We start from the raw sequence: 57671 nt of genomic DNA, 5'->3' as shown, positions 1-57671 counted from the left end.
TATATATCTCATAACTAACCCATCTCCTAAGCCCTATTTATACTTCCAAATATATCCATGTGTGTTTTTATATTTTCATAAGCTCCTTGAACCTCAGTCGCTTGAAGTGTGAAGTAATCTTTTTTATAACCATCTTTATATAATCCTCTTACTTTTTTTTCAACACTGTTAAATGTTGCTGTAGCTATATTTATTTTCCTTATCCCCTTGTTTTTACACTCTTTAAAGTCCTCTGGTGTTATACCTAATCCACCATGTAGAACTAGTGGTGTTTCAATATTTTTACTTAATTCTTCTAATACATCAAATCTTAGTTTTGGAGTTCCTTTATAAACCCCATGAGCATTTCCTATAGCTACTGCTAGTGCATCTACCTTAGTCTCTTGAACAAATCTCTTAGCATCTTCTAAATTAGTAACTTTCATTTGTATATCTTCGCTACCATCTTCACTTCCGCCTACTTGTCCTATTTCCGCTTCTACGGCTGCTCCATATCTATTTGCTAATTCTTTTACCCTTTTAGTTATCTTAACGTTTTCATCAAAGCTTAAATGAGAACCATCTATCATTACTGATGTAAACCCAAGCTCTAAAGCTTTTTCTATGTTTTCTAGTGTTAATCCATGGTCAAAGTGAACTGCTACAGGAACTTTTGCATTCTTTGCCGCGTTCACCATAATAGGTCCTATTAGCTCTAAAGGTGAATTAGGTAATCTTACCTCTGCTATCTGAAGAATCATTGGGGAATTAGTTTCTTCAGCAGCTTTTAAAGCACCCATGACCATTTCCATATTTGCTATACTGAAACTTCCAACTGCATAACTCTCTTCTTTTGCCTTCTTTAAAAGTTCAGTCATTTTTACTAATGCCATTTTTTATTACCTCCAAAGATTATTGTAGATTGCAATTATATCCTCAACTTCAATAACCTTACGAGTATTGCTTGGACTACCACTTTCCATAGCATCCTTAGCCATTTTTTCTATATTATCAAAGAACTTAACTCTATCTACTCCAAACTCTTCAAGGGTTGGTATTTCTAATCTTTCCATTAATTTAACTACTTCCTCTATGAAAAGTTTAGCTGCTACTTCATCTTCCATGTCTTCTGTAGCTACATTTATCTCTTTTCCTAATTGAGCAAATTTTTCATAAGCTCCATCAACTACATATTCAAAACAAGCTTTTAATAACATTGCATTTGATAATCCATGTGGTACATGAAATAATGCTCCTATCGGTCTACTCATTCCATGAACTATAGTTACTGATGAGTTATTAAATGCTATACCAGCTTCTAATGCTGCAATTGACATTTCTTCTCTAGCTCTTAAGTCTTTAGGTATTTCATAAGCTACTGGTAAGTACTTAAATATTCTTTTAACTGCTGACACTGCAAAACCATCTGAAAGAGGCTGAGCTTTTCTAGAAGTGTAAGCTTCTATAGCATGAGTTAAGGCATCTAAACCAGTTGCCGCTGTTATCTTAGCTGGAGCAGTCATTGTAAATCTTGGATCTACTATAGCTAATGTTGGTAAAAGACTTGCCCCTTTTAGAAGCATTTTAACATCATTCTTAGTATCAGTTATTATAGTAAACTGAGTAGCCTCTGACCCTGTACCAGCTGTAGTTGGTATTACAGCAAATGGTGGAAGTTCATTTGGAATTTCTATTCCCATATAATCAGCTATATCTCCTTCATTAGTTATCATGGCTCCTATTGCCTTTGTAGAGTCTATCGGGCTTCCCCCTCCTAGACCTATTAGAAAATCACAATTTTCTTCTTTATATAATTCTATACCCTTTTCTATCATAATATCTGTTGGTTCACTATTTATCTCATTGTATAGAACATACTCAATATTTACACTCTCAAGTACGTCTGTTACAACCTTTACATTTCCTAGCTCAGTCATCACTTTATCTGTAACGATAAGAGCTCTTTTACCAAAATCTTTTAAGTATTCTTTACTTCCTTCTAATGAATCTTTTCCTGTAAGAATACGTTTTGGCATAATGAATTGATTTGCCATATAATCACCCCTCATTGAGTTAACGTTTTCTTTATGTTTACTATTTGTTTTCCTTATGTTTTTATAATATCAACTTAACCATAACATGTCAACAACTTTTTCATCAATTTACCATAAACATTATCATATTTTAATTTAAATATACTCAAAACTTACTCATTTAATTACTAATTTACTCTTCCTTTTATGTTGAAATTCGTTTATAATAAAATAACAAACCTTTATGAAAGGAGATGAACACTTGTTGCAGTAAGATACATACAATAAATTGCTGTATCAAATCAAATTATATTTATAGATATAATATTTTGAGTTAATTTTAATTTATTTATAGATTGTTTTAAATTTTATTACTTGATTTTATAGAATTATAGTAATACCTTTAGTATAAAACTCTTCATATTATATAAAGGTTACAAATACTTACTCACTAATTGACTATAGTTATATTGTTAATGATAATTACGAGCAACAAAGAAAGATATGCGTTCAAAAAGAATAGACCTAGTTGAAAACTACATCATAAATCATAAAACTGTATCGCTTGATAAGCTATGCGAAGTCTTTGATGTATCTAAAAATACTATAAGAAGAGACTTAAGTGTTCTAGTAGAAAAAGGAACCATAAAAAAAGTCTATGGTGGAGTAACTATTAATGAAAATCAAGAATTAGTTTCTTTTGAAGAAAGAAATGTTAAGAATAGTAATTCTAAAATATTGATAGGTAAAGCTGCTGCTGAATTTATTGAAGATGGAGATACTATTTTCTTAGATTCAGGAACTACTACAGTTAATATAATAGACTTTTTAAAAGATAAGAAGGATATAACCATATTTACAAACAATGTTACTGCTATTTGCAAAGCCATGCATTATAGTAACTTAAGTATCATTTGTCTATCTGGTATCCTAAATAGAAAAACTCAGTCTTTTACAGGACTTCATAGCACAGACATACTAAAAAGCTATAACATAAATAAGTGTTTTATGGCTTGTACAGGTATTTCGCTTAAAAGAGGTGTAACCAACTCCACAAAAGAAGAATTTAAAATCAAAAAAACAGCTATAACAAGAAGTGCTGAGTGCTTCCTACTAGCAGATAGTTCTAAATTTGATCATGTCTCATTAATGACCTACTGTGAAATAGATGACTTAGACTACATAGTTACAGATAAGGAACCTACTGAAAAATTTGTTCAATATTTCGAAGATAAAAATATAAAGCTTAAGCTTTGTAGTCATTTAAATGAAGTAACACACAGACTTTATTCTCAAAAATAAAAAAAGATAGGGATACATTTTGTATCCCTATCTTTTTTTATGTGCTTATTATCTAAAAGTAGATTAAGCATAACTATTCATTAAGCTATAGCCATTAAATTCACCGCTTTTATAGTAAATCACTAACTTTTAGATTAGGGAGGTGCTAAAATTTAGCACCTCAATATTTAAAAATCTTATATCTAAAATTTAATCACCTCTTCCCAATAAACGAAAAGGCTTAGACTAAAGTCAATAAATTTTAGTTTTAAGATTTGTAGCACATTTACAATATTAGATTGTGTAGTTTCTTATTTTTTATTCTTGAAACAACTTAATTTCATACTATAAATATACTAGTTATAAGATTATTTTATCACTTTAAAGAAACCTACACTATTTATCATATTCATAATGGTCAATATTGTTCAATGTAATTACTTCAAAGTTTTCTCCATTCCACTCAACCTCATTGTAACTAGCTTGATGGAATATTGGGCTATCAACTATGTATCTTTCTTCCATCTGATTTTTGAAATAAGCTATAAGATATCTAACACACATGCCATGAGTTACTATTAATATATCCTTACCATCATTTTCTTTAACAATATCATCCACTGTTTTAAATAATCTTTCAGTAAATTCCTTTATATTCTCTCCATCAAAACTGTTATATGAAAAAGGCTTATTAAAAAGATTATCAAGTTCTTGAACATACTCCGCACATTCTTTAATCTCTTTAGTAGTCATTCCTTCCCATTTGCCAAAACTTATTTCTTTTAAACCTTCAACTTCAATAACTTCTATATCCTTGTCCCCTTTTATTAACTGAGCAGTTCTTTTTGCTCTCTTTATAGGACTAGTAAATATTTTCTCTATCTTTAAACCCTCTAATCTTCTTCCTAACAATTCAGCTCTCTTAACTCCAAGTTCAGTTAACTCTGAATCTTTCCACCCTTGAAATCTATGTTCAAGATTCCACATAGTTTCACCATGTCTAGTAAAGTATATCTTCATAAATTTCTCCTTTTATTATATAAATTCTTTAATAATTATTACATTTATTTCTTTAGAAAAAATATAAACTTTTTTAAACTATTTATTTTTATTATGTCATCCTAGGTAAATAATTTCAAATTTTAAATAAATATATCCAAAACATTAATTATATTAACCTAAGCACATATACTAAGACCTTTATCAAACTTACTTATAAGCATAAAAATAAGAGACACCCCTAATGGTGCCTCTTATGAATAAGGAAGTAATTAAAATTTCTTAATATATAAAGCGTGTTTTTTATCTTATTGGAAGTATCTGTTTAATAATCCAGCGAAAGCTTTTCCATGTCTAGCTTCGTCTTTACACATTTCATGAACTGTGTCATGGATTGCATCTAAGTTTAATTGTTTAGCTAAAGTAGCTAAATCTTTTTTACCTTGACAAGCACCATGCTCAGCATTTACTCTTGCAGTTAAGTTAGCTTTTGTATCAGCTTCAACAACTTCACCTAACATTTCAGCGAATTTAGCAGCGTGCTCAGCTTCTTCGAATGCTATTCTCTTATATGCTTCTGCAACTTCTGGGAATCCTTCTCTATCAGCTTGTCTTGACATAGCTAAGTACATTCCTACTTCTGTACACTCACCCATGAAGTTAGCTTGTAATCCTTCTATTATTCTCTCATCTACACCTTTAGCAACTCCAATTCTATGCTCATCAGCGAAAGCTAAATCTCCACTTTGCTCCATGAATTTGTCAGCTCCTACTCCACATACTGGGCATTTTTCTGGAGCTTGCTCTCCCTCATAAACATATCCACATACTGTACAAACAAATTTTTTCATAATATATTCCTCCTACAAACAAACAATCTTTTTTATCTAAATTCAATTAAAATCATATTTAAGTCTTTTAAATTTCTGTCATTTATTTGTTGATGTTTTATCCCCATCAACCTTATGACATTATTATATAATAATAATTATTATTTAGCAATAGTTATTTTCATTTTTTTTAGATTTTTTTGTTATTTATCTAAAATACAATTAAAACTCGATAATATATATCTTTAAAATATATATTTTAAAATCTACCGATCCATTTGTAGTCTTATTTAGAGTTAAATAAATTCGTTCTATGTTATACCTTATAATAAAAAAATAGCTATATAACAAACTTATTACATAGCTATTTTTGTATAGATAAGCACAATATGTGGTTATGACCTAATTCTCAGACTAAATTTTCCATTTTTAATATAGTTTTATCATAAATCAAACTTTTTTTCTAGTCTTTAAACACTTAATTCTTGTATTTAATAAATTTATAACATTTTACTATCTATTTATATGTATGTCTAGTAATTTTTATTATAAAAAATAAAGTTAGAAGCTAAAAAGCTCCTAACTTTTTTATATAAAATTTATTATTTACACTCTAATAATGCTAAAGCTACTGCTCCGATAACCCCTGCATCTGTTCCTAATCCAGCAGGTACTATCTTACAATGATCTGTCATAGCTTTGAAACATCTTTCATTAACTACTTCTTGAACTCTTTCAAAAACTATTTCTCCAGCTTTTGAAACTCCTCCACCGATAACAACCATATCTGGGTCAAAAGTTGCTACAGTGTTTGCTACACCAATTCCTAGGTAGTTTAATGCCTCATCTATTATAGACTTAGCTACTCTATCTCCTTTAGCAGCTTCAACGAATACTTCATATGAAGTTACGTTATCATAATTTTTTAAGCTAGTTTCTACATTAGTAGCTACAGCTTCTCTTCCTCTTTTTCCTATAGCTGTACCTGATGATACTGCCTCTAAACATCCCATGTTACCACAGTTACATCTAACTGTTCCTGGAGCAACTGTTGCGTGTCCTATCTCTAAAGCGTTTGAAGTACTTCCTCTGTAGATTTTTCCATTAAGGATTGCTCCTCCACCTACACCAGTACTTACTGTGATGTATACCATGTTCTCTGTACCTTTACCAGCACCTAACATGAACTCTCCAATAGCTGCTACGTTAGCATCGTTATCTAAGTATACAGGAATACCAAACTTTTCTTTTAAAGGCTTAACTAAGTTAAAGTTTTTGAAAGGTAAGTTTGGAGTTGTTATTATGATACCAGTTCTAGCATCTAAAGGTCCTGGTGATCCAATACCTATAGCTTCTACTTCGTCTATTGTTACTTTTCCTTCGAATATTACAGTTTCAACACATCCAATTATTCTGTCTAAAACAGCTTGCTCGCCTTCATGAGCATTAGTTGGAGTTGTATGTTGAGCTTTAACATTTCCTTCTAGATCAGCAAGAGCACAGCTTATTTTTGTTCCTCCTAGATCTATTCCAACAACGTAATTCTTCATTTAAAAAATCCTCCCCCATGTTTCTTATGGATTAATTCAACTATAAGTGCTTCTTAACAAGTTGCCCTTTAGAATTCACTTCGTTAAATTATTATATGACAACTTAAATTATAGCTTATTAATAATTATTTATTTAACACAAAGTAAATTATAACATAAATGTACGTACCTTTACACAGTTAAAGTTATCCCCTTTTTAATTTATATATTTTTACAATTATTTATATAAAAAATACTATTAAAAATTATGTGTTTTACCCTATTTTCTTAGCATTTATATAGTAAATTCCCTTATTATCATATCCTTGGTTTTTTATGTTGAAATTGTTATCTTTAAGCATAGAACATATTATTCCTATATTGTCATCATCTAGTGAATCCATATATATCATAAACTTATCACATACTCTTACTACATTTATATAGTCAAATATATTACTATAGTCGCTTAACCCTATTTTCCCCTTTATATCCATTCTGTAATTACACATGAAACTTGCACCTCATTTAAGATATTATCTCTAAATATAATTAGATATGTATATATAAAATTCCTTTTTAATATTAAAAATTTATATTAAAATATTAGTTACTACTATTAATTAAGTTTTATTTAAACACTTCAAAATAATATATAATTTCTCAAAAGATTTATATTACAAAAACTAAATTTTTATGCATTTCTACTTAATATACCAGTAAATTCTTTTATCATTTTACTTTTTACCCTGATTTATAAAAATAATACCTTGAATATTATTAATTTAACCACATTTTTTTCCTAGTATACATAAAAAGTGCTATCTTTCTATATTTAGATAGCACTTTTTATAAATCTTAAGCTTCCTTAGCTTCTCTCATCTTTTTAGCAGCTTCAATTATTTTAGTTATTTCTGTAGAAGGGACTTCTTCATATTTTTCAAAAGTCATACTAAAACTTCCTCTTGCTTGAGTTATTGAGCGCAGGTCAGTAGCATACTTAAACATTTCAGATAATGGAACCTCTGCAATAACTCTCTGATTCTTTCCATCAGGCTCCATCCCAACTACTCTTCCTCTCTTCTTATTGATATCCCCTATAACATCTCCCATATATTCGTCTGGAATAACTATCTCAGCTCTCATTACAGGCTCTAGAAGTATTGGCTTAGCATTCTCCATACCTTTCTTATACGCTAATGATGCAGCCACTTTAAATGCCATTTCTGAGGAGTCTACAGGGTGATATGAACCATCATGTAATGTAGCCTTAATTCCTATTACTGGATAACCGGCTAGTACACCTTTCTTTAAGCAATCTTTTAAGCCTTTTTCAACAGCAGGTATATAATTTCTAGGAACAACTCCTCCTACAACTTTATCAACAAACTCTAAATCGCTCTCTCCATCTCTTCTAGGTTCAAACTTAATTTTTACATCACCATATTGTCCATGCCCACCAGATTGCTTTTTATGCTTTCCTTGAACATCTGCATTCCCCTTTATTGTCTCTCTATATGGTACCTTAGGATCTTGAAGTTTTACATCAACTCCAAACTTACTTTTTAATTTACTAGCTAATACTTCTAAATGAGTTTCTCCAATTCCAGAAATTAATGTTTCTGCATTTTCTTTATCTCTAGAAACACTAAATGTTGGATCCTCATCCAAAAGCTTAGTAAGTCCTTGTGATATTTTCTCCTCATCTCCCTTACTCTTAGGTAAAATAGACATTGTCATAACTGGCTCTGGGAATTCAAAACTATTATATGAAACTTTGAAATTATTTTCGCATAAAGTATCACCAGTTACAGTATATTGAAGCTTAGTAACTGCACCTATATCACCAGCTGTAACCTTTTTAGTTTGTATCTGATTTTTACCTCTTAAGAAACATAAAGAGCCCACTTTTTCTATTTTACCATTCTTAGAATTTATAATTACCTTATCACTGGTTAATTCTCCTGTTTGAACCTTAAACATAGATAGCTTGCCTACAAACGGGTCTGCTATTGTCTTAAATACAAATGCAGAAAAAGGCATTTCACTATCAACTTTAACAGCTATCTCATCTTCATTGCTATCAGTAGCTATTTTAGACTCACTCATATTAGGAGATGGGAAATATCCTTTAATCGAAGATAGTAAACTTTGCATTCCGACAATTGACAAAGAACTTCCACACATAACCGGTGCTATATCTCCATTTTCAAAACCAATAGAAAATCCTTTATATATTTCATCTACTGTTAGCTCACCCTCTGAAAAATACTTATCTAAAAGCTCTTCATCAGTTTCAGCTACAGCTTCCATTACGTAAGTTCTATACTCTTCAACTTTATCCTTAATATCTTCAGGAACATCTATTTCTGTTATTTTACCTGTTTTGAATTCATACTCAAAAGCTTCTTGAGTTATTAAATTTACAATACCTCTAAAATTTCGTTCAGAACCTATTGGATATTGTGTTGGAATAGCTCCACTACCAAAAGTATGTCTTATATCTTCTAAAACTTTATCAAAATTAGAATTTTCTCTATCTAATTTATTTATAAAAAATGCTCTTGGTAATTTTTCTTTTTCACAACACTCCCATGCCTTTTCAGTACCAACTTGAATTCCAGTTACACCACAGACAGTTATAATAGCTGAATCCGCTGCCTTAACACCTTCTATTTGCTCACCAACAAAGTCAAAGTATCCTGGAGTATCTAATAAGTTAACCTTAATACCATTCCACTCAAATGGTACAACAGATAATGATAATGATATTCTTCTTTTCTTCTCTTCTTGATCATAGTCACTTATTGTATTTCCATCTTCACAAGTTCCTAATCTGTCAGTAGTGTTTGTATAGTAAAGTAAAGCTTCTGTTAATGCAGTTTTACCTGAATCACTATGTCCTATAATCCCTACATTTCTTAAATTCTCAATCTTATACTCTTTCATAATTTACACTACAGCATTATATCGTTTACATAATGATATATGCGTAGCCCCCACCACCTTTCTAGAAAAAATTAGTATTATCTTTATACTTATTTGGTCTTTAAATAGTGCTTTTAATAGGTTATTTAATTGTACAACTTTTGTTTTATATAATTTTAAATTAATAATAAGCAGCTTATATAAATAAATATATTCTTCTATATCTAAAATTATTATATTTTATTACTTATAAGCTTTTATATATTAAAAAATTATACTTCTAATTTAATTAATCTATTATATTATCGTTTAAATAATATAACTAAGTTAAGAAACTAATAATTTTATTTATATTATGAAAACCTCTAAAATAAATCTAATAAAAAGATTTTAACCTTATATTTAAATTTATTTATACTTTTATTATTCAACAATTAATTTAAAATTCCTTCATAATTAATAAATTACATACAAAAAAGAGTTATTAAAAAAGATATTGATATCTTCTTTAATAACTCTTTTAAAAAAATGGCTCCTCGAAGAGGACTCGAACCTCCAGCCTATCGGTTAACAGCCGAGTGCTCCACCATTGAGCTATCGAGGAACATTTGACCTGGCGACCACCTACTCTCCCACACAGTCTCCCGTGCAGTACCATCGGCTTCTAAAGGCTTAACCGTCGTGTTCGGAATGGGAACGGGTGTTACCCTAAAGAACATCATCACCAGATATTTAGAAAGATTGTTCTTTCAAAATTGCACATAATCAAATTTAATTTACTATAATTTGGTCAAGCCCTCGATCTATTAGTATCGGTCAGCTGAACATGTTACCATGCTTACACCCCCGACCTATCAACCTTGTGTTCTTCAAGGGATCTTACTAGCTTACGCTATGGGAAATCTCATCTTGAGGTTGGCTTCACGCTTAGATGCTTTCAGCGTTTATCCATTCCCGACTTAGCTACCCAGCTGTGCTCCTGGCGGAACAACTGGTACACCAGAGGTCAGTCCATCCCGGTCCTCTCGTACTAAGGACAGCTCCTCTCAAATTTCCTACGCCCGCGACGGATAGGGACCGAACTGTCTCACGACGTTCTGAACCCAGCTCGCGTGCCGCTTTAATGGGCGAACAGCCCAACCCTTGGGACCTACTTCAGCCCCAGGATGCGACGAGCCGACATCGAGGTGCCAAACCTCCCCGTCGATGTGGACTCTTGGGGGAGATCAGCCTGTTATCCCCGAGGTAGCTTTTATCCGTTGAGCGATGGCCCTCCCACGAGGTACCACCGGATCACTAAGCCCGACTTTCGTCCCTGCTCCACTTGTGGGTGTCGCAGTCAGGCTCCCTTCTGCCTTTGCACTCTTCGAACGATTTCCGACCGTTCTGAGGGAACCTTTGGGCGCCTCCGTTACTTTTTAGGAGGCGACCGCCCCAGTCAAACTGCCCACCTAACAATGTCCTGTGACCAGATTCATGGCCGCCAGTTAGAATTTCAGTACTGTCAGGGTGGTATCCCAAGGATGACTCCACTAAGGCTGACGCCCTAGTTTCCTAGTCTCCCACCTATCCTGTACAGACAATACCAAAACTCAATGCTAAGCTACAGTAAAGCTCTACGGGGTCTTTCCGTCCAATCGCGGGTAGCGAGCATCTTCACTCGCACTACAACTTCGCCGGATTTACAGTTGAGACAGTGCCCAAGTCATTACGCCATTCGTGCGGGTCAGAACTTACCTGACAAGGAATTTCGCTACCTTAGGACCGTTATAGTTACGGCCGCCGTTTACTGGGGCTTAAGTTCATACCTTCGCTTGCGCTAAGTATTCCCCTTAACCTTCCAGCACCGGGCAGGCGTCAGCCCCTATACATCAGCTTACGCTTTAGCAGAGACCTGTGTTTTTGCTAAACAGTTGCTTGGGCCTATTCTCTGCGGCCTACTCTCGTAGGCACCCCTTCTCGCGAACTTACGGGGTCAATTTGCCGAGTTCCTTAACTGTAATTCTTCCGCCGGCCTTAGGATTCTCTCCTCACCTACCTGTGTCGGTTTGCGGTACGGGCACTACTTCTCTCTCTAGACGCTTTTCTTGGCAGCGTGGAATCATGTACTTCGGTTCCGTGGAACCTTCCCCATCACACCTCAGCATTATGAAAGCGGATTTGCCTACTTTCACTGCCTAAGTGCTTAGACTAGCATCCAATAGCTAGCACACACTATCCTCCTGCGTCACGCCATCGATAATAACGATGGTAGTGGTACTGGAATATCAACCAGTTGTCCATCACCTACGCCTTTCGGCCTCGGCTTAGGTCCCGACTAACCCTCAGCGGACGAACCTTCCTGAGGAAACCTTAGGTTTTCGGCCTGTGGGATTCTCACCCACATCTCGCTACTGATGCCAACATTCTCACTCGTAATCAGTCCACCGCTCCTTACGGTACGACTTCAGCCCGATTACGACGCTCTCCTACCGCTTGAATTAAATTCAAGCCCGTAGCTTCGGTGGTAAGTTTAGCCCCGTTACATTTTCGGCGCAAGATCTCTCGACTAGTGAGCTATTACGCACTCTTTTAATGAGTGGCTGCTTCTAAGCCAACATCCTAGTTGTCTTAGAAATCTCACATCCTTTCCCACTTAACTTACACTTTGGGACCTTAGCTGACGATCTGGGCTGTTTCCCTTTTGACTACGGATCTTATCATTCGCAGTCTGACTGCCGAGCTCATAGTATGTGGCATTCGGAGTTTGATAAGGTTCGGTAAGCGCTATGCCCCCTAGCCCATTCAGTGCTCTACCTCCACTACTCATACTCGACGCTAGCCCTAAAGCTATTTCGGAGAGAACCAGCTATCTCCGGGTTCGATTGGAATTTCTCCGCTATCCACAGCTCATCCCATGCTTTTTCAACAGCAACGTGGTTCGGTCCTCCACGAGGTTTTACCCTCGCTTCAACCTGGCCATGGATAGGTCACCCGGTTTCGGGTCTACGGCATGCAACTAGTCGCCCTATTCAGACTCGGTTTCCCTTCGGCTCCGTACCTTAAGTACTTAACCTTGCTACATACCGTAACTCGTTGGCTCGTTCTACAAAAAGCACTTCATCACCCTCATAAGGGGCTTTGAACGGTTGTAGGCACACGGTTTCAGGTTCTATTTCACTCCCCTCCCGGGGTTCTTTTCACCTTTCCCTCACGGTACTGCTTCACTATCGGTCATCAGGTAGTATTTAGCCTTGGGAGGTGGTCCTCCCTGCTTCCCACAAGGTTTCACGTGTCTCGTGGTACTCTGGATCATAACTCGTGGTCTTCTCGTTTCACTTACAGGACTATTACCTTCTACGGTGGAGCTTTCCAGCTCTCTTCAGTTACAATAGCCTCCACTTTGATGCTATGTCCGCAACCCCGGAAACAAGTTTCCGGTTTGGGCTCTTTCCCTTTCGCTCGCCGCTACTAAGAAAATCGATTTTTCTTTCTCTTCCTCTAGGTACTTAGATGTTTCAGTTCCCTAGGTTACCCTCCATAAGCTATGTATTCACTTATGGATACATGGGGTTTCCCATGTGAGTTTCCTCATTCGGAAATCTTCGGATCTCAGACTATGTGCGTCTACCCGAAGCTTATCGCAGCTTATCACGTCCTTCATCGGCTCCTGATGCCAAGGCATTCACCATGCGCCCTTTGTAGCTTGACCTATATTAGTTATAGTTCTCATTTTACAAAGAATAGAAATTGGTTTGCCAATTTGGCTTTGTTGTTTTCTATAAATTAAATTATTATGTGCAATTTTCAAAGAACAATTTTGAGAGATAGTCTCTCAAAATTAAACAGAGATATTATCCAGATTCTTTTTATCATCTTAGTTATCCTAAGATGTATTCCTTAGAAAGGAGGTGATCCAGCCGCAGGTTCTCCTACGGCTACCTTGTTACGACTTCACCCCAATCGCTGACCCTACCTTCGGCCGCTGCCTCGCTTACGCGTTAGCTCACGGACTTCGGGTATTGCCAACTCTCATGGTGTGACGGGCGGTGTGTACAAGACCCGGGAACGTATTCACCGCGACATTCTGATTCGCGATTACTAGTAACTCCAGCTTCATGTAGGCGAGTTTCAGCCTACAATCCGAACTGAGACTGGTTTTAAAGTTTGGCTCCACCTCGCGGTATTGCATCTCTCTGTACCAGCCATTGTAGCACGTGTGTAGCCCTACACATAAGGGGCATGATGATTTGACGTCATCCCCACCTTCCTCCTGGTTAACCCAGGCAGTCTCGCTAGAGTCCTCAACTTAATGGTAGTAACTAACGACAAGGGTTGCGCTCGTTGCGGGACTTAACCCAACATCTCACGACACGAGCTGACGACAACCATGCACCACCTGTCACCTTGTCCCCGAAGGGATTTCCTCGATTAAGAGTAATGCAAGGGATGTCAAGTGTAGGTAAGGTTCTTCGCGTTGCTTCGAATTAAACCACATGCTCCGCTACTTGTGCGGGGCCCCGTCAATTCCTTTGAGTTTTAATCTTGCGACCGTACTCCCCAGGCGGAATACTTAATGCGTTAGCGGCGGCACGGAGGTGTTGAAACCCCCACACCTAGTATTCATCGTTTACGGCGTGGACTACCAGGGTATCTAATCCTGTTTGCTCCCCACGCTTTCGAGCCTCAGCGTCAGTTACAGTCCAGAGAGTCGCCTTCGCCACTGGTGTTCTTCCTAATCTCTACGCATTTCACCGCTACACTAGGAATTCCACTCTCCTCTCCTGCACTCTAGACAACCAGTTTGGAATGCAGCACCCAGGTTGAGCCCGGGTATTTCACATCCCACTTAATTGTCCGCCTACGCTCCCTTTACGCCCAGTAAATCCGGATAACGCTTGCCACCTACGTATTACCGCGGCTGCTGGCACGTAGTTAGCCGTGGCTTCCTCCTTGGGTACCGTCATTATCTTCCCCAAAGACAGAGCTTTACGATCCGAAAACCTTCATCACTCACGCGGCGTTGCTGCATCAGGGTTTCCCCCATTGTGCAATATTCCCCACTGCTGCCTCCCGTAGGAGTCTGGGCCGTGTCTCAGTCCCAATGTGGCCGATCACCCTCTCAGGTCGGCTACGCATCGTCGCCTTGGTAGGCCGTTACCCCACCAACTAGCTAATGCGCCGCGGGTCCATCTCATAGCGGATTGCTCCTTTGATTGAGTGATGATGCCATCTCTCAATGTTATGCGGTATTAATCTTCCTTTCGAAAGGCTATTCCACTCTATGAGGCAGGTTACCCACGTGTTACTCACCCGTCCGCCGCTAATCCGTTTCCCGAAGGAAACTTCATCGCTCGACTTGCATGTGTTAAGCACGCCGCCAGCGTTCATCCTGAGCCAGGATCAAACTCTCAATTTAAAAGTTTAATCTATACTCATATTACTTGTTAAAAGAATTGCTGGTTTATGTTAATATCTTCTGTTTAATTTTCAAAGACCATTTCTTCGTCGCCCTCAAGCGACTTTCTTAGTTTAACATCACTTAGAAACTTTGTCAACAACTTTTTTCAAAACTTTTAATTTGTTTTGTTAAGTTGTTTGCCGTGTCTCTTAGCGACGAGATTTATCTTACCATGTATATAACTATTCCTCCCATATATAACACCCATTTTATCTAATTATTCATTTATTACTCCATATTTCTTTATTTTACTACATTTATTTTATATTGATACACTAGGAATAGTTTAACCAGTATTATTTGTATATCTCTTCCATATATATACTTTAAATTATATTTTAATCTTTAAAATAATACTTTCCTAATAAATATCCTCATTTAATTTATATGTTCATACCCTTAGTTTACTTTTGAAATTTAATATAAAGCAAATATCCTACTATATTTTTTCTTCTATATTTTATGTTTTATCACTGTTTTTAAGCCATAAGTTAATTTAATACATTTATTATCAACTATTTTAAATATAAATCTATTTATTCACTTGAATATTTAAAATAGTTATTTGTGATTGTTTGAATTTCTTCTTTTTAAATACTATAATTTTTTTATACGAGTTCTTTTAAAGGAGGCTTTAATATGCCTAAAATAATTAAAAATGTACGTGAAGATTTATTAATTGAAGGGAAAAAGCAATTGTTATCCAATGGATATACTAATTTAAATATAAGAAATATTACTAAAGAGTGTAATATAGGTACAGGAACTTTTTATAACTACTTTAAAAATAAAGATAAGCTTGTCTCTGATATACTAACAACAGATTGGAATACAATATTATTTAAATCTAACCAAATTGTTGATGCCGATATTTCCTTCAAAGCTAAAATTGAGATTATATCTGATAATATAAATGAATTTTTAACTAATTACCGCCATATATTTTCAGAAATGGCTAAGCATTCATCTAAAAATCATAAAATTATAGATCCAATGTATGATGTTATTAGAAGGATTATAAATATTCATATAAAAATAGGTGAAATAAATCCACCTATTTCATCTAGTAAATTTTCATTTTTTATTTTAAATAATCTTATTTTAATATCTAGATCAGAACTTACATTAAATGATTTATTTTTACTTTTAAATATTTAAAAAGAGCTATAAGTATTCAAATAATACTTATAGCTCTTTTTCATTTTATCTCAATCTATTTTAATATCCTACTAATTAAATTAATTTTTTCATCTGACTAGCTAGAGGATCTGCTAAAGTTCCCATAATAACTTGAACATTCTTTCCATCTAACTTCATTATTCCACTAGCTCCTGCTTTCTTAAGAGCTGCTTCATCTATTATTGAAGCATCTTTTAATGTTAATCTTAATCTAGTTATACAGTTATCTAAAACTTCTATATTTTCTTTACCACCAAGTGCAGCTAAAACAACTTCCGCCTTTTCTGCTAATGTTCCACCCTTTGATGGGTTGTTACCTGCTTTTGATACAGTTCCATTAGAAGGTGTTCCTTCATTATCATCATCAAAGTCATCTTCTCTACCAGGAGTTTTTAAATCAAACTTCTTAATAAAGAAAACAAATAAGAAATAGTAAATTACAAATGCCACAGCACCCATTATTAATAACATTAATTGATTTTGTCCTTTACCAAAGTATAGGATGTAGTCAAGTAATCCACCTGAGAAACTAAATGCTAAGTGAACATTCAGCGCATAAGCTACCGCTAGTGATATACCAGTTAGTATTGCATGTATAAAGTAAAGTACTGGTGATAAGAACATGAATGCAAATTCTATTGGCTCTGTAATACCAGTTATAAATGCTGTTAATGCTAATGATAAGAACATACCACCTACAACTGCTTTATTTTTCTTTTTAGCACACATATACATTGCTAAACAAGCTGCTGGTAAACCAAACATCATTATTGGATAGAAACCTGCTGTATAAACCCCTGCTGTTGGATCTCCAGCTAAGTATCTTGTAATATCTCCAGTTGCTATTTGTCCTGAAACTGGATCTGTAAAGCTTCCTAATTGGAACCAAATTACTGTATTCATAACATGATGTAATCCAATTGGAATTAATAATCTGTTTAAGAATCCATATATACCTGCTCCTAAAGCACCTGCTGCAACCATTATGTTAGCAAACCCATCTAGACCTGCTTGGAATGTTGGCCAAGTATATCCAAAGAATATTCCTAAAAATACACATACTGCTGAAGTTACTATTGGAACAAATCTCTTTCCTCCAAAGAACCCTAAGAACTGAGGAACTTGAATATCTTTGAATTTATTATATAAAAGACCTCCTGTAACTCCGGCTACAACTCCACCGAAAGCTCCCATATTTATTGATGGATCAAAGGCTTTTGCGACGCCATTCATAACTAAAAGTCCTAAAAGACCAGCTAGTCCTCCAACCCCGTTATTTTCTTCTGCAAGCCCAAATCCTATACCTACAGCAAAAAGCATTGCCATATTTTCACCAAAGGCAGCTCCACCAGCAGCCTTAAGCCAAGGAATGTTTAATAAGTCAGCATCTCCAAGTCTTAGTAATAAACCTAATGCAGGCATTACTGCGATAGGAACCATTAATGATTTACCTATTCTTTGAAGAAAACCTAAAACTTTTGAACCTTTTTTAGTACTCATATAATTTCCTCCTTATAAGTTTTTCTTTGCTTATTAAGCTCTTTTGTCTTTTCTTTAAAGTCTTTTTACTAAACTTTAAGGCATTCTAATTTTATCATTAATTCCTTATAAATAATATGTATTTATTCCCTTTTTTTGAATGCCTATATAAAATTTCTTATGTTAATTAAATTTTGCATACAAAAAATTTAATTTAATAAGAATTCTTATATAGATATTCACTTTTTTAATTTTATATTAGTATATCCACCTTAAATAGTTATATCTCACCTAAAACAAATGTGTTATCAAATAAATTTATGATAAACTCGAAAAAATAACATAAAAAAAGCTGAAAAGAACATAGTATATTCTTTTCAGCTAATGCCCAAATTTAAATGGTTACACGCTTAAATTATTCTCTTAATATATTATTTAAAATGTTTACATTTTCATAATACTATAAGTTTTTTTTAATGTCAACTTAAAATATAAAGAATAGATTAATAAAAATATCAAAATAAACTTCAAGTAATTTAATACTAATTAGTATAATATTACAAAATTTCAAATGATATTGTATAACAATAGTATTGACTTATAAATTCAAAGACTATATAATATAAATATAACATGTTACTGTTAAATCAGGCATAAGTTTTAGCGGACTTATGCCTGTTTTTTTATATTGGATTCTATATATAGAAAGGATGTGAATTTCTTAACTTAAAGAGTGAGTTAAGAAAATAAATATGTTTGGATTTTTTAAAAAAGACTTAAAATTAGTTGCTCCTGCAACTGGAAAAACTATCGATTTAGCACAAGTACCAGATCAAGTTTTCGCTGAGAAAATGGCTGGAGACGGAGTTGCAATAGAAGTAACTGGTGATACAATAGTTGCTCCTGCTGATGGAGAATTATCATTAGTATTCAAAACTAACCATGCTTTTGCTATGACTTTAAGCAATGGAGTTGAGTTATTAGTACACGTTGGAATAGATACAGTTTCTCTTGAAGGAGAAGGATTCGAAAGATTAACTGAGCCAGGACAACAAGTTAAAGCTGGTACACCAATATTAAAAATAGACAGAGATTTCATATTAGGAAAAGGATTAAAACTACATACTCCTGTTTTAATCACTAACCCAGATATAGTAAAAGAAATGAAGCCTGTTATAGGTCAATCAGTTACTGTAGGAAATGATACTGTTTTAACTTATAAAGTAAAATAATAAAAAGCTGACCATTGGTCAGCTTTTTGTTTATATATTATTCTTCTTTTCTTATTCTTTCAACATGTAACGCTAAATAGCCAATTTCATCCTCTGTTACATCCAATCCAAAATCTTCATTTATTGCTTTAGCTATTTCTATAGCAACTTTATATGATTTCTTATACTTAATCTTAATTATATAAAGTAAATCATTCTTTATTGGTGTATTATTTAAAAGCCTCTCTATAGCAAACCTCAAATGCCCAACAAATCTAGCATAAGATAATGAAGCCCTGTCAACTTCTATGTCTAGCATATCTTCAATATATTCAACAGCTGTATTAGCTATATATGTGTACTTTATTGTATTAGATACTTTACCAGTAGTTCGTGCTGAATGTATATGCATAGCAATAAATCCAATTTCATCATCAACAATATCTATTCCTGTAAATTTCTCAAGTTTTCTCACCATTACAGTAGCTAATTCAAATTCTTTAGGATATAAAGTTTCTATTTCAACTAAAAATGGATTTCTAAGTATTTCTCCATTCTTCATTCTTTTAATAGCAAAAGAAATATGATCTATAAGGCCTATATGAATATTTTCATTTAACTCTGAATTGAAAGCAGTTGCAACCTCTAAAATTAACTCCTCACAGAAAGCTATAAACTCTTTATCATTATTTCCTATTAATCTTCTAAAGTTAACTATATTAGACTCATCCTGTATAGTAAATATTTTCTCTACTTCAGTACCAATAGGAATAATTGATTCCTTTTTATATTTGAATCCTATTCCCTTAGAGAATAATATTACTTCTTTATCATCATCATTAACTAAAACAATATTATTGTTAAAAGCCTTATTAACCTCATATATTTTTTCGGTTCTTTTACTCATAATAATCTCCTTATACCATTTGACTACCATATTATAATTATCGTTAAATCAAATTTTGAATAATAATTATACTGTATATATTATAACCATGTCTATATCTGTTTACATACCAATTATATATTAAAACAAGTTCTTTTACTAATAAAATTATTATTAATATATCAAAGATTATATATTAATCTCAATAAAAAATATTTTTTTGTATACAAAAAAACCTCTCTTCAATAAGAGAGGTTTTGGTGATCTGCCAGGGAATCGAACCCTGGACACCGTGATTAAAAGTCACGTGCTCTACCGACTGAGCTAGCAAATCATATGGACCTGGCGACCACCTACTCTCCCACACAGTCTCCCGTGCAGTACCATCGGCTTCTAAAGGCTTAACCGTCGTGTTCGGAATGGGAACGGGTGTTACCCTAAAGAACATCATCACCAGATATTTAGAAAGATTGTTCTTTCAAAATTGCACATAATCAAATTTAATTTACTATAATTTGGTCAAGCCCTCGATCTATTAGTATCGGTCAGCTGAACATGTTACCATGCTTACACCCCCGACCTATCAACCTTGTGTTCTTCAAGGGATCTTACTAGCTTACGCTATGGGAAATCTCATCTTGAGGTTGGCTTCACGCTTAGATGCTTTCAGCGTTTATCCATTCCCGACTTAGCTACCCAGCTGTGCTCCTGGCGGAACAACTGGTACACCAGAGGTCAGTCCATCCCGGTCCTCTCGTACTAAGGACAGCTCCTCTCAAATTTCCTACGCCCGCGACGGATAGGGACCGAACTGTCTCACGACGTTCTGAACCCAGCTCGCGTGCCGCTTTAATGGGCGAACAGCCCAACCCTTGGGACCTACTTCAGCCCCAGGATGCGACGAGCCGACATCGAGGTGCCAAACCTCCCCGTCGATGTGGACTCTTGGGGGAGATCAGCCTGTTATCCCCGAGGTAGCTTTTATCCGTTGAGCGATGGCCCTCCCACGAGGTACCACCGGATCACTAAGCCCGACTTTCGTCCCTGCTCCACTTGTGGGTGTCGCAGTCAGGCTCCCTTCTGCCTTTGCACTCTTCGAACGATTTCCGACCGTTCTGAGGGAACCTTTGGGCGCCTCCGTTACTTTTTAGGAGGCGACCGCCCCAGTCAAACTGCCCACCTAACAATGTCCTGTGACCAGATTCATGGCCGCCAGTTAGAATTTCAGTACTGTCAGGGTGGTATCCCAAGGATGACTCCACTAAGGCTGACGCCCTAGTTTCCTAGTCTCCCACCTATCCTGTACAGACAATACCAAAACTCAATGCTAAGCTACAGTAAAGCTCTACGGGGTCTTTCCGTCCAATCGCGGGTAGCGAGCATCTTCACTCGCACTACAACTTCGCCGGATTTACAGTTGAGACAGTGCCCAAGTCATTACGCCATTCGTGCGGGTCAGAACTTACCTGACAAGGAATTTCGCTACCTTAGGACCGTTATAGTTACGGCCGCCGTTTACTGGGGCTTAAGTTCATACCTTCGCTTGCGCTAAGTATTCCCCTTAACCTTCCAGCACCGGGCAGGCGTCAGCCCCTATACATCAGCTTACGCTTTAGCAGAGACCTGTGTTTTTGCTAAACAGTTGCTTGGGCCTATTCTCTGCGGCCTACTCTCGTAGGCACCCCTTCTCGCGAACTTACGGGGTCAATTTGCCGAGTTCCTTAACTGTAATTCTTCCGCCGGCCTTAGGATTCTCTCCTCACCTACCTGTGTCGGTTTGCGGTACGGGCACTACTTCTCTCTCTAGACGCTTTTCTTGGCAGCGTGGAATCATGTACTTCGGTTCCGTAGAACCTTCCCCATCACACCTCAGCATTATGAAAGCGGATTTGCCTACTTTCACTGCCTAAGTGCTTAGACTAGCATCCAATAGCTAGCACACACTATCCTCCTGCGTCACGCCATCGATAATAACGATGGTAGTGGTACTGGAATATCAACCAGTTGTCCATCACCTACGCCTTTCGGCCTCGGCTTAGGTCCCGACTAACCCTCAGCGGACGAACCTTCCTGAGGAAACCTTAGGTTTTCGGCCTGTGGGATTCTCACCCACATCTCGCTACTGATGCCAACATTCTCACTCGTAATCAGTCCACCGCTCCTTACGGTACGACTTCAGCCCGATTACGACGCTCTCCTACCGCTTGAATTAAATTCAAGCCCGTAGCTTCGGTGGTAAGTTTAGCCCCGTTACATTTTCGGCGCAAGATCTCTCGACTAGTGAGCTATTACGCACTCTTTTAATGAGTGGCTGCTTCTAAGCCAACATCCTAGTTGTCTTAGAAATCTCACATCCTTTCCCACTTAACTTACACTTTGGGACCTTAGCTGACGATCTGGGCTGTTTCCCTTTTGACTACGGATCTTATCATTCGCAGTCTGACTGCCGAGCTCATAGTATGTGGCATTCGGAGTTTGATAAGGTTCGGTAAGCGCTATGCCCCCTAGCCCATTCAGTGCTCTACCTCCACTACTCATACTCGACGCTAGCCCTAAAGCTATTTCGGAGAGAACCAGCTATCTCCGGGTTCGATTGGAATTTCTCCGCTATCCACAGCTCATCCCATGCTTTTTCAACAGCAACGTGGTTCGGTCCTCCACGAGGTTTTACCCTCGCTTCAACCTGGCCATGGATAGGTCACCCGGTTTCGGGTCTACGGCATGCAACTAGTCGCCCTATTCAGACTCGGTTTCCCTTCGGCTCCGTACCTTAAGTACTTAACCTTGCTACATACCGTAACTCGTTGGCTCGTTCTACAAAAAGCACTTCATCACCCTCATAAGGGGCTTTGAACGGTTGTAGGCACACGGTTTCAGGTTCTATTTCACTCCCCTCCCGGGGTTCTTTTCACCTTTCCCTCACGGTACTGCTTCACTATCGGTCATCAGGTAGTATTTAGCCTTGGGAGGTGGTCCTCCCTGCTTCCCACAAGGTTTCACGTGTCTCGTGGTACTCTGGATCATAACTCGTGGTCTTCTCGTTTCACTTACAGGACTATTACCTTCTACGGTGGAGCTTTCCAGCTCTCTTCAGTTACAATAGCCTCCACTTTGATGCTATGTCCACAACCCCGGAAACAAGTTTCCGGTTTGGGCTCTTTCCCTTTCGCTCGCCGCTACTAAGAAAATCGATTTTTCTTTCTCTTCCTCTAGGTACTTAGATGTTTCAGTTCCCTAGGTTACCCTCCATAAGCTATGTATTCACTTATGGATACATGGGGTTTCCCATGTGAGTTTCCTCATTCGGAAATCTTCGGATCTCAGACTATGTGCGTCTACCCGAAGCTTATCGCAGCTTATCACGTCCTTCATCGGCTCCTGATGCCAAGGCATTCACCATGCGCCCTTTGTAGCTTGACCTATATTAGTTATAGTTCTCATTTTACAAAGAATAGAAATTGGTTTGCCAATTTGGCTTTGTTGTTTTCTATAAATTAAATTATTATGTGCAATTTTCAAAGAACAATTTTGAGAGATAGTCTCTCAAAATTAAACAGAGATATTATCCAGATTCTTTTTATCATCTTAGTTATCCTAAGATGTATTCCTTAGAAAGGAGGTGATCCAGCCGCAGGTTCTCCTACGGCTACCTTGTTACGACTTCACCCCAATCGCTGACCCTACCTTCGGCCGCTGCCTCGCTTACGCGTTAGCTCACGGACTTCGGGTATTGCCAACTCTCATGGTGTGACGGGCGGTGTGTACAAGACCCGGGAACGTATTCACCGCGACATTCTGATTCGCGATTACTAGTAACTCCAGCTTCATGTAGGCGAGTTTCAGCCTACAATCCGAACTGAGACTGGTTTTAAAGTTTGGCTCCACCTCGCGGTATTGCATCTCTCTGTACCAGCCATTGTAGCACGTGTGTAGCCCTACACATAAGGGGCATGATGATTTGACGTCATCCCCACCTTCCTCCTGGTTAACCCAGGCAGTCTCGCTAGAGTCCTCAACTTAATGGTAGTAACTAACGACAAGGGTTGCGCTCGTTGCGGGACTTAACCCAACATCTCACGACACGAGCTGACGACAACCATGCACCACCTGTCACCTTGTCCCCGAAGGGATTTCCTCGATTAAGAGTAATGCAAGGGATGTCAAGTGTAGGTAAGGTTCTTCGCGTTGCTTCGAATTAAACCACATGCTCCGCTACTTGTGCGGGGCCCCGTCAATTCCTTTGAGTTTTAATCTTGCGACCGTACTCCCCAGGCGGAATACTTAATGCGTTAGCGGCGGCACGGAGGTGTTGAAACCCCCACACCTAGTATTCATCGTTTACGGCGTGGACTACCAGGGTATCTAATCCTGTTTGCTCCCCACGCTTTCGAGCCTCAGCGTCAGTTACAGTCCAGAGAGTCGCCTTCGCCACTGGTGTTCTTCCTAATCTCTACGCATTTCACCGCTACACTAGGAATTCCACTCTCCTCTCCTGCACTCTAGACAACCAGTTTGGAATGCAGCACCCAGGTTGAGCCCGGGTATTTCACATCCCACTTAATTGTCCGCCTACGCTCCCTTTACGCCCAGTAAATCCGGATAACGCTTGCCACCTACGTATTACCGCGGCTGCTGGCACGTAGTTAGCCGTGGCTTCCTCCTTGGGTACCGTCATTATCTTCCCCAAAGACAGAGCTTTACGATCCGAAAACCTTCATCACTCACGCGGCGTTGCTGCATCAGGGTTTCCCCCATTGTGCAATATTCCCCACTGCTGCCTCCCGTAGGAGTCTGGGCCGTGTCTCAGTCCCAATGTGGCCGATCACCCTCTCAGGTCGGCTACGCATCGTCGCCTTGGTAGGCCGTTACCCCACCAACTAGCTAATGCGCCGCGGGTCCATCTCATAGCGGATTGCTCCTTTGATTGAGTGATGATGCCATCTCTCAATGTTATGCGGTATTAATCTTCCTTTCGAAAGGCTATTCCACTCTATGAGGCAGGTTACCCACGTGTTACTCACCCGTCCGCCGCTAATCCGTTTCCCGAAGGAAACTTCATCGCTCGACTTGCATGTGTTAAGCACGCCGCCAGCGTTCATCCTGAGCCAGGATCAAACTCTCAATTTAAAAGTTTAATCTATACTCATATTACTTGTTAAAAGAATTGCTGGTTTATGTTAATATCTTCTGTTTAATTTTCAAAGACCATTTCTTCGTCGCCCTCAAGCGACTTTCTTAGTTTAACATCACTTAGAAACTTTGTCAACAACTTTTTTCAAAACTTTTAATTTGTTTTGTTAAGTTGTTTGCCGTGTCTCTTAGCGACGAGATTTATCTTACCACGTATATAACTATTCCACTATTATATAACATCTATTTTGGTTAATTAATCCTTTCTTTCTCCATTTTACAACTAATTTCTCTATTTTTCTTATATTGATACGCCTGGTTTTATGTACGCTATATAAATACCATTAAAATACAATATAGTTATATTTATAAATATACAATACTAAAATACTAAGTGTAATTTACTAATTTCTATTAAAATACCCCCAATTCACCCTCCCCTTACCTACTCAATAGAGCATATAAATAAACTTTTATATAATTCATTTGCTTAATATGCCTAAAGTAAATGCTATAGTTTGTTTAAAAGTATAATTAATAACCTATTATAAGCAATGATAAAAATACCTTTATCAATTTACTTGTAACTGTACTTTACCCTTATATCAAAGTAGATTCTCTGTTGTACTGTTTCCTCTTCTTATATTGATACAAGAAATTTCTAATATAATAATAGATGTAGAATAAATCACTCACTAAATTAATGATTTATTCTACACCTATAAAAGTACATTACTATATACACTACATATTTCTTTTTCTAATCTTATATAGTATATCCATAAAATTATATCGCTTATCAAAAACTATATTAAAATTATCATAGATACTAATCTATTATCAAATCTTCTATCTAATTCATTATTGCTAAAATCATTGTGATTGATGACCTATTAAATATACATTAATGATCTCCACACCAAAAACTGAAGCAATCTGTCTTATTCCCAACTTATTAAATGAACATATATTAATAATCTCCTCTTCAATATAATGAATATGACTAGTCACCTTTTTTAAAATAAAGAAAAGGTCTGAACAATACAATATCTTTCTATATATGTATACAAATTAAAACCTAACCAAGCACCACATATTATTATTGGAATAATATATCTCTTTTTGTGTTTATTCTTAAAATATACAATTCCATATACAAAACCAAACAAAGGAATCAAATATGCTACTATTATATATCCACAAATAAGCCCTATTAAGAGTAAAGCAAATAATCCTTCCCCTATATCAGATGATGAATAAATTATATATACTACATTTGATATAACAGTAATTAATAATAATATTATTACTGTAATTAAAAATCTTAAATTTATTTTCTTTAAATAATTAAATTTATCCTTAATTTCCTTACTTTCATTATCTATATTAAAGCTAGCATTCAATATTTCATACTCTTTCCTGCAACACTCACAATTATCAATATGCTCTTTTACTAACCTTGTTCCCTCGACACTCAATATATTTTCAGTGTAACCAGATAATAGATCCCTAACTATTTCGCATGATATCTTATCATCCATACAATATATACCTCCTCTAAAAATCATATAAGAGAAATGTATCTCAAATACTCATATCTAATAAATAAGTTTAGTATTAAATATACAACTATAATTAGTAACCATATAAAGATTACATTTGAAATATCATAAACTTCACTTCTATAAGAAGTTTTCTTCCATATCCAACTCACTAATAATGCAATCATCGGTATTGTGTAAGCACCTATTTTATAAAATAGCAATATCCCAAGAGTTTCAGAAGCTCCACTAAATACACTTTCAGCATTATCAAGCATAGTTGATACACTTATACAGATTCCACTGATTACTATAGCTAAAATAAACAATACTACAATTTTCTTTTTAAAATTCTCTAAAGCTTTTAACTCACTATTTTTATTATTATTGCTATTTTCTTTAATGATTCTCTCATATTCCTTTCTGCAGATTTTACATTCATCTAAATGTTCTTTAACATACTTATTAGTTTCTTCACTTCCAAGACCATCAATATATGTCGGCAACAAATCTCTAATTATGCTGCAAGATACTTCTTCCTTCATCTTCTAACCTCCTAATAACCTTAGATTTTCCTCTATAATACGTAACTCTGGCCCAATTTTCTGTTCTTTCTAAAATCTCACCAATTTCCTTAAAACTTAAATCTCCAGTTAACCTAAGATACATAACTTCCTTATAAGGATCATCCATTGCTTGTATCATTTTATATATACTTTTTTTATTTTCATTTGATACAATTAGCTCTTCTACATTACCTATGCTTACCTTTATATTTTCATCAAAGGATGTCTTAACTATCTTTCCTCTTTTATTCCACTCTTGATATAAAAGATGTTTAGCGATTTGACAAAGCCATACCGACATTTTGCATTCCCCATTATATCTATGAATTGATTTAATAGCTTTAAGAAATGTTTCTTGTGTTAATTCTTCTGCCAACTCCCTATCCTTCGTATAACTATATAAAAAACCATATACAACCTTAGAATTCTCCTTATATATTTCTCCAATAGCTTTCACAATTTCACCTCCTACAATATATATCCACTTATTCCTACTTTCGTTACATAAAAATAAAAAAATTTATTTAAACTTCATATCATGTTATAAATCTTTTCTTCAAACATAGAAAATCTCAATACCCTTTCTCAGGATATTGTACCATTTTAACCCATAACATTTTATCTTCATATTCTTATACACAAATAAAAACACTCCTTTAAAGCAAACTAAAGTTTTATCCTAATCAACCTACACTTAAAATAAAGCAAAAAAAAGATAGCCTAAGGATTTATCCCTAAGCTATCAAATTCGCCTAAACTATATCATATATCTTATTTTAATTTCTATTTATTAGCCAATCATTATTGGTGCTCCAGGTCCAAGTGGTAACTTGAGTATGAACCATACCATTAATAAGATTGTCCATCCTATTAGTAAGAATACTGAGTATGGAACCATTGTTGATATCATTGTTCCTATACCTGACTCTTTATCATACTTCTCACTAAATGATACTATTAATGCAAAGTAAGTCATTAATGGAGATATAATGTTTGTTGTTGAGTCTCCGATTCTATAAGCCATCTGAGTCATTTCCGGACTTAATCCTACACCCATTAACATAGGTACGAATATTGGTGCCATAATTGCCCATTTAGCTGAAGCTGATCCCATGAATAAGTTTATAAATGCTGTTACAAGTATAAATCCTATTAATAGAGGAATACCGTTTATTCCTGAAGCTTCTAAGAAGTCTGCTCCCTTAACAGCTATTACTGTTCCTAAGTTTGATTTTCCAAAGTAAGCTACGAACTGAGCTGCGAAGAATACTAATACTATATATCCTCCCATTGTTGACATTGTCTTACTCATTTCAGCAACTATATCTTTATCACTCTTTATTTTACCTGCTCCTATTCCATATCCTACTCCTGCTAGTAAAAATACAAAAGCTATTGAAACTACTATTGAGTTCATGAAAGGAGAAGTTAATATTTCACCTGTTTCTGGATTTCTTAAAATTCCGTTTGCTGGTACAACTAAAGCTCCTATTATTACTATACCTACTAAAGCAAATATTCCTGCAAATTTTAATCCTCTCTTCTCTTTCTTATCAAGAGGCTTCATTGCATCTTCATCGCCTTCTATTAAAGCACCTTTATATTTACCTAATCTAGGTTCTACTATTTTCTCAGTAACTAAAGTACCTATTACAGTTATTACTATTGTTGATGCCATTATGAAATACCAGTTTGATACTGGAGATACTGAATAAGTTGGATCTATCATTTTAGCTCCTTCAGTTGTCATTCCTGATAATAATGCATCTACTGGTCCTGGGAAGAAGTTTGCACTAAATCCACCTGATACACCGGCAAAAGCTGCTGCTATACCAGCTAGTGGATGTCTTCCACAACTCATAAATATTACTGCTCCAAGTGGTACAAGTACAACGTAACCTGCATCAGAAGCTATACTAGACATTACCCCTGCAAAAACTACTACTACTGTAACTAAGCTCTTTGGAGTTTTTAAAACTAATCTTCTTAAAGCTGTTCCTATAAGTCCTGTTCCTTCTGCAACTCCTACCCCAAGCATTGCGACCAAAACAGTTCCTAAAGCTGCGAAACTAGTAAAATTAGTTATTAATGATTCAAATATATATCTTATTCCATCTGGAGTTAATAAACTCTGAATTGAAACTGTTATATCTTTTATTTCATTTGTAGCTCTATCAATTCCTTCATAAGTAACAGATACTCCATTAAAAACATGAGATAAAACTACTATACCTATGCATAAGATTACGAAAATCGTAGCTGGGTGTGGTAACTTATTTCCTACTGTTTCAATGAAACCAAGAATACCGCCTTTTTTCTGTTTAACTTCATTTTTAACTTTCATATATGTTTGCCCCCCTTTTTAATACTTTAATACTTTTTCAATTCTATAGTTATAATTCCATTAATAATAAAATCTGTTTTTTAATTATCTTGTAATTTATTATATCATTTATTGTTAATATTTCAATATTATCATATTTATATAACATAATGTTAATATTTAGGTAGTGTGCTTAATGATTTACTCTATTTAATCAAATGAAGTATTTACAACACTTTAAGTGTATTTCACAGAAAAACACATGCACTTTTATCGTTCAAATTTTATTAACATGTATTTTAATAAAATAATACCAACTATTTCTCAAAATAATTTTATTACATTAAATAATACATAATACTTTTAAAACATTTAAATATGTAAAAAATTGTTTAGAAACTATTAGTTATTGGAATAATTAATGTTACAATAATACTTAGTATGAAATTTATTAAAAAGGGGGGATTTTCATAGATTACACAACTTTTCTGCTTTATACAGCACTTATAATTAATGTAATTTTATCTGTAGTAGTTGTTGTATTAGAAAGAAAGCAACCTGAAAAGACAATAGCCTGGCTACTAATTCTAACTTTACTACCTCCAATAGGATTAATACTATATATATTCTTAGGACGTAACTGGAAAAGAAATAAGCTTAATGATAGAATAAATCCTCAAGTTAAAGATTTAATTAGCCCTATATTAGATGAATATCCAAAAAAGCAGTATGTTTCTCTTATGGAACTATTAGCTTTTAATAGTGATTCACCTATATTCATAAATAATGACATAAAGATATATAAAGATGGAAATGAAAAATTTAAAGACTTAAAAGCAGAGCTTCTTAAAGCAAAGCACCATATACATCTTGAATATTACATAGTTAATAGTGATGAACTAGGAAATGAGATAAAGGATATTTTAATCAAAAAATCTTTAGAAGGTGTCAAAGTTAGATTTATTATAGATAAGGTTGGTGCAAATAAACTTAAAAGAAGTTATGTTAAAGAACTAAGAAAAGCTGGTGTATCAGTTGTGATTTACTCTTACTTCTTAGCACCTCTTCTTAAAGCAATAAATACTCAGATAAACTATAGAAACCATAGAAAAATAGTTGTTATTGATGGTCAAGTAGGATTCTTAGGCGGAATAAACATAGGTGATGAATATCTAGGTAAAAACAAAAAGTTTGGCTATTGGAGAGATACTCATATTATGGTTAAAGGTGATTTTGTACTAGCTCTTCAAGCAGTATTTTTAGATGACTTTATAACTATAGAAAAAGCTAATAATAGTACATATACATTTTATGATAAAGAATTCTCAGAATACTTTCCTGAAAAGACAATTGCCAAAGAAAGAGTTCTTATGCAATTAGTTAAAAGTGGACCTGACTCAACCTTCCCTGCAATAATGCAGAGTATTTTAAAAATGATTATGACTGCAAGAAAGAATATCTATATAACTACTCCATACTTTGTTCCTCCATCTAGTATTATAGAAGCTCTTAGAATAGCATCACTTAGTGGAGTTGATGTAAAAATAATATTCCCAGAAAAATCTGACCACTTCATGGTAAATAAGGCTTCAAAAAGCTATTTAGCAGAACTTATGGACTGTGGCATAGAAGTTTACTTTTATGATAAAAAATCTTTTGTGCATGCAAAGACAATGACAATCGATGGTGAAATTTGTACTTTAGGAACCGCAAATATGGACATACGTAGCTTTGAACTTAATTACGAAATAAATACAGTTATATATGATGATAAGATAACGGCTAAGTTAGATGAATTATTCTATGAAGATTTAATTAAATGTAGACATTATAAAATTGAAGAATATGAAAAGACAACAAAGTTTGATAAATTCATAGAAGGAGTTACAAGAATATTCTCGTCTTTACTTTAAATAAAAAAGTTTCTCTATATAATATAAATTATATAAAGAAACTTTTTTGATATTTAAAGATATATTTGAGGCTTTATCTTTTATTTACTAATTCCTATGAGATAACATATTTTTAATATAAATAACCATCATCCCAAAGGTTCCTCCTGATGTATCTATTAAGACATCTGTAAACTGTCCACTTCTTCCATCTACAAATAATTGATGGAATTCATCACTACAAGCATACCCAAATACTATCATTAATGAATATATATATCCTAGTTTACTTTTAACATAGAATCTTATAACATTGAATACTAATAAGTATAGAATCATATATTCAGTAAAATGAGCACCCTTTCTTATGACAAACGTTGCTAAGTCACCAAACTTACTTAAGTCTAAGCCTAGCATATTCATCAATACAACCACAAAATCACTTTGTTTAGAAGATACCTCTCCTGGTTGATTAGACATGAAGAATATAAAAACCATCCATAGTAACATAAGCACCCATGCAATTATCTTTTTCCTTTTATTATCCATAGCATCTCCTCTTAAACTTATTCTATATAAATTAATTTAAATGATGCTATACTTTATTGCAAGCTTAGATTATATTAGGCTTGCTCAAAACCATAGGACAGTAATCAAGACCAACTATTTTCTCGTCATCTCTAACTACAGCAGCCTTGTCAGTTATTATCTTATCCAAATGAGCACTCTCCCCAATTACAGTCTCTTGCATTATAATACAATTTTTGATAACTGCATCAGGTCCTACATATACTCTTCTTCCAACTATACAATTTTCAATTTTTCCTTCAATATATGAACCATTCGCTATTATAGAATTAGTTACATTACTATTCTTAGTATAGTGTGTTGGTCCCTCATCTCTAGATTTAGTATATATAGGAGCATTCTCTATAAACAACTCCTTATAAACCTCTTCATCTAATAAATCCATATTAGCTTTATAATAAGCTTTTAATGAATTTACACAACTTAAATATCCTTTAAATTCAAATCCACCAACTTTTAACTCATCTAAGCTATCGTTTAAATAGTTCTTGAATTTTCTGTGTGAGCCTTGTCTTATACATTCATATATTATTTCAATAAGAAGATCTGTTCTTAATATATACATTTCCATGCTTATATTAGCTTCCTCATCTCTTCCTAGATTTTTCCCTACACTTTTAATCAATCCATTGCTTGTAAGATTTAAAACATCACACTCAATGAAGTCTGAATCAGCATAATCAATATGCTTATAAACTACTGTTACATCATTATCATTCTTTTTATGGAACTCTAAAACTTCCTTTAAGTCTATATTACAAATCATATATGAAGGAGCTATTAAAACATACTCTCTTCTACTTTTAGTTAAGAAATCTAAATTTTCATAAAGATTTGTTATATCATCATAGTATGGTTCTCTCTCACCAAAGTTAAATACTCTTAAACCATCTCTCTTTCTGTGTAAATCCCAAGGTCTACCATTAGTTAAATGATCTACTAATGAACGTGACTTATTCTTTGTTAAAATTCCTAATGATTCAATACCTGCATTTGTCATATTAGAAAGTATAAAATCAACTACTCTATACCTACCAGCAATAGGTACAGCTGCTAACGGTCTATTCTTAACAAGCTCACCCATTCTACTTTCATTCTCATCTAAGTTTATTATACCTATGCAATTATTCATAAACTCTCCCCCTCGCACATACCATTGCTTACTTTACCATAGCACATTCTTCAATTACTTCTTTATTTGCTACAACTACTTCTTTTGATGCAATTACTGCTATCTCTTCACCATTACCAACTCTACAATTTTCACCTACTATAGCCTCACTACCTATGATAGCTTTTTCTATAACAACACCATCATTAATTCTAGTATTAGGCATAATTACAGCATCCTTAATAACAGCTCCTTTTCCAACATATACACCTTGGAATAAAACTGAATTCTCTACTTTACCGTGTACTATACACCCTTCAACAGTAAGCGAAGATTTTATTTCAGCATCTTTTCCAATATATTGAGCTGGTCTAACAGGGTTAGCAGAGTATATTCTCCACTCACTATCATAAAGGCTTAATTCATCCTCATGTTTTAATAAATCCATATTTGCTTCCCATAAGCTATCTATAGTTCCAACATCTTTCCAATATCCCTTGAATGGATAAGCTATCAATCTCTTTCCTGAGTTTAACATTTTAGGAATTATGTTTTTACCAAAGTCGTTACTTGAGTTTAGATCTAATTCATCCTCTTCTAAGAATTTCTTTAGAACTTTCCAATTGAATATATATATACCCATTGAAGCATTTGTGCTCTTTGGATGTTCTGGCTTCTCTTCAAACTCATATATTGATAAATCCTCATTAGTGTTCATTATTCCAAATCTACTAGCCTCATGCATAGGAACATCTATAACAGCTATTGTAGCATCAGCTTCTTTTTGTTTATGCATTTGTAGCATTTTATCATAATCCATTTTATAAATATGGTCTCCTGATAAAATTAGTACATACTCTGGGTCATATCTCTCAATAAATTCAATGTTTTGGTAGATTGCATTAGCAGTACCTTTGTACCAATCTCCACCTTTTTCTTTTTGATATGGAGGTAATATACTTACTCCTCCATCTCTTCTGTCTAAATCCCATGTGTCTCCAATACCAATGTGTTCATTTAATGCTAAAGGCTTATACTGTGTTAACACACCAACAGTATAAATCCCTGAATTTGAGCAGTTACTTAAAGGGAAGTCTATAATTCTGTATTTTCCCCCAAAAGGAACTGCTGGCTTTGCTAAATTCTTAGTTAGCACGCCTAACCTGGAGCCTTGACCTCCAGCTAATATCATTGCAACTATCTCTTTCTTTGACATAAGCTATTTCCTCCCAATATATCCCCTTTTATCCCATTTACTGGATATTTTAATTATAGCATACTTTAACTATAACTTTAATAGTTAAATAAAGTAAATTTATAATTATTTAACTTAAAACATTAATTATTTTAAATTAATCAAATCTCTAAAAAAAAATAAATTATAACCATTTACACTTTATTATTAATATATTCATAATAAAGAGTACTAGAAATTATTAAAGTTCTAGTACTCTTTAAACTTACTTAGCTTCTGATAAAAATTGATTTATATACGCTACAGATTGTTCTATTAGAACTTGACCACTCCCAAGATTTTCAATATCCCTTTCAAGTGTATTTATTCTCTGTTCAACTCTATAAACAATTTCTTTTACATCATTTAAAACTTTAGTTTCATAAGATATTTGATTTCCATCAGCATCAACATAAATATTCTCTGGTGGATTTCCACAAACCATACACTTTGCATATATAGCATCACTTTCAGTATCTTTAAAAACCTTAAATGTATCATTATTACAGCTTGAACAGTTAGATAATATCAGAATTGAATCATTGTCTGAGTGATAACTATATTCACTATTACACTCTCTACAAACTAATTTAATTTCACCAACTTGGTTATCTATATAAAAAGTATTCCCATTGCAACCTTCTCTTTGGCACACAATTGTTCTTATCATATTCTCCACCTCCATATATGGATTAATATGATTTTTATATTTAGAAAATACCTTTTAATTAGTTAATATTTTATAACTTTCTCCTTTTATATCTAAAATAACTTCTCCATTCTCACATACGAAGCTTTCTTTTGAAAATTTATCTTTTAATATTTTATCTTCACACCTCAAAGATATTCTTTGATTGTATTGACTTCTATTTACTATAATTATAATTTTCTCATTATCTATATACCTACTAAACGCTACTATACTATCTGGCAAATCTTTATATATATATATTTCACCATACTTTAAAACTTTTTCTTCTTTTCTAAGATTTCCAAACTTTTTATATATTTTCATTATCTCTTTATTTTCCCTTCCCCACGGATACGCTTTCCTGTTCTCAGGGTCCTTATTTCCCAAAAGTCCTGCTTCATCGCCATAATATATTAATGGAACTCCTGGAAGTGTCATTTGCATACAAACAGATAATTCTAACTTCTTTAAACTTTCTCCTAATATAGTTAATATTCTTTCCGTATCATGATTCCCTAACAAGTTCATAGCTGAATAAAAGTTTTCTCTAGGATAATTTTCTTTAAGGCTCATTATATTTTTTCTAAAGTCATTTGAAGAGATGTTTCCATTTATAAAATCAACTAATGTATTTTTAAAAGGATAATTTGTAACAGAATCAAGTTCATCACCCAATAAATATCTTCTTTTCTTTGAATAACTAACCTTATTAGATGCATCTTCCCAAACTTCTCCTATTAAAATACTATCTTTTTTAGTTTCTTTCATTTTATCTTTTATCATCTTTATAAACTCATCGGGAAGTTCATCAGCAACATCTAATCTCCATCCACTTGCACCCAAATTCAACCACATAGAAATTATAGAGTTTTTATTCTTTATTATATAATCCACATAGCTTGGTTCTAATTCTTCTACATTTGGTTGGTTATCAAATCCCCACCAACATTCATACCTATTTGGGTAGTCATAAAATCTATACCAATTGTAATACTTGGAATATTTAGATTCATATGCACCAAGTTCACTATAATTACCATGTTTATTAAAATATCTACTATCTGAACCCGTATGACTAAATACTCCGTCTAATATTATTTTTATCCCCTTTTCTTCTGCCTCTTCACAAAGCTCTTTAAACTCTTCGTTAGTTCCATACATCCTATCAATATTTTCATAATCGCCAGTATCATACTTATGACAACTTACAGCATCAAAAATAGGATTCATGTATATTATGCTTGCTCCAAGAGATTTTATATAATCAAGATTATCTCTTACTCCTTTAAGATTTCCTCCATAGAAATCCCATCTTTCAATACTCCCATTATTATCTCTTATATACATTGGTTTATCATACCAACTACCATAAATAAATATATTCTTCTTTTTATTTAATATTTCATTATTCTTATTTCCATTACAAAATCTATCAACAAATATTTGATAAATTATTCCCTCTTTATACCAATTAGGAACTTTACTTTCCTTAAAAACAGTTATTTGATATGGTTTTGGGAAATCGTAATATATCTTTCCTTTTCCCCCTAAACCCTCATCATTATTCCCATAATACTGAGTAAATCCGTTTTTAACATGCCTAAAATAATAATTTATAACTCCTAAGGATTCCTTAGTATCTATAATTCCCCTATAAAGAATATATCCTTCTTCAAACTTTTCAATCAGCATAGGTATAGAATATCTAAAACCATCAAACTTTGTAACTTCTATAAAAACATCGCCCTGTTCTTCACACTCCAAAAACAGATTAACCTTTGTCCCTATAGAAACCGCTCCGAAAGGCTCTCTATAAAAGGTATCTTGAGAATCATGAAAAATATAGTCTTTTCCCATAACATACCCCTTTCTTACTTAATAAAAAAGCACTTATATTAATATAGTATTAATATAAGTGCTTTATGGATTATGAATTATATGAAATTCTATAAATTTTTATATATAACTTTTGATCCCCATATTCCTGTGGCATATTCTGATATTGTTCTATCTGAAGAAAATATACCTGAATGTGCAATATTTATACCACATTTTTTTTGCCAGCCTTTAGTATCTCTGTACAACTGATCTACTCTGTCTTGAGCATTTAAATATGAGTCAAAATCTTTTAATACAAAAAACTCATCATTATAGGTTAATAAATGGTCATATAAACTTAAAAACTTTTCTTTGTTATTAGAATAATTTCCATTTATTAAATCATCTGTTACTCTTATTAACCTATTATCTTTATTTCTAGTATCCCATGCAGAATATCCCCCTCTAGCATAATAGTCTAATACTTCATGCTCAGTCATACCAAATATAACAATATTATCTTCTCCTACTTCATCTTTTATTTCTATATTAGCTCCATCTAATGTTGCTATTGTCATTGCACCATTCATCATAAACTTCATATTAGAAGTACCTGAAGCCTCTTTGGTAGTTGTTGATATTTGTTCGCTTAGGTCTGTAGCTGGAATTATCTTTTCAGCTAAGGATACTCTATAATTTTCTAAAAATACAACCTTTATTTTATCTCTAATACGCGGATCATTATTAACCTTTTTAGCTATAGCATTAATAAGTTCTATTGTTTTCTTTGCTAAATAGTATGCCGGTGCTGCTTTCCCTGCAAAAATAAAAGTTCTTGGAACTATATCTAAATCTGGATTTTCAATAAGCCTATTATAAAGCTCCATAATTCTTAGACAATTTAAAGTTTGTCTCTTATATGCATGGATTCTCTTAACTTGAACATCAAAAATTGAGTTTGGATCAACTTTAACTCCTTGAGTATTAAGAATTACTTTTGCTAACTTCTCCTTATTATTCTTCTTAATCTCTCCTAATCTATCTAAAACATAGTTATTATCAACATACTTTTGGAAATTTTCCATATCTGTTGGATGTTTAATAAAACTATCTCCTATTGTCTCTTTTAAAAGATTAGTAAGTTCAGGGTTAGATTTAAGAAGCCATCTTCTATGAGCTATTCCATTAGTTTTATTATTGAACTTGCTTGGATAAAGATAATAAAAATCGCTCATTTCCTTCTTCTTAAGTATTTCTGTATGAAGTTTTGCAACACCATTTACACTATGACTTCCTACTATTGCAAGATTAGCCATTCTAACAAAGCCATCCCCTATAATAGCCATCTTAGAAATCTTATCCCACTGTCCAGTGTACTTATGCCAAAGTTCCTCACAATATCTTTCATTCATCTCTTCAACAATCATATATATCCTTGGAAGCAATTCCTTAAACATATTTATTGGCCACTTTTCTAAAGCCTCTGCTAAGATAGTATGATTTGTATAAGATATCGTATTAGTGGTTATTCTCATTGAAGTTTCCCACGAAAGTCCCTCTTCATCTAAGAGAATTCTCATAAGTTCTGGTATTGCCAAAGTAGGATGAGTATCGTTTATGTGTATTGCTAGATATTCATCAAGTTCTTCTATTTTTCCACCGGTCTTTTTATAATGTCTAACTATGCTTTGAAGTCCTGCTGAAACAAAGAAATATTGTTGTTTTAATCTTAAAAGCTTACCCTCATCCATTGAATCATCTGGATATAAAACCTGTGATATAGCTTCTATAGAGTTCCTATACTCTATAGCTTTTAAATATTGTCCCCTATTGAAAGATCCAAAATCAAATTCATTATCTACAGGTTCAGCACTCCAAAGTCTTAAATTATTTACAACATTATTCTCATATCCAACAACAGGAGTATCATAAGGAACTGCTAATATAGGCTCATAATTCACATGAGTAAATGTTAACCTTCCATTTGCAGTTTCACATTTAATATTTCCTCCAAACTTAACTATTTCAGCCTTGTCTGGTTTCTTTATCTCCCACACATTACCATTTTTAAGCCAAACATCTGGAGTCTCTACTTGAGAACCATCTATAATCTTTTGTTTGAAAAATCCATATTTATATCTTATTCCACATCCATGTCCTGCTATATTTAAAGAAGCCATAGAGTCTAAAAAGCAAGCTGCTAATCTACCTAGTCCACCATTTCCTAATCCTTGATCACTTTCAAACTCCTCTAGCTCCTCTAAATCGATGTCTAATTCCTTAAGAGCTTCTCTACATGTTTCTCTTATACCTAAATTTAAGAGAGCATCACCCAAAAGTCTTCCTAGTAAAAATTCCATAGAAAAATAATAAACTTGCTTTTGCTTAGAATCCTCATAATTCTTCTTTGTATTAATCCAATCCTCAGCAATATAGTCCTTTACTAGACTTCCTAAAGCCTCATATTTATGAAAGCTTTGTCCCTCTTCAAGCTCAATTCCATGTAGTTCTAAGAACTTCTTTTTATAATCCTTCTTAAAACTCTCTTTATCGACTAATAGCATACACTCGCCTCCTACGGACTTGATAAAAACTACTTAACTAATTCTTCGTATAATTCTTTGTACTTTTCTGCAGACTTATTCCAACTATTATCAGAATTCATCGCTTGAATCATTATTGATTTCCAAACTCCTTTATTATCATATGTTTCTAACGCTAATTCCATAACATACATTAAATCATTATGGTTATAATTTGTGAAACTAAACCCATTTCCTAATCCAGTATATTTATTATATGGTTTAATTGTGTCTTTTAGTCCACCAGTTTCTCTTACTACGGGAATAGCTCCGTATCTTAATGCTATAAGTTGTCCAAGTCCACACGGTTCAAATAATGAAGGCATTAAGAACATATCTGAAGCTGCATATATTCTATGAGCTAATCCATTATCAAATTTAATATTTGCTGAAACCTTATTTGGATAAAGTTCTTGCAGTCCTTTAAAGTGATTTTCATAATTATGATCCCCAGTTCCTAATATAACTAACTGAACATTTCTTTGTAGAAGTCTATTTGCTATATTAACTATTAAATCGCAGCCTTTTTGATTTGTAAGTCTTGATACTATACTTATCATAGGTACTTCTTCATTTATAGGTAATCCTAACTCTTTTTGAAGTGAAACCTTATTTAAAACTTTTTTCTCTATTGTATCTACATTAAAGTTTTCTGCAATAAACTTATCAGTCTCTGGATTAAATTCATCATAATCTATTCCATTAACTATGCCTTTTAGAGCATAACTTCTCTCTCTTAATAAACCATCCATTCTTTCTCCAAAGTAAGGTGTTTGAATTTCTCCAGCATAAGTTTCGCTTACAGTTAAAACTCTATCACTATAGTTTATAGCTCCCTTCATAAAACTCATTCCACCATAAAACTCTAAACTCTTATTAATTATTGGCTCATAGTCATATCCAAAAAGCTCTGGAAGCATATCTGCTGAGAAATTTCCTTGGAATAAAAGGTTGTGTATTGATGTCACTGTTTTAATATCTTTATAAAATGGATCCTTAGCATACTCTAACTTTTGAAGAACTGGAATCATTCCTGTTTGCCAGTCATTACAATGTATAATATCTGGACACCAATCAACTTGCTTTAAAGTTTCTAATACAGCTCTATCAAAGAAAGCAAATCTTTCTCCATCATCACCTTCTCCATATAGTCCATTTCTATTGAAATAAAATTCACTATCTAAAAGGTAGTAAACCACACCTTCATATTCACACTCATAAATTCCACAATATTGCTCTCTCCAACCAACAGGAACCATAAACCACTTAACAAAATTAAGCTTTTCTAAAAATTCACCTTTTATAGCACTATATTTAGGTAAAATAACTCTAGCATCTATTCCTTTTTTATGGAGTTCCTTAGGTAATGCGCCCATTACATCCCCTAGTCCCCCTGTTTTTATAAATGGATTTGCTTCTGATGTTGCAAATAAAACTTTTATCATTTTTAAATCCTCCTCATAAATTCTCTTTATTTTTATTTAATATGTTTATTACCTCAATTACTCTTCTTATGATTTTTCACTATTAATTTTTTCAAAAATAGCTACTGCCATTGGTGGTACTTTTATAGTTAAAGTGCATGGTTGATTATGACAAGGTATTTCTTCTGAAACTAAAATATCATCAATAACTTGTCCTGAACCGCCATATTCCTTTTTATCAGTATTAAATATCTCTTTATACTCACCAAGCTCTGGAACTCCTATATTAAAATTATAATAAACCATAGGAGTAAAATTGCATACAAAAATTTTATAATTATCTATATTTTTACTTCTTCTTATAAAAATATATATGCTTTGCTCACTATTATCTGCATCAATCCATTGAAATCCTTCAGAATAATAATCTAACTCCCAAAGCTCTGGAGTATTTTTATATAAATTGTTTATATCTTTAAAGAACCTTTGAGTATCTCTATGCATATCAAAACTCTTTGTAAGCTTCCATTCAAGCTCCTCATATTCTCTCCATTCAATAAATTGTCCAAATTCACATCCCATGAACATAAGCTTCTTACCTGGATGTCCCATCATATATGCCACATATGCTCTTAAATTAGCAAACTTATTCCAATAGTCACCACTCATTTTATCTACCAAAGATTTTTTACCATGAACTACCTCATCATGAGAGATTGGTAAAACAAACTTTTCTGAATGATTATACATCATTGGAAAAGTTAATTTATTATGATGATACTTTCTATATATAGGGTCTAACTCATTATATTCTAAAGTATCATTCATCCACCCCATATTCCATTTGAAGTCAAAACCTAATCCACCCCATTTAACATCATTTGTTATATTAGGATATGAAGTTGACTCCTCTGCAATGGTTATAGCTCCTCCACCATGAGTTTTGATAGCTTCATTAAATTCTCTTATAAATTGTAAAGCCTCTAAATTTTCACATCCTCCATGGATATTAGGTATCCATTCCCCATGATTTCTACCATAATTTAAGTAAATCATGTTAGAAACAGCATCAACTCTAAGACCATCTATATGAAACTCATTTATCCAATAAAGGGCATTAGAAATTAAAAAGCTTTTAACCTCAGGCCTTCCTAAATCAAAATTGAAAGTTCCCCATCCTTTATTGTCAGCTTTCCATCCTTCTTCATATTCATAAGTAGGTGTACCATCAAACATGTATAAACCTTGGACATCTTTACAAAAATGTCCTGGAACCCAATCTAATATTATTCCTATATCATCTTTATGAAGAGCATTAATTAATTTCTTTAGGCCTTTTAGATCTCCATATCTACTTGTAACCGAATAATATCCTGTGGCTTGATATCCCCATGAAGCATCAAGAGGATGCTCATTAAGTGGCATAAGCTCAACATGAGTATATCCCATTTCCTTAACATATCTAGGTAATATGTCGCTTAATTCCTCATAAGATAAAAATTCTCCATGACTCTTTGTTTTCCATGAGCCTAAATGCAATTCATATATATTTATAGGCAATTCATAATAATTTGCCTCTTCTCTTTTTTTTAGCCACTTTTTATCTGTCCACCTTATCTTTATTTTATCACATAAAATGGAAGCTGTATTAGGTCTAAGTTCAGAATAAATTCCATATGGATCGGCTTTTAAAACTCCATTTCCATCATTATGCTCAACATAATATTTATATTTCATTCCTTCTTTAAGTCTAGGTATAAATAAACTCCAAAGACCACTTTCATTTATTCTATACATTTTATATTCTTTTTTAACTTCCCAATTTGAAAAATCACCAACAACAAAAATATTCTTAGCTCTAGGTGCCCAAAGAGTAAACCTAACCCCTCTTTTTCTTTTTTCACTTGTAAAGTGTGCTCCCATAAATCTATACGCCTTATAATTTTTTCCCTCATGAAATAAATATAAATCATCATCACTAAATACTTTATAATTGTTTTTAAAATTATCTATCTTCCTTATTTCAAGTTGATTCATCTCTAGCTTCTCTTTTTTTACATCTAATATAGTCATTTAAAAGCTCCTTTCAATTTTCCAGTACAAAATTATAAATTCCAATATATAATTAAATATTTATTTTTCACTTTAATTGAATATCTAAAATATAATATTTTTTAAGGATAGCCTATTTAATATATTAAATGTATTTTTTTACCAAAACAATATTTAAAAATTCCTTAACGTTAAGTATTTTGTAAATTCTTTATATATTAAAATTTATAATATATAATTAAATATTTTTATATAACATCTTTTGTTGTTAAAATAACTTATTTATTAAAAAATTAAACCTTTAATATCTAAATTTAAACTATATTAAAATTACATTATAAAAAGAAAAAGAGCTATAAAAGATTACTTATCTTCTATAGCTCTGAAACTCTAATTATTTAATTTATCTCTCATAATTTCATCTTCTAAATTCTTTATAAGATTATCAATATCTTTTGTATCTTTATTGGCTAAAACAAAGTTTCTTTTTTTAAGTTTTAATTCAACTAATTTCTCTTCTAAAGATTCTAATTTTGCCATCTCAATACACTCCCCGTTTAATATTCTGTACCGTACAATATTTAGCCCCATAAATTAAAAACTTATATTTATTATATAATAAATTATTGTACTTTACATAACAAAATTGTTAAATATTAAAGCATTTTATCTAAAGTGTTTTTTTATGCTCATATAGCCGTAAACTGGAACCCCTAAAAGTATTAATATGAAACCATACATTACAATTTCTGCTCCTGAAGCATATATTGCCCAAACTGCAAAAGCAAATCCAATTAAACATCTAATTATTAAACCTAAATGAGCTTTTAAGCTAGGCTTTTTGTCATCTTTAACCATTAATATTATCTCAGCTATAGTTGATATAGCATATATAGGTAAATAACTTAAAGTTGCTAAAACAACTATAAAGTTATAAGCTCCAGCTAATCCTTTAGTAAAGTTCATTAAGAAGATTATATTTATAAAGATACTTCCTATAATTAAGGCTACATAAGGAGTATTATACTTTGGATGAACCTTAGCAAATGTTTTAGGGAATATTCCATCCTCTCCAGCTGCATATGCAACTCTAGCAGTTGAAAGTAACCACCCCATACCAGTACCTAATATACTAATAGCTATAGCAATATTTAAAGCATCTAAACTCTTTAAATTTAAAACTTTAACTATTATATCTGATATAGGTGCTGTGCTTGTAGCTAATTCACTTTGATTCATAGCTCCCATAGCAACAATACTTATTAATATGTATAAAACCGTACTAATTAACATTCCCATTATAGTACTTCTCTTTACATTCTTTTCAGGATTCTTTATTTCTCCACCTGCAACAGATGCTGTTTCAAGTCCCATGAAGGCCCATAAAGTTAATGCAGCGGCCATAGGAATTGTTGAAACTCCTTTTCCAGCTGGAAACATTGGTGTTAAGTTAGCTGGATCAAAATACATTAATCCAATAACTATAAAGAATATAAATAATAGAACTTTAAATACAGTAATAATTGAAGTAACTATACCAGCTAATTTAGTTCCTCTTATGTTTATATAAGTAGAAGTCCATAGTATAGCTGAACAGAATAAAAATCCAACCATCGGTGAATTTGTTAAAGCAGATATTACTTCGCCTAAATATGTAGCAACAACTATAAATATAGTCGCATTTCCAATCCATGAACCATTCCAGTAAAGCCACGCTGTCATAAAGCCCATAAAGTTTCCGTAAGCTAGTCTAGAGTATTCATATGTACCACCGGTCTTAGGAATTTTTGATCCAAGATTAGCAAATGTTAATGCTAATACTAAAGAACCTAAGCCAGTAAGAATCCATGCTAATATAGTAGCACCAGGTCCAGAAACTCCAGCTAAACTAGCTGGAAGCATAAATATTCCAGAACCCATCATATTTCCAACTACAAGTGCTGTAGCCGTAAATAAACCTATTTCCTTTTTTAATGTAGGTTTTCCCATCTTCTATCCTCCTAATAATAGAATAAACTTCAATCTTTCATTTAACTGAAAATATATTAAGTATTATATAAAAAGTTTATTCTTTAAATATAAGCTTCAAATTCGCATTCTTACTAAAATTCATTATGAAGCTCATCCTCTTCTACTAATCACTCTTCTAAATACATTATTAGTATTTTACCTATTAATTATAAACATAGTATGTTTATTAAGTTATCAGTATAAAATTTCTAACATAAAACTTATATTAATAATCTAAAATTTAATCAGCATAAATAATTATAAATAAAAAACCGAATATTTTCTATAAAATATAAGTATTTATGCAATATTTTTTGTTAATATAATTTAAAGAACCTATTTATTTGTTTTTATTTTCAATTAAAACCATTTTATATGACATATATTATTATACTAAAATACACTTGATTCAGGTTCAAGATAAAAAATATAACCACCTTAAAAAGGTGGTTATAAAAATAATATACAACAAAATATGCAAACAAAACACTATGAATTTTATTTTACAAAATAAAAATCCACCAGCTTAGCTGGTGGTATTTCCTCAGCCCTATAAGGGCATGCTACTTGCGTTGCGTCTTAAGACGCTTAAATTGGTCCGCCAGCCGCATACTTCTTTACTTGCTACCCTTAAAAGGGTCCATATATTCTTTTATACTAATTTGATCAGCTATCATATCTTCTTGTTCTTGATTTCTTATATATTCTTCAATTGCCTTCTTATTTTTTCCGACAGTATCAACGTAAAATCCTCTGCACCAGAAATGTCTATTTCCATATTTATATTTTAAATTTGAAAACTTCTCAAAAATCATAAGACTACTCTTACCTTTTAAAAATCCAACGAAACTTGAAACACTCATTTTTGGTGGTATTTCAACAAGCATATGTATATGGTCTACGCAAGCGTGCGCTTCGACTATCTTAACTCCTTTCCATTCACAAAGCTGTCTTAATATCTTACCTATCTCTTGTTTTTTCTCTCCATATATTTCTTTCCTTCTGTATTTTGGTGCAAATACTATATGATATTTACAATTCCATTTTGTATGTGCTAAACTGTTTGTATCCATTTAAAAACCTCCCTTTGTTACGAAAATTGGCTGCGAACCTATTTTCATTTTAACAAAAGGAGGTTTTTTATTACATCGCTAAAGCTCATCTGAACACACTCGCATAGCGAGTGGTTTTCATTAAACAATAAAAAAACTCTAAACCAAAGTTTAGAGTTTATGGTGGAGATAAAGAGATTCGAACTCTTGACCCCCTGCGTGCAAGGCAGGTGCTCTCCCAACTGAGCTATACCCCCAAAAATGGTGGACCTTCAGGGACTCGAACCCCGGACCTACCGGTTATGAGCCGGTTGCTCTAACCAACTGAGCTAAAGATCCATGCTAACCTGGCGACCACCTACTCTCCCACACAGTCTCCCGTGCAGTACCATCGGCTTCTAAAGGCTTAACCGTCGTGTTCGGAATGGGAACGGGTGTTACCCTAGAGAACATCATCACCAGATGACATGATTATGTTATCAAATTTCTAAGAATTTGTCAACATATTTTTTGAAAGATTTTGTTCTTTCAAAATTGCACATAATCAAATTTAATTTACTATAATTTGGTCAAGCCCTCGATCTATTAGTATCGGTCAGCTGAACATGTTACCATGCTTACACCCCCGACCTATCAACCTTGTGTTCTTCAAGGGATCTTACTAGCTTACGCTATGGGAAATCTCATCTTGAGGTTGGCTTCACGCTTAGATGCTTTCAGCGTTTATCCATTCCCGACTTAGCTACCCAGCTGTGCTCCTGGCGGAACAACTGGTACACCAGAGGTCAGTCCATCCCGGTCCTCTCGTACTAAGGACAGCTCCTCTCAAATTTCCTACGCCCGCGACGGATAGGGACCGAACTGTCTCACGACGTTCTGAACCCAGCTCGCGTGCCGCTTTAATGGGCGAACAGCCCAACCCTTGGGACCTACTTCAGCCCCAGGATGCGACGAGCCGACATCGAGGTGCCAAACCTCCCCGTCGATGTGGACTCTTGGGGGAGATCAGCCTGTTATCCCCGAGGTAGCTTTTATCCGTTGAGCGATGGCCCTCCCACGAGGTACCACCGGATCACTAAGCCCGACTTTCGTCCCTGCTCCACTTGTGGGTGTCGCAGTCAGGCTCCCTTCTGCCTTTGCACTCTTCGAACGATTTCCGACCGTTCTGAGGGAACCTTTGGGCGCCTCCGTTACTTTTTAGGAGGCGACCGCCCCAGTCAAACTGCCCACCTAACAATGTCCTGTGACCAGATTCATGGCCGCCAGTTAGAATTTCAGTACTGTCAGGGTGGTATCCCAAGGATGACTCCACTAAGGCTGACGCCCTAGTTTCCTAGTCTCCCACCTATCCTGTACAGACAATACCAAAACTCAATGCTAAGCTACAGTAAAGCTCTACGGGGTCTTTCCGTCCAATCGCGGGTAGCGAGCATCTTCACTCGCACTACAACTTCGCCGGATTTACAGTTGAGACAGTGCCCAAGTCATTACGCCATTCGTGCGGGTCAGAACTTACCTGACAAGGAATTTCGCTACCTTAGGACCGTTATAGTTACGGCCGCCGTTTACTGGGGCTTAAGTTCATACCTTCGCTTGCGCTAAGTATTCCCCTTAACCTTCCAGCACCGGGCAGGCGTCAGCCCCTATACATCAGCTTACGCTTTAGCAGAGACCTGTGTTTTTGCTAAACAGTTGCTTGGGCCTATTCTCTGCGGCCTACTCTCGTAGGCACCCCTTCTCGCGAACTTACGGGGTCAATTTGCCGAGTTCCTTAACTGTAATTCTTCCGCCGGCCTTAGGATTCTCTCCTCACCTACCTGTGTCGGTTTGCGGTACGGGCACTACTTCTCTCTCTAGACGCTTTTCTTGGCAGCGTGGAATCATGTACTTCGGTTCCGTAGAACCTTCCCCATCACACCTCAGCATTATGAAAGCGGATTTGCCTACTTTCACTGCCTAAGTGCTTAGACTAGCATCCAATAGCTAGCACACACTATCCTCCTGCGTCACGCCATCGATAATAACGATGGTAGTGGTACTGGAATATCAACCAGTTGTCCATCACCTACGCCTTTCGGCCTCGGCTTAGGTCCCGACTAACCCTCAGCGGACGAACCTTCCTGAGGAAACCTTAGGTTTTCGGCCTGTGGGATTCTCACCCACATCTCGCTACTGATGCCAACATTCTCACTCGTAATCAGTCCACCGCTCCTTACGGTACGACTTCAGCCCGATTACGACGCTCTCCTACCGCTTGAATTAAATTCAAGCCCGTAGCTTCGGTGGTAAGTTTAGCCCCGTTACATTTTCGGCGCAAGATCTCTCGACTAGTGAGCTATTACGCACTCTTTTAATGAGTGGCTGCTTCTAAGCCAACATCCTAGTTGTCTTAGAAATCTCACATCCTTTCCCACTTAACTTACACTTTGGGACCTTAGCTGACGATCTGGGCTGTTTCCCTTTTGACTACGGATCTTATCATTCGCAGTCTGACTGCCGAGCTCATAGTATGTGGCATTCGGAGTTTGATAAGGTTCGGTAAGCGCTATGCCCCCTAGCCCATTCAGTGCTCTACCTCCACTACTCATACTCGACGCTAGCCCTAAAGCTATTTCGGAGAGAACCAGCTATCTCCGGGTTCGATTGGAATTTCTCCGCTATCCACAGCTCATCCCATGCTTTTTCAACAGCAACGTGGTTCGGCTCCTCCACGAGGTTTTACCCTCGCTTCAACCTGGCCATGGATAGGTCACCCGGTTTCGGGTCTACGGCATGCAACTAGTCGCCCTATTCAGACTCGGTTTCCCTTCGGCTCCGTACCTTAAGTACTTAACCTTGCTACATACCGTAACTCGTTGGCTCGTTCTACAAAAAGCACTTCATCACCCTCATAAGGGGCTTTGAACGGTTGTAGGCACACGGTTTCAGGTTCTATTTCACTCCCCTCCCGGGGTTCTTTTCACCTTTCCCTCACGGTACTGCTTCACTATCGGTCATCAGGTAGTATTTAGCCTTGGGAGGTGGTCCTCCCTGCTTCCCACAAGGTTTCACGTGTCTCGTGGTACTCTGGATCATAACTCGTGGTCTTCTCGTTTCACTTACAGGACTATTACCTTCTACGGTGGAGCTTTCCAGCTCTCTTCAGTTACAATAGCCTCCACTTTGATGCTATGTCCGCAACCCCGGAAACAAGTTTCCGGTTTGGGCTCTTTCCCTTTCGCTCGCCGCTACTAAGAAAATCGATTTTTCTTTCTCTTCCTCTAGGTACTTAGATGTTTCAGTTCCCTAGGTTACCCTCCATAAGCTATGTATTCACTTATGGATACATGGGGTTTCCCATGTGAGTTTCCTCATTCGGAAATCTTCGGATCTCAGACTATGTGCGTCTACCCGAAGCTTATCGCAGCTTATCACGTCCTTCATCGGCTCCTGATGCCAAGGCATTCACCATGCGCCCTTTGTAGCTTGACCTATATTAGTTATAGTTCTCATTTTACAAAGAATAGAAATTGGTTTGCCAATTTGGCTTTGTTGTTTTCTATAAATTAAATTATTATGTGCAATTTTCAAAGAACAATTTTGAGAGATAGTCTCTCAAAATTAAACAGAGATATTATCCAGATTCTTTTTATCATCTTAGTTATCCTAAGATGTATTCCTTAGAAAGGAGGTGATCCAGCCGCAGGTTCTCCTACGGCTACCTTGTTACGACTTCACCCCAATCGCTGACCCTACCTTCGGCCGCTGCCTCGCTTACGCGTTAGCTCACGGACTTCGGGTATTGCCAACTCTCATGGTGTGACGGGCGGTGTGTACAAGACCCGGGAACGTATTCACCGCGACATTCTGATTCGCGATTACTAGTAACTCCAGCTTCATGTAGGCGAGTTTCAGCCTACAATCCGAACTGAGACTGGTTTTAAAGTTTGGCTCCACCTCACGGTATTGCATCTCTCTGTACCAGCCATTGTAGCACGTGTGTAGCCCTACACATAAGGGGCATGATGATTTGACGTCATCCCCACCTTCCTCCTGGTTAACCCAGGCAGTCTCGCTAGAGTCCTCAACTTAATGGTAGTAACTAACGACAAGGGTTGCGCTCGTTGCGGGACTTAACCCAACATCTCACGACACGAGCTGACGACAACCATGCACCACCTGTCACCTTGTCCCCGAAGGGATTTCCTCGATTAAGAGTAATGCAAGGGATGTCAAGTGTAGGTAAGGTTCTTCGCGTTGCTTCGAATTAAACCACATGCTCCGCTACTTGTGCGGGGCCCCGTCAATTCCTTTGAGTTTTAATCTTGCGACCGTACTCCCCAGGCGGAATACTTAATGCGTTAGCGGCGGCACGGAGGTGTTGAAACCCCCACACCTAGTATTCATCGTTTACGGCGTGGACTACCAGGGTATCTAATCCTGTTTGCTCCCCACGCTTTCGAGCCTCAGCGTCAGTTACAGTCCAGAGAGTCGCCTTCGCCACTGGTGTTCTTCCTAATCTCTACGCATTTCACCGCTACACTAGGAATTCCACTCTCCTCTCCTGCACTCTAGACAACCAGTTTGGAATGCAGCACCCAGGTTGAGCCCGGGTATTTCACATCCCACTTAATTGTCCGCCTACGCTCCCTTTACGCCCAGTAAATCCGGATAACGCTTGCCACCTACGTATTACCGCGGCTGCTGGCACGTAGTTAGCCGTGGCTTCCTCCTTGGGTACCGTCATTATCTTCCCCAAAGACAGAGCTTTACGATCCGAAAACCTTCATCACTCACGCGGCGTTGCTGCATCAGGGTTTCCCCCATTGTGCAATATTCCCCACTGCTGCCTCCCGTAGGAGTCTGGGCCGTGTCTCAGTCCCAATGTGGCCGATCACCCTCTCAGGTCGGCTACGCATCGTCGCCTTGGTAGGCCGTTACCCCACCAACTAGCTAATGCGCCGCGGGTCCATCTCATAGCGGATTGCTCCTTTGATTGAATGATGATGCCATCTCTCAATGTTATGCGGTATTAATCTTCCTTTCGAAAGGCTATTCCACTCTATGAGGCAGGTTACCCACGTGTTACTCACCCGTCCGCCGCTAATCCGTTTCCCGAAGGAAACTTCATCGCTCGACTTGCATGTGTTAAGCACGCCGCCAGCGTTCATCCTGAGCCAGGATCAAACTCTCAATTTAAAAGTTTAATCTATACTCATATTACTTGTTAAAAGAATTGCTGGTTTATGTTAATATCTTCTGTTTAATTTTCAAAGACCATTTCTTAATCGCCCTCAAGCGACTTTCTTAGTTTAACATCACTTAGAAACTTTGTCAACAACTTTTTTCAAAACTTTTAATTTGTTTTGTTAAGTTGTTTGCCGTGTCTCTTAGCGACGAGATTTATCTTACCATGTTAATCAATATATTTACCATTTGTTAATATCAAAATTATTAAATTATTCTCATAATACTTTGTTTTCCTTATAATATCTATATAATTCATATATTGATACACCAGGATTAGTATATTTATCTTTAATTTACATTTCTATATATTTTATTCAAAAATATACCATATAACTTATAAAAAAAAAGTTCTTCCAATCATTTATCCTATTAATATGTTACTTATTTATATAAATTTAACTACTTATATTAATTACTAGAACTATGCTATATAGAAAAAACTTATTAAAGATAAGTATCTAAAATAAAAAAAGTAGAAAAGATTACTCCATTCTACCCTTTTATCTTAGATATAAATTTTCATACTTTAATATTATAAAAAATACATATGATTTTTATAATTAAATATTCTTACTTAACACCTAACTTCTCCATTATTATAAGTGCAGTATCTTCTATAGCTCTTTGAGTTACATCTATAGTTCTGCAACCTATTTTTCTCATTATTCTATCTGCAAAATCAAATTCTTCTAATATCCTTGCATCAGAAGCATATTCTATATCTGCTGATATTCTATGGAACTTATCTAATCTTCTTTTTCTTATTTCTATAAGTTGAAGTGGATTTATAGTTAATCCAAATACCTTTTTCTTATCTATCTCATATATTTCATCTGGTACTCCTACTTCAGGAACTAAAGGTATATTTATAGCCTTTATTCCCTTGTTAGCTAAGTACATACATAAAGGTGTCTTTGATGTTCTAGATAATCCTACAAGGACTACATCAGCATTTTTAAGTCCTCTATAGTCTTTACTATCATCATATTGCATAGCAAACTCCATAGCTTCTATTCTCTTATAATAAGACTCATCAGTATTCCACATAGCTCCTGGATTATAATCTGGAAATTGATTAAGTATGGTTGATGCTACATTAATTATTGGACCAAGCACATTGATTATGTTTATATTCTTTTCAATACATTTTTGAGTTAAATATTCTCTAACATTGACAGTTATTATAGTGGATACTATCATACATAATTCGCAATCCTCTATATTTTTCATTAGCTCTTCAACATCTTCTAAACTTTTAACATAAGGTATTCTTTTCACCTCAGCATTATCTTTAAATTGACTAGCAGCAGCTACTGCTACCTGTTGAGCTGTTTCTCCAATTGAATCTGAAACTGCAAAAATTGTTAACATACTAATTGCCCCTCTCTTTCATCTAAAAACCACTATATTATTAGTGTTGTTTTTTTAATGTAATTTACTCTCTTTTCCCTCTTAGTTTTTTTATTTTTTTGCAACTATAAGTAAATGTTCCGTTGAATCCCTAAATCTTTCATCTTCACACTTTTCAGTCGCTACTTTTAGTAAATTAAAATATATTTCTTTATCCTCTAAATAATATTTAGTCATATAGAATGCCTGTCCACTTAAAAAACTTTCTGCTCCTGCTCTACTTAATACATCAAATCCTGATTCATTTACTTCTTCTAAAGCTTTTTCTGGTACAGTAAAATAAGTTTCTGTAAAGGACTCATCTGCACTAAATGATTTTTCATCAAATAAATCATAAATTTTATCTATTTCTTTAAATTCCTGTGGAAAATCAGAAAGTCCAACCTTAAGTACTCCAAGTGAATTTATATATGTTATTAATATAATTCCACCTGGTCTCAATACTCTTTTGCATTGATTTAGAACCTTTAATCTCTCTTCTTTAGAATGGATATGATACATAGGTCCCATTAGAAGTATTCCATCAAAAGAATTATCCTCTAAGAAATCTAAATATAAAGCATCTCCACATATATAATTATCTGCTTCTAATCCTAAACTTTCTATATTCTTTTTAGCCATATCTATAGATTTGTCTGATAAATCCATTAACGTGACGTTATAACCTCTTTTTAAAAGCTCTATAGAATATCTTCCTGGACCTGAACCAATATCTAATATCTTCCCCTCTGAAGGAAAATATTCTTTTATCATATACATAGTACTAAAAAACTCTAGTCTACTATATGGATCATTTAATCTTAGCCATTCATTTTTACTATTTTCATTATAGTAATCCCTAATAATATCTGTCATGAAACACCTCATCGTTTAATATGTCTAATAATTTATATATTCTTTTAAAATTCCGTATATCCTCTTTAATTGTTATAATTACCTATGTTAAAATTGATTTAGTTTAATCAAGATTAATTTCAAGAAAAATTTACTTAAATATATAATAGCAATAAGTAAAATATCTTTACAAATTAAATCTTAGACTAAAAATAATACATTAGGGTAGAACTTTGTAGGGAGGAAACTTATGAATAAGAAAAAATGGGTAACTATAAGTATATTACCTATAATGTGGATAATATATTTCTTATTTGAATTACTAACAGGAAGAATTGATAGTAACTCTGAAACATTAATGATGCTACTTTTATCAATTCCATTTGCTCTTGTTGGTTATTTAGTCTATACACTATGGAATAGTTATAGGGCAGGTTTTAGAAATAAAACATTAATCATCTTTTTTGCTTTTTTAATGATTTTAGATCAAGGAACTAAATTTATAATACATAAATGGTTCTTCAACGAGAACTTTGATATTTTAGGTAATTTACTATCATTCCAACCAATAATAAATACAGATGGTTCTTGGCTAAATGTTAGATTTGGTGCAGGAATAGACTTTGGATTTCTTATATTAATAAATATTATTGCATTATTTATATTCTTTGAGTGTTATAGATACTATGTTTATAATGGTCATAAAGATTTTACTTCTGATATGTGTATAGTCTTTATAATGGCTGGAGCATTATGTTCACTTATAGATAAGATATTCTATGGAGGAAGCCTGGATTTTATAGGTATAAGCAATTTATTTATAGCTGACTTTAAAGATATTTATATAAACTTGGCTATATTATTCTTCTTGCTTTGTATATACTACAATGAATATTGGAAAGATGAAGAAGAAAGTTCTTTAAAAGATGATGTATTAGCTGTAAAGAATTTTTTTATCTTTGCTAAAAATGATTTATTAAAAAATGTATTTAAAATAAAGAAATGATTTATTTGTAAGATGTTACAAAATTAATCTAATTGCTTAATTAGCATGGACAAAGCCTCTCAGTATGATATATTAAAGTTGTAGAAAATTTACTGTTTATGAGAGGAGATTAGCTATGCTAGTAAGATGTACAGATAACTCATTATGCTCAAGCCTAACTTTTGGTAAAGAGTATGCTGTTATAGAAGAAGGGGATAAATATTACGTTGTGCTTGATGATAGAAATAAAGAAATCACTACTAAAAAACAAAGATTTGAAGTCATTGAAGATAGTGATTTAGCAAAGAAATCAAAAGCAACTATAAACGAACTTAACTTCCAATTAAACAACGATTTTAAAGATATAAAAGATTTCAAAGTTAGAACTAACTCAAAAGGCGAAATCAAAGAAGTAATTATTAAGTTCAAATACGAATAAGCTATTTACAATTCACACTTTTAATATAAAAGAGATATTATGTTTTTACATAATATCTCTTTTTTTATAAAATTCTATATTCTCTAAATTAAATAATTGATTTTAAATTTAATAACATATAAAACTAATTATTTAAACTTATTTTTTTATTATTTATACTCTTAATTAAATTAAGAAGTCTTTTTAGGCTCTTCTTTAGGTTTAGGAATTAAAGATTCTGGCTTTATAACTCCATTAAAGTATTGTACCCATTTACTTTCATTACTTAAAACCACATCTTCCTTAACATCCATAGTTTTAAAATTCTTCATCCAATCCGGTTCATATTTTTTAGCAACAGGTAATATTGGCATTATATTATATTTTTGAGCAAGTTCTAACTGAACCTTTGGACCGGCTATATATTCCATAAATAATTCTGAAGCTTGTGAATGTGGTGCTGTTTTTAATATACCTGCACATTCATTCACAACTGGTGAGCCATCTGGTAAATCTATTCTATTTAAATTAGTATCCACTTTTGATTTTTTCATAAATACATCAAAAGGCATAATTCCTATAGGAGTTTCTTTAGTTGATAAAGCTGTTGCTAAATCACTATAATTATTATAAAAATTAGCTACATTCATTTTTAAACTCTTTAAAAATAAATTTGCTACATTTTCATCATTATTAGAAGCTGCAGTTAAGTATAATCCTGAAGCTGAAATAAAATACTTTGTGTAAAAATTATTAGCATTAACCATAACAATTTTATTAGTTAATTTACCTAATTCTAAATCTTGAAGCTTAGTAGGTATTAAACCACCTTGTAAATTGGCTTTATTATAAACCACAACTATAGGATTTCTAAATACTGAATACCAGTACCCTTCTTTATCTCTATAATTTTCATCAACATCATCAAACCAACTTGTTTTATATGCTGTTAAATTACCATTTGAAGTCTCCTTTTTATATAATTCTTTATCACCACCAAGAACTATATCTGTTTTAGGATTTTTAAAATCATCTTCACTTATTTCATCCTTAACCTCATACTCAACATTTATACCTGTTTCTTTTTTAAATTCATCAGAAACATACTTCATAACTTCATCTGGATATTTAGTTGTTACCACAACAGTATCTTCTAACTGCTTTTTTTCTGTATTGCTATTTCCACAAGAAATCATAGAAAATGAAAATATCGTAAGTAAACTTAAAGCTAAAATTTTCTTTATCCCTTTCATAAACACACTCTGTCTCTAGTACTCTATATTTTTACTTTTTATAGAGCTACTTCAACAGTCACCTCCATCCAAACTCTTTTTAACACTAATCTAAGGATATCACTTATTTATAAATATCTAAATACTTACTCCTTAAATATAAACTATTCAATTAATAATTATATATTTTTATATACAAAAAAACCTCTCTTATTTAAGAGAGGTTTTGGTGATCTGCCAGGGAATCGAACCCTGGACACCGTGATTAAAAGTCACGTGCTCTACCGACTGAGCTAGCAAATCATATGGACCTGGCGACCACCTACTCTCCCACACAGTCTCCCGTGCAGTACCATCGGCTTCTAAAGGCTTAACCGTCGTGTTCGGAATGGGAACGGGTGTTACCCTAAAGAACATCATCACCAGATATTTAGAAAGATTGTTCTTTCAAAATTGCACATAATACTTAATTTACTATAATTTGGTCAAGCCCTCGATCTATTAGTATCGGTCAGCTGAACATGTTACCATGCTTACACCCCCGACCTATCAACCTTGTGTTCTTCAAGGGATCTTACTAGCTTACGCTATGGGAAATCTCATCTTGAGGTTGGCTTCACGCTTAGATGCTTTCAGCGTTTATCCATTCCCGACTTAGCTACCCAGCTGTGCTCCTGGCGGAACAACTGGTACACCAGAGGTCAGTCCATCCCGGTCCTCTCGTACTAAGGACAGCTCCTCTCAAATTTCCTACGCCCGCGACGGATAGGGACCGAACTGTCTCACGACGTTCTGAACCCAGCTCGCGTGCCGCTTTAATGGGCGAACAGCCCAACCCTTGGGACCTACTTCAGCCCCAGGATGCGACGAGCCGACATCGAGGTGCCAAACCTCCCCGTCGATGTGGACTCTTGGGGGAGATCAGCCTGTTATCCCCGAGGTAGCTTTTATCCGTTGAGCGATGGCCCTCCCACGAGGTACCACCGGATCACTAAGCCCGACTTTCGTCCCTGCTCCACTTGTGGGTGTCGCAGTCAGGCTCCCTTCTGCCTTTGCACTCTTCGAACGATTTCCGACCGTTCTGAGGGAACCTTTGGGCGCCTCCGTTACTTTTTAGGAGGCGACCGCCCCAGTCAAACTGCCCACCTAACAATGTCCTGTGACCAGATTCATGGCCGCCAGTTAGAATTTCAGTACTGTCAGGGTGGTATCCCAAGGATGACTCCACTAAGGCTGACGCCCTAGTTTCCTAGTCTCCCACCTATCCTGTACAGACAATACCAAAACTCAATGCTAAGCTACAGTAAAGCTCTACGGGGTCTTTCCGTCCAATCGCGGGTAGCGAGCATCTTCACTCGCACTACAACTTCGCCGGATTTACAGTTGAGACAGTGCCCAAGTCATTACGCCATTCGTGCGGGTCAGAACTTACCTGACAAGGAATTTCGCTACCTTAGGACCGTTATAGTTACGGCCGCCGTTTACTGGGGCTTAAGTTCATACCTTCGCTTGCGCTAAGTATTCCCCTTAACCTTCCAGCACCGGGCAGGCGTCAGCCCCTATACATCAGCTTACGCTTTAGCAGAGACCTGTGTTTTTGCTAAACAGTTGCTTGGGCCTATTCTCTGCGGCCTACTCTCGTAGGCACCCCTTCTCGCGAACTTACGGGGTCAATTTGCCGAGTTCCTTAACTGTAATTCTTCCGCCGGCCTTAGGATTCTCTCCTCACCTACCTGTGTCGGTTTGCGGTACGGGCACTACTTCTCTCTCTAGAC

Annotated in this window: 34 protein-coding genes, 5 tRNA genes and 11 rRNA genes (2 of these 50 running past the window's edge); 6 read left to right on the top strand and 44 right to left on the bottom strand. The window is 34.7% G+C overall.

The window, feature by feature from the left end:
* The 3 genes in view from iolC to ACQZHJ_RS00850 are tightly spaced (at most 14 nt apart) and all read right to left on the bottom strand, a layout consistent with a single transcriptional unit that may run on beyond the window.
* A protein-coding gene (gene iolC, locus ACQZHJ_RS00860; RefSeq protein ID WP_430483664.1) for a 5-dehydro-2-deoxygluconokinase crosses the window boundary here: on the bottom strand, nt 1-12 show its 5' portion. Its footprint begins 1005 nt before the window's first position; the window shows 12 of its 1017 coding nt (coding positions 1-12); it begins with the start codon at nt 10-12; the stop codon falls past the left edge of the window.
* Between the two features lie 14 nt (nt 13-26).
* Nucleotides 27-872 carry a class II fructose-bisphosphate aldolase gene (locus tag ACQZHJ_RS00855; RefSeq protein WP_430483663.1) on the bottom strand — a complete coding sequence of 282 codons (846 nt, stop codon included), beginning with the start codon at nt 870-872 and terminating at the stop codon, nt 27-29.
* A gap of 6 nt (nt 873-878) precedes the next feature.
* Nucleotides 879-2033: an iron-containing alcohol dehydrogenase gene (locus ACQZHJ_RS00850; RefSeq protein ID WP_430483662.1), complete on the bottom strand. Its 1155-nt coding sequence runs from the start codon at nt 2031-2033 to the stop codon at nt 879-881.
* Nucleotides 2034-2516: 483 nt separating this feature from the next.
* Here ACQZHJ_RS00850 and ACQZHJ_RS00845 point away from each other — a divergent pair, with 483 nt between their 5' ends.
* Nucleotides 2517-3314 (top strand): DeoR/GlpR family DNA-binding transcription regulator, encoded by a 798-nt coding sequence (locus ACQZHJ_RS00845; protein ID WP_430483661.1) that lies wholly within the window; start codon nt 2517-2519, stop codon nt 3312-3314.
* A 375-nt stretch (nt 3315-3689) separates the two neighbouring features.
* On the opposite strand, the gene ACQZHJ_RS00840 is transcribed toward ACQZHJ_RS00845, so the two are convergent.
* The 9 genes from ACQZHJ_RS00840 to ACQZHJ_RS00800 form a co-directional block, all read right to left on the bottom strand.
* Nucleotides 3690-4313 (bottom strand): histidine phosphatase family protein, encoded by a 624-nt coding sequence (locus ACQZHJ_RS00840; protein WP_430483660.1) that lies wholly within the window; start codon nt 4311-4313, stop codon nt 3690-3692.
* Between the two features lie 287 nt (nt 4314-4600).
* Nucleotides 4601-5143: a rubredoxin-like domain-containing protein gene (locus ACQZHJ_RS00835; RefSeq protein ID WP_430483659.1), complete on the bottom strand. Its 543-nt coding sequence runs from the start codon at nt 5141-5143 to the stop codon at nt 4601-4603.
* Between the two features lie 581 nt (nt 5144-5724).
* Nucleotides 5725-6672, bottom strand: coding sequence for an ROK family protein (locus ACQZHJ_RS00830; protein ID WP_430483658.1), 948 nt, complete (start codon nt 6670-6672; stop codon nt 5725-5727).
* A 254-nt stretch (nt 6673-6926) separates the two neighbouring features.
* On the bottom strand, nt 6927-7163 hold the full coding sequence (locus ACQZHJ_RS00825) for a hypothetical protein (RefSeq protein ID WP_430483657.1): 237 nt from the start codon (nt 7161-7163) through the stop codon (nt 6927-6929).
* 346 nt (nt 7164-7509) lie between these two features.
* Nucleotides 7510-9600, bottom strand: coding sequence for an elongation factor G (fusA, locus tag ACQZHJ_RS00820; protein WP_430483656.1), 2091 nt, complete (start codon nt 9598-9600; stop codon nt 7510-7512).
* Nucleotides 9601-10108: 508 nt separating this feature from the next.
* Nucleotides 10109-10183, bottom strand: a tRNA-Asn gene (locus ACQZHJ_RS00815).
* A 7-nt stretch (nt 10184-10190) separates the two neighbouring features.
* Nucleotides 10191-10308: ribosomal RNA gene (gene rrf / locus ACQZHJ_RS00810) — 5S ribosomal RNA — on the bottom strand.
* Nucleotides 10309-10365: 57 nt separating this feature from the next.
* Nucleotides 10366-13270, bottom strand: a 23S ribosomal RNA gene (locus tag ACQZHJ_RS00805).
* Nucleotides 13271-13462: 192 nt separating this feature from the next.
* Nucleotides 13463-14977 (bottom strand): 16S ribosomal RNA (locus ACQZHJ_RS00800).
* The 16S, 23S and 5S rRNA genes sit together here with 1 tRNA gene alongside, the layout of an rRNA operon.
* A gap of 681 nt (nt 14978-15658) precedes the next feature.
* Between ACQZHJ_RS00800 and ACQZHJ_RS00795 the strand changes: the two genes are divergently transcribed.
* Nucleotides 15659-16177, top strand: a complete 519-nt coding sequence (locus ACQZHJ_RS00795) for a TetR/AcrR family transcriptional regulator (RefSeq protein ID WP_430483655.1) — start codon at nt 15659-15661, stop codon at nt 16175-16177.
* Between the two features lie 75 nt (nt 16178-16252).
* Here the strand turns inward: ACQZHJ_RS00795 and nagE are convergent, their stop codons facing one another.
* Entirely contained in the window at nt 16253-17698 is a 1446-nt protein-coding gene (nagE, locus tag ACQZHJ_RS00790) for an N-acetylglucosamine-specific PTS transporter subunit IIBC (RefSeq protein ID WP_430483654.1), read from the bottom strand.
* A gap of 731 nt (nt 17699-18429) precedes the next feature.
* On the opposite strand from nagE, the gene ACQZHJ_RS00785 reads away from it, so the two are divergent.
* Nucleotides 18430-18909, top strand: coding sequence for a PTS sugar transporter subunit IIA (locus ACQZHJ_RS00785; RefSeq protein WP_430483547.1), 480 nt, complete (start codon nt 18430-18432; stop codon nt 18907-18909).
* 37 nt (nt 18910-18946) lie between these two features.
* Here ACQZHJ_RS00785 and ACQZHJ_RS00780 read toward each other — a convergent pair whose 3' ends face one another.
* The 9 genes from ACQZHJ_RS00780 to ACQZHJ_RS00740 form a co-directional block, all read right to left on the bottom strand.
* Complete coding sequence (locus ACQZHJ_RS00780) at nt 18947-19795, bottom strand: BglG family transcription antiterminator (RefSeq protein WP_430483653.1); 849 nt, start codon at nt 19793-19795, stop codon at nt 18947-18949.
* Nucleotides 19796-20032: 237 nt separating this feature from the next.
* Nucleotides 20033-20108 (bottom strand) — tRNA-Lys (locus ACQZHJ_RS00775).
* A gap of 6 nt (nt 20109-20114) precedes the next feature.
* Nucleotides 20115-20232 (bottom strand): 5S ribosomal RNA (rrf, locus tag ACQZHJ_RS00770).
* Nucleotides 20233-20289: 57 nt separating this feature from the next.
* A 23S ribosomal RNA gene (locus ACQZHJ_RS00765) occupies nt 20290-23194 on the bottom strand.
* A gap of 192 nt (nt 23195-23386) precedes the next feature.
* A 16S ribosomal RNA gene (locus ACQZHJ_RS00760) occupies nt 23387-24901 on the bottom strand.
* A 1019-nt stretch (nt 24902-25920) separates the two neighbouring features.
* A complete protein-coding gene (locus tag ACQZHJ_RS00755) occupies nt 25921-26445 on the bottom strand; it encodes a zf-HC2 domain-containing protein (RefSeq protein WP_430483652.1) in 525 nt (174 codons plus the stop codon).
* A 23-nt stretch (nt 26446-26468) separates the two neighbouring features.
* Nucleotides 26469-26990: a zf-HC2 domain-containing protein gene (locus tag ACQZHJ_RS00750; RefSeq protein WP_430483651.1), complete on the bottom strand. Its 522-nt coding sequence runs from the start codon at nt 26988-26990 to the stop codon at nt 26469-26471.
* On the bottom strand, nt 26959-27468 hold the full coding sequence (locus ACQZHJ_RS00745) for an RNA polymerase sigma factor (RefSeq protein WP_430483650.1): 510 nt from the start codon (nt 27466-27468) through the stop codon (nt 26959-26961). Before ACQZHJ_RS00745 ends, ACQZHJ_RS00750 begins: the two co-directional genes overlap by 32 nt.
* 333 nt (nt 27469-27801) lie before the next feature.
* On the bottom strand, nt 27802-29355 hold the full coding sequence (locus tag ACQZHJ_RS00740) for an AbgT family transporter (protein ID WP_430483649.1): 1554 nt from the start codon (nt 29353-29355) through the stop codon (nt 27802-27804).
* Between the two features lie 443 nt (nt 29356-29798).
* On the opposite strand from ACQZHJ_RS00740, the gene cls reads away from it, so the two are divergent.
* Nucleotides 29799-31247, top strand: a complete 1449-nt coding sequence (gene cls / locus ACQZHJ_RS00735) for a cardiolipin synthase (RefSeq protein WP_430486844.1) — start codon at nt 29799-29801, stop codon at nt 31245-31247.
* A gap of 87 nt (nt 31248-31334) precedes the next feature.
* On the opposite strand, the gene ACQZHJ_RS00730 is transcribed toward cls, so the two are convergent.
* The 18 genes from ACQZHJ_RS00730 to ACQZHJ_RS00645 all read right to left on the bottom strand — a co-directional run bounded on the left by ACQZHJ_RS00730 (nt 31335) and on the right by ACQZHJ_RS00645 (nt 53282).
* Nucleotides 31335-31775 carry a VanZ family protein gene (locus tag ACQZHJ_RS00730; RefSeq protein ID WP_430483648.1) on the bottom strand — a complete coding sequence of 147 codons (441 nt, stop codon included), beginning with the start codon at nt 31773-31775 and terminating at the stop codon, nt 31335-31337.
* 64 nt (nt 31776-31839) lie between these two features.
* Entirely contained in the window at nt 31840-32946 is a 1107-nt protein-coding gene (gene glgD, locus ACQZHJ_RS00725; protein WP_430483647.1) for a glucose-1-phosphate adenylyltransferase subunit GlgD, read from the bottom strand.
* Between the two features lie 28 nt (nt 32947-32974).
* A complete protein-coding gene (locus ACQZHJ_RS00720; protein WP_430483646.1) occupies nt 32975-34141 on the bottom strand; it encodes a glucose-1-phosphate adenylyltransferase in 1167 nt (388 codons plus the stop codon).
* Between the two features lie 244 nt (nt 34142-34385).
* Nucleotides 34386-34829 (bottom strand): hypothetical protein, encoded by a 444-nt coding sequence (locus tag ACQZHJ_RS00715; RefSeq protein ID WP_430483645.1) that lies wholly within the window; start codon nt 34827-34829, stop codon nt 34386-34388.
* 54 nt (nt 34830-34883) lie between these two features.
* Complete coding sequence (locus tag ACQZHJ_RS00710; RefSeq protein ID WP_430483644.1) at nt 34884-36707, bottom strand: glycoside hydrolase family 13 protein; 1824 nt, start codon at nt 36705-36707, stop codon at nt 34884-34886.
* 89 nt (nt 36708-36796) lie between these two features.
* Nucleotides 36797-39232, bottom strand: a complete 2436-nt coding sequence (locus ACQZHJ_RS00705; RefSeq protein WP_430483643.1) for a glycogen/starch/alpha-glucan phosphorylase — start codon at nt 39230-39232, stop codon at nt 36797-36799.
* Nucleotides 39233-39261: 29 nt separating this feature from the next.
* The gene (glgA, locus tag ACQZHJ_RS00700; RefSeq protein ID WP_430486843.1) at nt 39262-40692 is read right to left on the bottom strand and encodes a glycogen synthase GlgA; all 1431 of its coding nucleotides are present in this window, start codon (nt 40690-40692) and stop codon (nt 39262-39264) included.
* Between the two features lie 69 nt (nt 40693-40761).
* Entirely contained in the window at nt 40762-42747 is a 1986-nt protein-coding gene (gene glgB / locus ACQZHJ_RS00695; RefSeq protein WP_430483642.1) for a 1,4-alpha-glucan branching protein GlgB, read from the bottom strand.
* Nucleotides 42748-43116: 369 nt separating this feature from the next.
* Entirely contained in the window at nt 43117-43266 is a 150-nt protein-coding gene (locus ACQZHJ_RS00690) for a hypothetical protein (protein ID WP_430483641.1), read from the bottom strand.
* 126 nt (nt 43267-43392) lie between these two features.
* The gene (locus ACQZHJ_RS00685) at nt 43393-44715 is read right to left on the bottom strand and encodes an APC family permease (protein WP_430483640.1); all 1323 of its coding nucleotides are present in this window, start codon (nt 44713-44715) and stop codon (nt 43393-43395) included.
* 638 nt (nt 44716-45353) lie between these two features.
* Nucleotides 45354-45809 carry an IS200/IS605 family transposase gene (gene tnpA, locus ACQZHJ_RS00680; RefSeq protein WP_124044959.1) on the bottom strand — a complete coding sequence of 152 codons (456 nt, stop codon included), beginning with the start codon at nt 45807-45809 and terminating at the stop codon, nt 45354-45356.
* A 160-nt stretch (nt 45810-45969) separates the two neighbouring features.
* Nucleotides 45970-46045: transfer RNA gene (locus ACQZHJ_RS00675), tRNA-Ala, on the bottom strand.
* A 5-nt stretch (nt 46046-46050) separates the two neighbouring features.
* Nucleotides 46051-46127, bottom strand: a tRNA-Ile gene (locus ACQZHJ_RS00670).
* Nucleotides 46128-46133: 6 nt separating this feature from the next.
* Nucleotides 46134-46251 (bottom strand): 5S ribosomal RNA (gene rrf, locus ACQZHJ_RS00665).
* A gap of 102 nt (nt 46252-46353) precedes the next feature.
* A 23S ribosomal RNA gene (locus ACQZHJ_RS00660) occupies nt 46354-49259 on the bottom strand.
* 192 nt (nt 49260-49451) lie between these two features.
* Nucleotides 49452-50966: ribosomal RNA gene (locus ACQZHJ_RS00655) — 16S ribosomal RNA — on the bottom strand.
* 621 nt (nt 50967-51587) lie between these two features.
* On the bottom strand, nt 51588-52388 hold the full coding sequence (locus ACQZHJ_RS00650) for a pyruvate, water dikinase regulatory protein (RefSeq protein ID WP_430483639.1): 801 nt from the start codon (nt 52386-52388) through the stop codon (nt 51588-51590).
* A 90-nt stretch (nt 52389-52478) separates the two neighbouring features.
* A complete protein-coding gene (locus tag ACQZHJ_RS00645; protein ID WP_430483638.1) occupies nt 52479-53282 on the bottom strand; it encodes a class I SAM-dependent methyltransferase in 804 nt (267 codons plus the stop codon).
* Nucleotides 53283-53511: 229 nt separating this feature from the next.
* On the opposite strand from ACQZHJ_RS00645, the gene ACQZHJ_RS00640 reads away from it, so the two are divergent.
* On the top strand, nt 53512-54267 hold the full coding sequence (locus ACQZHJ_RS00640; RefSeq protein ID WP_430483637.1) for a signal peptidase II: 756 nt from the start codon (nt 53512-53514) through the stop codon (nt 54265-54267).
* Between the two features lie 115 nt (nt 54268-54382).
* Nucleotides 54383-54685: a hypothetical protein gene (locus ACQZHJ_RS00635; RefSeq protein ID WP_430483636.1), complete on the top strand. Its 303-nt coding sequence runs from the start codon at nt 54383-54385 to the stop codon at nt 54683-54685.
* 170 nt (nt 54686-54855) lie between these two features.
* Here the strand turns inward: ACQZHJ_RS00635 and ACQZHJ_RS00630 are convergent, their stop codons facing one another.
* From ACQZHJ_RS00630 to ACQZHJ_RS00615, 4 genes are all read right to left on the bottom strand, one after another.
* Nucleotides 54856-55917, bottom strand: coding sequence for an extracellular solute-binding protein (locus ACQZHJ_RS00630; protein ID WP_430483635.1), 1062 nt, complete (start codon nt 55915-55917; stop codon nt 54856-54858).
* A 206-nt stretch (nt 55918-56123) separates the two neighbouring features.
* A tRNA-Lys gene (locus ACQZHJ_RS00625) sits at nt 56124-56199 on the bottom strand.
* Nucleotides 56200-56205: 6 nt separating this feature from the next.
* Nucleotides 56206-56323: ribosomal RNA gene (gene rrf, locus ACQZHJ_RS00620) — 5S ribosomal RNA — on the bottom strand.
* A gap of 54 nt (nt 56324-56377) precedes the next feature.
* Nucleotides 56378-57671 (bottom strand): 23S ribosomal RNA (locus tag ACQZHJ_RS00615) (it continues 1611 nt past the right edge of the window).

It is taken from the genome of Clostridium sp. B9 (genome assembly GCF_050509515.1).
In the GTDB taxonomy this organism is placed as follows: Bacteria; Bacillota; Clostridia; order Clostridiales; family Clostridiaceae; genus Sarcina.
Note: the sequence above shows the minus strand (reverse complement) of the source record. Positions and strands in the feature narration are given on the sequence as shown.

Coding starts and splice junctions, on each gene's coding strand:
- ACQZHJ_RS00855 (WP_430483663.1), bottom strand. CDS start 872: ATGGCATTAGTAAAAATGACTGAACTTTTAAAGAAGGCAAAAGAAGAG.
- ACQZHJ_RS00850 (WP_430483662.1), bottom strand. CDS start 2,033: ATGGCAAATCAATTCATTATGCCAAAACGTATTCTTACAGGAAAAGAT.
- ACQZHJ_RS00845 (WP_430483661.1), top strand. CDS start 2,517: ATGCGTTCAAAAAGAATAGACCTAGTTGAAAACTACATCATAAATCAT.
- ACQZHJ_RS00840 (WP_430483660.1), bottom strand. CDS start 4,313: ATGAAGATATACTTTACTAGACATGGTGAAACTATGTGGAATCTTGAA.
- ACQZHJ_RS00835 (WP_430483659.1), bottom strand. CDS start 5,143: ATGAAAAAATTTGTTTGTACAGTATGTGGATATGTTTATGAGGGAGAG.
- ACQZHJ_RS00830 (WP_430483658.1), bottom strand. CDS start 6,672: ATGAAGAATTACGTTGTTGGAATAGATCTAGGAGGAACAAAAATAAGC.
- ACQZHJ_RS00825 (WP_430483657.1), bottom strand. CDS start 7,163: ATGTGTAATTACAGAATGGATATAAAGGGGAAAATAGGGTTAAGCGAC.
- fusA (WP_430483656.1), bottom strand. CDS start 9,600: ATGAAAGAGTATAAGATTGAGAATTTAAGAAATGTAGGGATTATAGGA.
- ACQZHJ_RS00795 (WP_430483655.1), top strand. CDS start 15,659: ATGCCTAAAATAATTAAAAATGTACGTGAAGATTTATTAATTGAAGGG.
- nagE (WP_430483654.1), bottom strand. CDS start 17,698: ATGAGTACTAAAAAAGGTTCAAAAGTTTTAGGTTTTCTTCAAAGAATA.
- ACQZHJ_RS00785 (WP_430483547.1), top strand. CDS start 18,430: ATGTTTGGATTTTTTAAAAAAGACTTAAAATTAGTTGCTCCTGCAACT.
- ACQZHJ_RS00780 (WP_430483653.1), bottom strand. CDS start 19,795: ATGAGTAAAAGAACCGAAAAAATATATGAGGTTAATAAGGCTTTTAAC.
- ACQZHJ_RS00755 (WP_430483652.1), bottom strand. CDS start 26,445: ATGGATGATAAGATATCATGCGAAATAGTTAGGGATCTATTATCTGGT.
- ACQZHJ_RS00750 (WP_430483651.1), bottom strand. CDS start 26,990: ATGAAGGAAGAAGTATCTTGCAGCATAATTAGAGATTTGTTGCCGACA.
- ACQZHJ_RS00740 (WP_430483649.1), bottom strand. CDS start 29,355: ATGAAAGTTAAAAATGAAGTTAAACAGAAAAAAGGCGGTATTCTTGGT.
- ACQZHJ_RS00730 (WP_430483648.1), bottom strand. CDS start 31,775: ATGGATAATAAAAGGAAAAAGATAATTGCATGGGTGCTTATGTTACTA.
- glgD (WP_430483647.1), bottom strand. CDS start 32,946: ATGAATAATTGCATAGGTATAATAAACTTAGATGAGAATGAAAGTAGA.
- ACQZHJ_RS00720 (WP_430483646.1), bottom strand. CDS start 34,141: ATGTCAAAGAAAGAGATAGTTGCAATGATATTAGCTGGAGGTCAAGGC.
- ACQZHJ_RS00715 (WP_430483645.1), bottom strand. CDS start 34,829: ATGATAAGAACAATTGTGTGCCAAAGAGAAGGTTGCAATGGGAATACT.
- ACQZHJ_RS00710 (WP_430483644.1), bottom strand. CDS start 36,707: ATGGGAAAAGACTATATTTTTCATGATTCTCAAGATACCTTTTATAGA.
- ACQZHJ_RS00705 (WP_430483643.1), bottom strand. CDS start 39,232: ATGCTATTAGTCGATAAAGAGAGTTTTAAGAAGGATTATAAAAAGAAG.
- glgB (WP_430483642.1), bottom strand. CDS start 42,747: ATGACTATATTAGATGTAAAAAAAGAGAAGCTAGAGATGAATCAACTT.
- ACQZHJ_RS00690 (WP_430483641.1), bottom strand. CDS start 43,266: ATGGCAAAATTAGAATCTTTAGAAGAGAAATTAGTTGAATTAAAACTT.
- ACQZHJ_RS00685 (WP_430483640.1), bottom strand. CDS start 44,715: ATGGGAAAACCTACATTAAAAAAGGAAATAGGTTTATTTACGGCTACA.
- tnpA (WP_124044959.1), bottom strand. CDS start 45,809: ATGGATACAAACAGTTTAGCACATACAAAATGGAATTGTAAATATCAT.
- ACQZHJ_RS00650 (WP_430483639.1), bottom strand. CDS start 52,388: ATGTTAACAATTTTTGCAGTTTCAGATTCAATTGGAGAAACAGCTCAA.
- ACQZHJ_RS00645 (WP_430483638.1), bottom strand. CDS start 53,282: ATGACAGATATTATTAGGGATTACTATAATGAAAATAGTAAAAATGAA.
- ACQZHJ_RS00640 (WP_430483637.1), top strand. CDS start 53,512: ATGAATAAGAAAAAATGGGTAACTATAAGTATATTACCTATAATGTGG.
- ACQZHJ_RS00635 (WP_430483636.1), top strand. CDS start 54,383: ATGCTAGTAAGATGTACAGATAACTCATTATGCTCAAGCCTAACTTTT.
- ACQZHJ_RS00630 (WP_430483635.1), bottom strand. CDS start 55,917: ATGAAAGGGATAAAGAAAATTTTAGCTTTAAGTTTACTTACGATATTT.